This is a genomic window from Methanoculleus sp. 10 (genome assembly GCF_913757945.1).
Taxonomy (GTDB): Archaea; Halobacteriota; Methanomicrobia; order Methanomicrobiales; family Methanoculleaceae; genus Methanoculleus.
In genome coordinates this window covers 111,800-154,971 of the sequence record NZ_CAJYDP010000011.1, presented here as the reverse complement: position 1 = coordinate 154,971, position 43,172 = coordinate 111,800, and the positions used below count along the sequence as shown (strand labels likewise).

43 protein-coding genes (1 of these 43 cut by a window edge) are annotated in these 43,172 nt (G+C 64.6%); 21 read left to right on the top strand and 22 right to left on the bottom strand.

What is annotated here, in order from left to right; all coding sequences use genetic code 11:
• Positions 1–162: 162 nt before the first annotated feature.
• Entirely contained in the window at positions 163–903 is a 741-nt protein-coding gene (locus QZ408_RS13505) for a uracil-DNA glycosylase family protein (RefSeq protein ID WP_292492301.1), read from the top strand.
• A gap of 14 nt (positions 904–917) precedes the next feature.
• On the opposite strand, the gene QZ408_RS13500 is transcribed toward QZ408_RS13505, so the two are convergent.
• The gene (locus tag QZ408_RS13500; protein ID WP_292492299.1) at positions 918–1,616 is read right to left on the bottom strand and encodes an Hsp20 family protein; all 699 of its coding nucleotides are present in this window, start codon (positions 1,614–1,616) and stop codon (positions 918–920) included.
• A gap of 232 nt (positions 1,617–1,848) precedes the next feature.
• Between QZ408_RS13500 and QZ408_RS13495 the strand changes: the two genes are divergently transcribed.
• Both QZ408_RS13495 and QZ408_RS13490 read left to right on the top strand, forming a co-directional pair.
• Complete coding sequence (locus tag QZ408_RS13495; RefSeq protein ID WP_292492297.1) at positions 1,849–5,643, top strand: AAA domain-containing protein; 3,795 nt, start codon at positions 1,849–1,851, stop codon at positions 5,641–5,643.
• A 136-nt stretch (positions 5,644–5,779) separates the two neighbouring features.
• A complete protein-coding gene (locus QZ408_RS13490; RefSeq protein WP_292492295.1) occupies positions 5,780–7,339 on the top strand; it encodes a DEAD/DEAH box helicase in 1,560 nt (519 codons plus the stop codon).
• 643 nt (positions 7,340–7,982) lie between these two features.
• Here QZ408_RS13490 and QZ408_RS13485 read toward each other — a convergent pair.
• The gene (locus tag QZ408_RS13485) at positions 7,983–9,242 is read right to left on the bottom strand and encodes a glycosyltransferase (protein WP_292492293.1); all 1,260 of its coding nucleotides are present in this window, start codon (positions 9,240–9,242) and stop codon (positions 7,983–7,985) included.
• 434 nt (positions 9,243–9,676) lie between these two features.
• Between QZ408_RS13485 and QZ408_RS13480 the strand changes: the two genes are divergently transcribed.
• Positions 9,677–9,997: a hypothetical protein gene (locus QZ408_RS13480; protein ID WP_292492292.1), complete on the top strand. Its 321-nt coding sequence runs from the start codon at positions 9,677–9,679 to the stop codon at positions 9,995–9,997.
• A 34-nt stretch (positions 9,998–10,031) separates the two neighbouring features.
• A complete protein-coding gene (locus tag QZ408_RS13475; protein ID WP_292492290.1) occupies positions 10,032–10,469 on the top strand; it encodes a peptidylprolyl isomerase in 438 nt (145 codons plus the stop codon).
• A 164-nt stretch (positions 10,470–10,633) separates the two neighbouring features.
• Here the strand turns inward: QZ408_RS13475 and polX are convergent, their stop codons facing one another.
• The gene (gene polX / locus QZ408_RS13470; RefSeq protein ID WP_292492289.1) at positions 10,634–12,367 is read right to left on the bottom strand and encodes a DNA polymerase/3'-5' exonuclease PolX; all 1,734 of its coding nucleotides are present in this window, start codon (positions 12,365–12,367) and stop codon (positions 10,634–10,636) included.
• 3 nt (positions 12,368–12,370) lie between these two features.
• Positions 12,371–14,137: an ATP-dependent DNA ligase gene (locus tag QZ408_RS13465; RefSeq protein WP_292492287.1), complete on the bottom strand. Its 1,767-nt coding sequence runs from the start codon at positions 14,135–14,137 to the stop codon at positions 12,371–12,373.
• Between the two features lie 117 nt (positions 14,138–14,254).
• Between QZ408_RS13465 and QZ408_RS13460 the strand changes: the two genes are divergently transcribed.
• A complete protein-coding gene (locus tag QZ408_RS13460; RefSeq protein ID WP_292492285.1) occupies positions 14,255–14,698 on the top strand; it encodes a hypothetical protein in 444 nt (147 codons plus the stop codon).
• Between the two features lie 7 nt (positions 14,699–14,705).
• On the opposite strand, the gene QZ408_RS13455 is transcribed toward QZ408_RS13460, so the two are convergent.
• The gene (locus tag QZ408_RS13455; protein ID WP_292492283.1) at positions 14,706–14,972 is read right to left on the bottom strand and encodes a hypothetical protein; all 267 of its coding nucleotides are present in this window, start codon (positions 14,970–14,972) and stop codon (positions 14,706–14,708) included.
• An 88-nt stretch (positions 14,973–15,060) separates the two neighbouring features.
• Complete coding sequence (locus QZ408_RS13450; RefSeq protein WP_292492282.1) at positions 15,061–15,345, bottom strand: hypothetical protein; 285 nt, start codon at positions 15,343–15,345, stop codon at positions 15,061–15,063.
• 211 nt (positions 15,346–15,556) lie between these two features.
• Between QZ408_RS13450 and QZ408_RS13445 the strand changes: the two genes are divergently transcribed.
• The 5 genes from QZ408_RS13445 to QZ408_RS13425 all read left to right on the top strand — a co-directional run bounded on the left by QZ408_RS13445 (position 15,557) and on the right by QZ408_RS13425 (position 19,961).
• A complete protein-coding gene (locus QZ408_RS13445) occupies positions 15,557–16,354 on the top strand; it encodes an FHA domain-containing protein (protein ID WP_292492280.1) in 798 nt (265 codons plus the stop codon).
• Positions 16,344–17,636 carry a protein kinase gene (locus QZ408_RS13440; RefSeq protein WP_292492279.1) on the top strand — a complete coding sequence of 431 codons (1,293 nt, stop codon included), beginning with the start codon at positions 16,344–16,346 and terminating at the stop codon, positions 17,634–17,636. Before QZ408_RS13445 ends, QZ408_RS13440 begins: the two co-directional genes overlap by 11 nt.
• A gap of 8 nt (positions 17,637–17,644) precedes the next feature.
• Positions 17,645–18,331, top strand: a complete 687-nt coding sequence (locus tag QZ408_RS13435) for a potassium channel family protein (protein ID WP_292492277.1) — start codon at positions 17,645–17,647, stop codon at positions 18,329–18,331.
• 129 nt (positions 18,332–18,460) lie between these two features.
• Positions 18,461–19,198 carry an SIMPL domain-containing protein gene (locus tag QZ408_RS13430; RefSeq protein ID WP_292492275.1) on the top strand — a complete coding sequence of 246 codons (738 nt, stop codon included), beginning with the start codon at positions 18,461–18,463 and terminating at the stop codon, positions 19,196–19,198.
• Positions 19,199–19,298: 100 nt separating this feature from the next.
• Complete coding sequence (locus QZ408_RS13425) at positions 19,299–19,961, top strand: MBL fold metallo-hydrolase (protein ID WP_292492273.1); 663 nt, start codon at positions 19,299–19,301, stop codon at positions 19,959–19,961.
• Positions 19,962–19,969: 8 nt separating this feature from the next.
• Here the strand turns inward: QZ408_RS13425 and QZ408_RS13420 are convergent, their stop codons facing one another.
• Both QZ408_RS13420 and QZ408_RS13415 read right to left on the bottom strand, forming a co-directional pair.
• Positions 19,970–20,842 (bottom strand): mechanosensitive ion channel family protein, encoded by an 873-nt coding sequence (locus QZ408_RS13420; protein WP_292492271.1) that lies wholly within the window; start codon positions 20,840–20,842, stop codon positions 19,970–19,972.
• Positions 20,827–21,531, bottom strand: coding sequence for a DUF432 domain-containing protein (locus QZ408_RS13415; RefSeq protein WP_292492270.1), 705 nt, complete (start codon positions 21,529–21,531; stop codon positions 20,827–20,829). Before QZ408_RS13415 ends, QZ408_RS13420 begins: the two co-directional genes overlap by 16 nt.
• A gap of 464 nt (positions 21,532–21,995) precedes the next feature.
• On the opposite strand from QZ408_RS13415, the gene QZ408_RS13410 reads away from it, so the two are divergent.
• From QZ408_RS13410 to hisE, 3 genes are all read left to right on the top strand, one after another.
• A complete protein-coding gene (locus QZ408_RS13410) occupies positions 21,996–23,474 on the top strand; it encodes an ATP-binding protein (RefSeq protein ID WP_292492268.1) in 1,479 nt (492 codons plus the stop codon).
• 164 nt (positions 23,475–23,638) lie between these two features.
• A complete protein-coding gene (locus tag QZ408_RS13405; protein WP_292492266.1) occupies positions 23,639–24,079 on the top strand; it encodes a NusA-like transcription termination signal-binding factor in 441 nt (146 codons plus the stop codon).
• Positions 24,072–24,365, top strand: a complete 294-nt coding sequence (hisE, locus tag QZ408_RS13400) for a phosphoribosyl-ATP diphosphatase (RefSeq protein WP_292492264.1) — start codon at positions 24,072–24,074, stop codon at positions 24,363–24,365. The genes QZ408_RS13405 and hisE overlap by 8 nt, the downstream gene beginning before the upstream one ends.
• Positions 24,366–24,405: 40 nt before the next feature.
• On the opposite strand, the gene QZ408_RS13395 is transcribed toward hisE, so the two are convergent.
• From QZ408_RS13395 to QZ408_RS13365, 7 genes are all read right to left on the bottom strand, one after another.
• Positions 24,406–24,852: a bifunctional nuclease family protein gene (locus tag QZ408_RS13395; protein ID WP_292492262.1), complete on the bottom strand. Its 447-nt coding sequence runs from the start codon at positions 24,850–24,852 to the stop codon at positions 24,406–24,408.
• 46 nt (positions 24,853–24,898) lie between these two features.
• Entirely contained in the window at positions 24,899–25,939 is a 1,041-nt protein-coding gene (locus QZ408_RS13390) for a flippase-like domain-containing protein (RefSeq protein ID WP_292492260.1), read from the bottom strand.
• Positions 25,940–26,136: 197 nt separating this feature from the next.
• A complete protein-coding gene (locus QZ408_RS13385; protein ID WP_292492259.1) occupies positions 26,137–26,706 on the bottom strand; it encodes a DUF357 domain-containing protein in 570 nt (189 codons plus the stop codon).
• Complete coding sequence (dph5, locus tag QZ408_RS13380) at positions 26,703–27,455, bottom strand: diphthine synthase (RefSeq protein WP_292492257.1); 753 nt, start codon at positions 27,453–27,455, stop codon at positions 26,703–26,705. The genes QZ408_RS13385 and dph5 overlap by 4 nt, the downstream gene beginning before the upstream one ends.
• A 31-nt stretch (positions 27,456–27,486) precedes the next feature.
• Positions 27,487–28,206 (bottom strand): hypothetical protein, encoded by a 720-nt coding sequence (locus QZ408_RS13375; RefSeq protein WP_292492256.1) that lies wholly within the window; start codon positions 28,204–28,206, stop codon positions 27,487–27,489.
• A 13-nt stretch (positions 28,207–28,219) separates the two neighbouring features.
• Complete coding sequence (gene feoB, locus QZ408_RS13370; RefSeq protein ID WP_292492255.1) at positions 28,220–30,070, bottom strand: ferrous iron transport protein B; 1,851 nt, start codon at positions 30,068–30,070, stop codon at positions 28,220–28,222.
• Positions 30,067–30,702: a metal-dependent transcriptional regulator gene (locus tag QZ408_RS13365; protein WP_292492252.1), complete on the bottom strand. Its 636-nt coding sequence runs from the start codon at positions 30,700–30,702 to the stop codon at positions 30,067–30,069. The genes feoB and QZ408_RS13365 overlap by 4 nt, the downstream gene beginning before the upstream one ends.
• Before the next feature lie 103 nt (positions 30,703–30,805).
• Between QZ408_RS13365 and QZ408_RS13360 the strand changes: the two genes are divergently transcribed.
• Both QZ408_RS13360 and QZ408_RS13355 read left to right on the top strand, forming a co-directional pair.
• A complete protein-coding gene (locus tag QZ408_RS13360; RefSeq protein WP_292492250.1) occupies positions 30,806–32,485 on the top strand; it encodes a helix-hairpin-helix domain-containing protein in 1,680 nt (559 codons plus the stop codon).
• Positions 32,482–33,072, top strand: coding sequence for an undecaprenyl diphosphate synthase family protein (locus QZ408_RS13355; RefSeq protein ID WP_292492303.1), 591 nt, complete (start codon positions 32,482–32,484; stop codon positions 33,070–33,072). The genes QZ408_RS13360 and QZ408_RS13355 overlap by 4 nt, the downstream gene beginning before the upstream one ends.
• A gap of 150 nt (positions 33,073–33,222) precedes the next feature.
• On the opposite strand, the gene uppS is transcribed toward QZ408_RS13355, so the two are convergent.
• Entirely contained in the window at positions 33,223–34,002 is a 780-nt protein-coding gene (uppS, locus tag QZ408_RS13350) for a polyprenyl diphosphate synthase (protein WP_292492248.1), read from the bottom strand.
• Positions 33,983–35,011 carry a radical SAM protein gene (locus QZ408_RS13345; protein ID WP_292492246.1) on the bottom strand — a complete coding sequence of 343 codons (1,029 nt, stop codon included), beginning with the start codon at positions 35,009–35,011 and terminating at the stop codon, positions 33,983–33,985. Before QZ408_RS13345 ends, uppS begins: the two co-directional genes overlap by 20 nt.
• A gap of 184 nt (positions 35,012–35,195) precedes the next feature.
• On the opposite strand from QZ408_RS13345, the gene QZ408_RS13340 reads away from it, so the two are divergent.
• From QZ408_RS13340 to QZ408_RS13330, 3 genes are read left to right on the top strand one after another with little or no spacing between them, the layout of a single operon-like run.
• Positions 35,196–36,110, top strand: coding sequence for a hypothetical protein (locus QZ408_RS13340; protein ID WP_292492244.1), 915 nt, complete (start codon positions 35,196–35,198; stop codon positions 36,108–36,110).
• A 5-nt stretch (positions 36,111–36,115) separates the two neighbouring features.
• The gene (locus tag QZ408_RS13335) at positions 36,116–36,949 is read left to right on the top strand and encodes a type IV pilin (protein WP_292492242.1); all 834 of its coding nucleotides are present in this window, start codon (positions 36,116–36,118) and stop codon (positions 36,947–36,949) included.
• Positions 36,950–36,966: 17 nt separating this feature from the next.
• Positions 36,967–37,398: a type IV pilin N-terminal domain-containing protein gene (locus QZ408_RS13330; RefSeq protein ID WP_292492240.1), complete on the top strand. Its 432-nt coding sequence runs from the start codon at positions 36,967–36,969 to the stop codon at positions 37,396–37,398.
• 821 nt (positions 37,399–38,219) lie between these two features.
• On the opposite strand, the gene QZ408_RS13325 is transcribed toward QZ408_RS13330, so the two are convergent.
• From QZ408_RS13325 to QZ408_RS13315, 3 genes are all read right to left on the bottom strand, one after another.
• Positions 38,220–40,223 (bottom strand): ATP-binding protein, encoded by a 2,004-nt coding sequence (locus QZ408_RS13325; RefSeq protein ID WP_292492238.1) that lies wholly within the window; start codon positions 40,221–40,223, stop codon positions 38,220–38,222.
• A 26-nt stretch (positions 40,224–40,249) separates the two neighbouring features.
• A complete protein-coding gene (locus tag QZ408_RS13320; RefSeq protein WP_292492236.1) occupies positions 40,250–40,432 on the bottom strand; it encodes a hypothetical protein in 183 nt (60 codons plus the stop codon).
• Between the two features lie 67 nt (positions 40,433–40,499).
• On the bottom strand, positions 40,500–40,937 hold the full coding sequence (locus QZ408_RS13315) for a hypothetical protein (protein ID WP_292492234.1): 438 nt from the start codon (positions 40,935–40,937) through the stop codon (positions 40,500–40,502).
• A gap of 240 nt (positions 40,938–41,177) precedes the next feature.
• Between QZ408_RS13315 and QZ408_RS13310 the strand changes: the two genes are divergently transcribed.
• A complete protein-coding gene (locus tag QZ408_RS13310) occupies positions 41,178–41,411 on the top strand; it encodes a type II toxin-antitoxin system HicB family antitoxin (RefSeq protein WP_292492232.1) in 234 nt (77 codons plus the stop codon).
• A gap of 37 nt (positions 41,412–41,448) precedes the next feature.
• Positions 41,449–41,610 (top strand): hypothetical protein, encoded by a 162-nt coding sequence (locus QZ408_RS13305; RefSeq protein WP_292492230.1) that lies wholly within the window; start codon positions 41,449–41,451, stop codon positions 41,608–41,610.
• Between the two features lie 85 nt (positions 41,611–41,695).
• Here the strand turns inward: QZ408_RS13305 and QZ408_RS13300 are convergent, their stop codons facing one another.
• Together QZ408_RS13300 and QZ408_RS13295 are read right to left on the bottom strand one after the other, a co-directional pair.
• Positions 41,696–42,874, bottom strand: a complete 1,179-nt coding sequence (locus QZ408_RS13300; protein ID WP_292492228.1) for a radical SAM protein — start codon at positions 42,872–42,874, stop codon at positions 41,696–41,698.
• Between the two features lie 266 nt (positions 42,875–43,140).
• Positions 43,141–43,172, bottom strand: partial view of a Zn-ribbon domain-containing protein gene (locus QZ408_RS13295; protein ID WP_292492226.1) — the 3' end only. 343 nt of this gene lie beyond the right edge of the window; 32 of the gene's 375 nt are visible here — the last part of the coding sequence; the start codon falls outside the window, past its right edge; the stop codon is at positions 43,141–43,143.

Genomic DNA, 43,172 nt, shown 5'->3' with positions numbered 1-43,172 from the left:
AGGGGAGCGCTCCGTGGGGATGGGACGAAGGCCAGATGGTCTGTTAATCTGGAACCGATGCACCAGTAACAGGGGCCCTCCGGGGGGGCGTCCCTTCACACCTATCAAGGTTCAAACCCTTCTTCCGGGAAGAATATCCGGTCGGCGGACAGACATACCGGTATGGATACCCGGTACTCCCCACCCGTGAGCGCTGCAGAGATGCGGGAGATATACCGCCGGTACGCGGCCGGGCGGCCGGATCTCCGCGGCATCCTCCTGCCGGACCTCCTGCCGCACGACGCCTGCGGCGCCCACCAGGTGCCCGGCCGCATACGGGTGCTCTTCATCGCCGAGTCCCCGCCCTGGGCCGCCGGGCGGCGCGAGATCGCCGGCCCTTCCGACTGCTCGAGTGCCGACTACCCCTACTTCTACAACGGCCGCTACGACGCGGGGCGCCGCCGGGCGGGAGCGCCGCTCTCCGGCGGGCTCGCGGAGAACCTCTTTTCGCTGCTCGGGCTCGACGGCGGGACGCGCCGCGAGAACCTGGAACTCTTCACCGGGAAGAACTGCTTCCTGGTCGACACGGTCAGGTGCGTCTTCCGGAAGAACCGGAAGGCGGCCATCCCGGGCGACCTCATCCGGATGAGCGCCCGGGAGATCCTCGCTCCCGAGTTCAAGGATCTCGCCCCGGAGTACGTCGTCGCCCTCGGGAACACGGCGCTCACCGGGCTCCGGGAAATCGAGCCCTACGCGAGCGCTCTTGCGGGCGCCGGAACGATCACCGCGATCAGCGCCGATCGCCGGGACGACCTCTTCCGGGAGCACCGCCTCCTCTGCGTGCCCTACCCGGGCGGGCGGAACCGGCGCTACCTCGACGTGATCGAGTCGGAGTTTGCGGCCGTCAGGGACCTTCTGCCCTGACCGCGGCCCGCCGCCTATTCGGCGAGCTTGCGCTTCCCCTCTTCGTAGAGCTCCTCTTTGCGCTTACGGAGCCGTTCAGCCGTCGCCCGCTCCTCGGGGGTCCCCCGCTCTCCCGGCTCTATCCTCTTTGCTTCTTCTGCGATCTCGCCGGGGCGCAGGTACCCGGACGGTTCTACCTCCTCCCGGGCCTCCCGGTAGAGTTCTTCCTTCCGTTGCCGCTGCTCCTCTGCGGCGGACAGAGCGGCCTTTTGAGCGGCTCCGCCCACCGCGATCTCTCTCCCGCGGGCCCCGGCGGCCTTCTTCAACCGCACCTCGAGGACCCCGTTCCTGAAGGTGGCGTGCGCCTCCTCTCCGGTGACGTCGGCGGGCAGGGAGACCGTCCGGGCGATCGCCCCGACCCTCCGCTCCCGCATGTAGTATCCGGCTTCCTCCTCCTCTCTTGCCTCCTCCCGCCGTGCGGTTATCCGCAGCGTCCTCGGGTCAAGGAGCCGGACCGATATATCCTGCCGCTCGACGCCGGGGAGGTCGGCGACGACCAGAACGTCCGTATCGTCCTCCCGGACGTCGACCACCGTCCGGATACCGCCGGGCAGCGTCATCTGCTGTGCGGCTCCCGACATGCGTTCCATCGTCTCGTCAAACTGCCTCCGCATACTCGCGAGCATCTCATCGAACTCGATCCAGGGCTCCCGGGCCGTTCTCCTCCATGCCATGGGTACTCACTCCTGCCTCTCGGCGCTGCCCGGTTGTGAGCACGTCATATATACGTTCCTGTGCGGGGGTTGCCGCGACCCCCTCCTGCCGCGCACGGCGTCGGAGGCGACCGGGCCTTCCCACACCCCGTCCTCACCGGATCTCAAAAAATAACAACTGTTTTCCCACGACCGCACAAACAATGAGTCACAACCGGGGAAGGCCCCCGGCGCTCCCCGATCGTGATGCCGCATGGTCCGCTTCAACCTCAGCCCGTCGCTCATCGGCCGGTTCTTCTACCACGACTGCGAGCGCTACCTCCGCTACCACGCAACCCCCGAGCAGGAACGCGAGAACGCCGGCATCCCGGCGGTCACGGCGGATCGGAGCCCGACGACCCGGGCGCTCCTGGACGCGGGCATCCGGTGGGAGGAGGAGGTGGTCCGGGCGAGATTCACGGGACGGGTGCGGGTCCCGGACGGGGCGGGCCCCATCACCGGGCGGTCGTTCTCCATCGAGGAGAGTTTCGACCTCATCCCACGGCTCTTGCCCGGCGATGCGATCTACCAGTCGACCATCCCGGTCTCGGTCCACTTCCTGAAGAACTACGGTCTCGACCCGGAGGTGCACCGGTTCTCCCCCTGCCGCCCCGACCTCATCGTGCTCGGCGCGGGGAACGGCAGCGGGCCGCAACTCTCCGTCATCGACATCAAGGCGAGCGAAGACCTCAGCGTCAGCCACCGGATCCAGGCGACGCTGTATGCCCTGATCCTCGACCACGCCCTCGACCTGCTCGGGATCGACGTCCCGGTCGACCTCTCCCGGGCGGGGATCTGGCTCTACGGCGAGGGCGAACCGGAGTCGTTCGACCTGCACTTAAACACCCGGGTGGTTGAAGACTTCTTCCGCCGCCGCCTCCCGGGCATCCTTGCCGGCCCGCCGGGGGACGTGCCCTGGCACATCACGCCGCGGTGCGAATCCTGCGGGTTTTATCCCCACTGTCGCGCCGGGGCGGAGTCCTGCGCCTCGGTCTCGCAGATCCCGGGCCTCTCGCCCGCCGCGCGGCGGTATCTCCGGGAGGCCCCGTGGAGTCCCAAAGACCCCATCGATACCCTCCCCGACCTTGAGAGGTTTCTCGCGACCCCGGCAGGCGACCGGCACCTCGACGACTGCGGGTCGCTTGCAGGCCAGGGCGACCGCCTGCGGGCAACCGTCCGGGCTCTCTCCACGGGGGAGGTCGTCGCGCTCGCCGCGACGTCGCTTGCCCTCCCCGTCTACGAGGATATCGGGATCGTTCTTTCGCTCCAGAAGGACCCCGTCTCCGGCCGGGTCTACGCTCTCGGGTTCCGGCGGTTCAAGGGCGAGGCGGTCTACGGGACGCCCTCGCACGAGGCCGTCTTTGTCGCGGCGGACGAGGGCGACTGCGCCCGGGTGCGGCGGGAGTTCCTCCGGACGCTCGCCGCCGAACTTGCGGCCGTCCACGACTACAACCTGGGCCGGGAGTGGGCGGACCAGAAGTCGGTACAGACCTACGTCTACGACGCCTACGAAGAGGAACTCTTCGCCCGGCTGATCCAGGAGGCGCTTGAAGACCCCGGAGCGGCGGAGGATGCTCTCAGGCTGCGGTTCTACTACCAGGACCCCGGCATCGCCCGGGGGTCCAGCCACCCGGCAACGGCGGTCCCGTTCCCGCTTGTCGTCCTCACACGGGAGATACGGCGGATGCTCGCGCTTCCCGTCCCCTTCGCCCTCCGCCTGCCGGAGGTCCTCGCGGCCATCCCCTCCTCCCGCTTCGCGTATACGCTCAGCCCGAACACCCTCTTCTGGAACGAGCAGAGCAACGCCATGAAGGGCGACGCGGTCATCATGGCGTGGCACGGGAGGCGGCCGGAAGCCGCGGGCTGGATCCCGCAGGAGGTGTCGCGGCGGCTGCTTGCGGCGGGGAGCGTCCTCGACGGGCTCCGCGAGCGGGTGAGGGGCGGTCTCGTGCGGTGGCCGGAGAACTTCCGGTTCCCGCGCCCGTGGGAGGCCGCGACGCCGGAGATATCGCGCCTCCTCTTCGTCGTGGAGCACGAGTCGGCGCTTGCCGCCCGGCGGGTGCAGGAACTGCGCAGCAGGCCGTGGCCCGTGCGGGTCCGGGAGGGGACCAGCATCCCCCTCAAAAAGAGCGAGGGGAACTTCTGGAAGGTGCTACACCTCCTCGACCTTGCGCTCTTCGAGCAGTCGCAGGTCTTTGGCTACCTCCTTGTGCAGGACGGCGATGCGGGGGAGGAGGCCCAGCTCGGGTTTGACGACCTCCGCTACCGGGATAGCCCGAACCCCGGGAAGAGCGGGGTCTGCTTCGCCCGGGTCCACGACAGCATCGTCGACCGGAAGGCCGGACAGGTCCGGGGACTGGTCCTCGCGGTGGCCTGCGGCCGGGAACAGGCGCCTTTTGCTGAGGGCGACCTCGCGGTGCTGCACCCCCGGTTCACCGATTTTACCGCGCCGCGCTACGTCGACCGTCTCCTCGCCCTTGATGGGCAGCCGGAGAACGCATTCGTCCGGCTCCTCCGGGACCCTCGGGGGTTCGCCGCCCCGGTCGCCGAGCCGGAAGCGGTCGTCGCCAACGCGGAGCAACTCGCCCTCGGTGCCGGGTTCACGAAGAGTCAGGCCCGGGCGTTTCACCGGGTGATGACGAACCGGCTCACGCTTGTCTGGGGGCCGCCGGGGACCGGGAAGACGCATTTCCTCGCCACGGCGATCCTCTCTCTCGTCGGGGCCCGGCGGGCGCACGGGGAACGGATCCGGGTGGGGGTTACGGCGTTCACTCACGCCGCCATCGAGAACCTGCTCGTCCGGGTGCAGGACTCGGTCGACGAGTTCGGCCTTGCCATGGGGTTCCCGATCTACAAACTCAAAGGCACCCGGACGAGCAGGGGCGGGCGGAGCCTCGAGGTGCTGCCCCACGACCGGGCCGATACCGTCAGCGGCTACCCCTCCCTCCTCCTCGGGGGGACGGTGCACAGTTTTGAGCGGCTCGAGAAGTCCCTTCCGTCTCTTGACGTCCTCATCGTCGACGAAGCGTCCCAGATGAGACCGGCAGACCTCGCGATGGTCCTCCCCCTGCTTGCCGACGGCGGAAGGCTCGTCCTCGCGGGCGACGACCTGCAGCTCCCCCCGGTCGTCCAGGGGGAGTACCCGGCACCGGAGGACGGGCTCCCGGGGCTTGAGGACTCGATCTTCGCCTACCTCCGGCACCGCGACGGCCCCGGCCGCCCTGTCTACACCTGCCAGCTCCAGGAGAACTGGCGGATGAACCGCACCCTCTCACGGTTCCCGGCGGAGACGCTCTACGGCACCGGCTACGCTCCCGCGACGGACGCGGTCGGGGAGCAGCGGATCGCCCTTGCCCCGGGTTCGCCGGAAGAGGAGTGTATCGAGTGGATCCTTGATTCGGCATACCCGCTCGTGCTCTGCGTCCTCGAGAACGTCCGGACGACAGTCGAGAACCCCGTCGAGGCGGCGCTCGCCGCCCATCTTGCCTGCACGCTCCGGGAGAGGCTGCTTGACCCCGTCTCGGGGAAACCGTATCCGGCGACAGCGGACGGCGACGCCCTCTTCTGGCGGCGCGGGCTCTTCATCGTCAGCCCGCACCATGCCCAGATCGGCGCCATCCAGAACTGCCTCGCCCGGGAGAGGGGCTGGAAGTCCCGCCCGTTTGTGGACACCGTCGATAAGATGCAGGGGCAGGAGGCGGAGGCGGTCATCGTCAGCTACGGCGTAAGCGACGTCGAGACCGCCCTCGCGGAGGCCGGGTTCCTCTACAGCAGAAACCGCCTGAACGTCTCGCTGACCCGGGGCCGGTCGAAGTGCGTGGTCTTCCTGCCCCGGCCGCTGCTCGAGCCGCCGCTCGACCTCGTGCAGGACGGGGGGGCGGCGGCGGGGCTCCGGCACATGCTCGACCTCCAGGAGTTCTGCCGGACCCACGGCGAGGAGAGGATGTTCTCCCTCGACGGGGATGCGAAAGGGGTCCGGCTCACGGTGATGCGGGCGCGCGAGGGATGAAGGGCAGCCGGCTCTGCGCCATCGGGATTGGCCGTGCGGGCGAATGCATGACCCCGGCGAAGGGAGCGTGCACAGGGGGGCTCCCCGCCCCCTGCGCCCCACAGGATAAAGAGGTACCAGCACCAAGAGGTGGTGAATGGAGAATAATATCACGTTTGAGGAGTTCAATATCTCGCAGAAAATGCTCCGGGCGATAGAGGATATGGGTTTTGAGGAGCCCACGCCCATCCAGGTGAGCACGATACCCACGATACTCGAAGGGCGCGACGTGACCGGCCAGGCCCAGACCGGGACCGGAAAGACGGCGGCGTTCGGCATCCCGGCGATCGAGCGGGTCGACCCCGGGAACCGGGAGACCCAGGTCCTCGTCCTCTCCCCCACCCGGGAACTCGCCATCCAGACCGCCGAGGAGTTCGCCCGCCTGGCGAAACACCACAGGGGCATCAACACCCTCCCGATCTACGGCGGCCAGCCGATCGAGCGGCAGTTCAAGGGGCTGCAGCGCGGCGCCCAGATCGTCGTCGGGACCCCCGGGCGAGTGCTCGACCACCTCGACCGCGGTACCCTCTCGTTTGCCGGGGTGCACCTTGTCGTCCTCGACGAGGCGGACCAGATGCTGGATATGGGTTTCCGGGAGGACATCGAGAAGATCCTCGACGAGACGCCGAAAGACCGCCAGACGGTCCTCTTCTCGGCCACCCTCCCAAAACCCATCCTCGAGATCTCAAAGCGGTTCCAGAAAGATCCCGAGTTCATATCGGTCGCCCGCCGCGAGGTGACCGTCCCGCAGATCGAGCAGCTCTACCTTGAGGTGCGCAACCGGGACAAACTCGAGATCCTCTCCCGGCTGCTCGATATGTACGACCCGGACCTGACGCTCGTCTTCGCGAACACCAAGCGCGGCGTCGACGACCTGACCGCCCACCTCCAGGCCCGGGGCTACTTCGCCGAAGGCCTCCACGGGGACATGAAACAGACCCTGCGGGACCGGGTCATGGCAAAGTTCCGCGCCGGGACCATCGACATCCTCGTCGCGACAGACGTCGCCGCCCGGGGTATCGACGTCGAGGACGTCGACCTGGTCATCAACTACGACGTGCCGCAGGACATCGAGTACTACATCCACCGCATCGGCCGGACGGCACGTGCCGGGCGGACCGGGCGGGCCGTCACGTTCGTGGGCCCGAAAGAGTACTTCAAGCTCCGGACGATCCAGGACTATACCCGGATCCGGATCGCCCGGATCCCGCTCCCGACGCAGGGGGACGTCGAGGAGAGCCGGACGCGGAAACTGGTCGACCGGGTGCAGCAGGTCATCGACGAGGGCGGCCTCGACCGCTACGTGAACCTCGTCGAACGGATAACGTCTGAAGACTACACGTCACTTGAGGTCGCCGCCGCCCTCCTGAAACTGGAACTCAGCGGGGGCGGCCAGGGGCCGGCGCAGGAGACCGGGCCGGCGCTCCTCCGGATCCCGCTCGGGAGAGAGCACCAGGTCCGGCCGAAGGATATCGTCGGGGCACTCGCGGGGGAGACCGGGATCCCCGGCGGCGCCATCGGCGCGATCAACATCTACGAGACGTACTCCACCGTCGAAGTGCCCCCCGACGCCGCTGACCAGGTCGTCGAGGGGATGAAAGGAAAGACCATCGCCGGGATCAGGCTGCCCGGCCCGATCGAGATCGCCGGGCGGTAAGGGCGGAGCCGGACCCGGAGATCCGTTTTTTTACGCACCCGCGGGGCATGAACGGCGGCCTCCCGGGCTATAGATGCATACCGTCACAGAGCCGGTGCCGTTTTTCCGAAACCCGGACGAACCCCGGTGCGTGCCGGCGGGAGTATCTCCCGGTAACCGGGGAGCATGGAGGGCACCCCATGTGCACCTGCACCTCCCGCCGCCGGGAGAAACAACTATATACCTGGATGTATATTCTGTCATCATTGGGGGGGTGGTTGCGTCAACCGGTCGGACGTAATCTCTGACATTTCCGGAGTCTCATCGCCATCAAAAGCTTCCATAAAACCTGCCCTGTGACCTGCATGCGCACAACAGTATATTGATACAAAAGGTGTGCCGACCTTCCAGCCCCGCTGCCTGTGTTGAGCCGGCACCCGTGCCGCTCATCCTGCATCCCGGGCGCTCCGGGTTGCCTCGGAGCGCCCTCTTCCGGAGAGGCCGGTCCCGGGGAGACCGGTCCTCCGGACTCACGCACCGGTCTTGCGGGGGGGGGGAGCGGGCCGTGTCGCCCGGTACACGGCGCCGTCCTCCCCGCGGGTGCGCCACAGAGGCCTTTCTCCAGGCCATTCTTCTTTTCCGGTCTCTCTTCCGGGCCCGCCCTTCAGGCGTTCCGGCCCTCGAGCTCGGCGTTGAGCATCTCCAGGTAGTCGGAGAGGAGGCGGGTGATCAGGAAGTGCTGCCGGACGTGCTCTTTCCCGGCCCGGCCGAGCCTCTCACCGAGGTCCGGGTTCTCGAGGACCTGCCGGACCCGCCAGGCGAACCCGTCCGTGTCGGTCGGGTCGAGGAGGAACCCGGTCTCGCCGTCCTCGATCTGGAGCGGTATCCCGCCGACGCGGGAGGCGATGACCGGACGGCCCTTCCAGAGCCCTTCGGTGACGGTCAGGCCAAACCCCTCGCGGAGCGATTTCTGGAGGATGACGGCCGAAGCCCGCTGGAGGGCGTTGACCAGCAGGTGGTCCTCGGCGGTGATCAGGATGACGTCGCCGGCATCGATGAGGGGCCGCGCCGCCTCCTCGACCCGCCGGTAGATCGCCCAGCCTTCGGGGTCGTCGGGGGCCATGCTCCCGCAGAGGACCAGCCTGCAGTCGACGTGCCGCCTGACCTCGCAGAAGACGTCAACGACGCCTTCGGGGTCCTTCCACTTGTCGAACCGCGAGATCTGGGTGACCAGCGGTTTGTCGGTCGGCACGCCGTATTTCGCAAGGAGGCCGGCGATCTCGGCGTCGGAGAGGTCGCGGTTCTTCTCCGAGAGCGGGTCGATCGCCGGCCGGCAGATCCACTGCTCCATCGGCATCCCGCGACGCCGGTACTGCTCGTGCGATATCACCATCCGGTCGTAGTCGAGGACGAAGCCCTTGAGGAACTCCCAGAGGGCGGGGTCCGGGTTCGAGAGGTCGACGTGGCACCGCCAGACCCAGGGCTGGGTCTTAGGGTAGAACCGGATCAGGGGCAGGGGCTGCGGGTCGTGGATGACCACGAGGTCGTGGTCGATCATCATCCTCCCCGCGAAGGCCTCGTTGGTCCGGAGGTAGAGGGCCTTCTCCTCGTCCGAGAACGCGATCCCCTGCCCCTGGAGAGCGTTGTGGAAGTTCTTCGTGATGACGAAGAAGTCGCCTTCGCCGTTTAAGATATTCCACTGCGTCTTGATGCCGACGTCGTTCATGAGCGGGACGAGCGAGAGGATCATCTCCGCTACGCCGCCGCTCTGGTAGGTCGAGTTCACGTGGAGGACCCGTTTCCCCCGGAGGCCCGCCGCTTTTCGGTAGATCCCGGAGATGACGTCGTCGCCGACGATGGGCCGGTGGTCCTCGAGCGTCCGGCCGTTGCCGCAGATACAGGTTATTCCATCCATATAGGCCATCGCAGATCTCCCCTCGAATGATTGTGCTGGGACGTGCTACAGAGATTATCTGTACTTCCAAATTTATAAATTTATTTATATATAATTATTATTTTTAGAGGCCCGATACACCGGTACAGCCCCGCATACGGGACGGAAACGGAGAGGCGCACTGCTGCGGCGACCCGGGCAGGCCGGAAAAGATTAATAAAATGGCAGGATTCAGCCCTCCCCGGGCAGCAGATCGGGGGCGAGGAACCCCCGCGCGGCGGTGCGCCTCCGGGATCCCCGGGAGAAACACCCCTATGTTCCGGGACCCCAACGCCGTCCGGTGCGATGTACCGAATGCACGCCCCCGGGCTGGAACCCCCGTCCCGGGTCACCACCCCCGACGGCGTGACCTTCAGGAGGATGGGGGAGTTCGCCGGGATGATCGGCGGGTGCGACTTCCTGAAGTGCGACTGCGAAGGGCGGAGTGGTCGATCCGGCCAGAAGACCTCGATGGGGTGCGCCGCATCGAGATGGAACTCCACGTGCCCCCGATCGGCGGGCCGGTCAACCGCGCACTCCTCGACTACATCGGGGAGCACTATGACTTCACGATCGACCGGACGCCCGGCTACGACGTGCTGGGCGTCATGGGGGTCCTGCACGCCGTCCAGAAGGGCGGGGACCCCCGAGCCCCCGGCCGCGGTTCAGGTCCCCGGAAAAACCCCGGAATACCGGAAGAATACGCGAACGCCGGTGATCCGGGCCCGGCCGGCATGCATAAATAGGATTCCGGTTTTACCACCCCGGCGGTGAAGCAGCATGGTACAGGCAAAAGAAGGTGACACCGTCAGGGTGCACTACACGGGGAAACTGAAGGACGGTACGGTCTTTGATACATCCGGCGATCGGGCGCCCCTCGAGTTCACCATCGGCGGAGGGCAGGTCATCCCGGGGTTCGAGCAGGCCGTCGTCGGTATGGAGCCGGGCGAGACGAAGACCGCCACGATCCCGCCCGAAGAGGCCTACGGCCCCCACCGCGAGGACATGGTGCTCACGGTCGACCGGGACCTGTTCCCGGAGGAGATCAACCCTGAACCGGGCCAGCACCTTCAGGTCCAGCAGCCGTACGGCAGGGCGGCCATCGTCGTCGTCAGCGAGGTCTCGGAGTCGACCGTGACGCTGGACGCGAACCATCCCCTGGCCGGGCAGCCCCTGACGTTCGATATCCGGCTCGTGGACCTCGTCAGCGCCGGGTGAGAGGGAGGGGCGGGTTACAAAGAAGGCAGGCAGAAGGCCCTCCACCCGGGTGGGGGACGAATGCCGTCTGCCGGCAGTATCGGCGGGTTATTTTCGCCGTATCGTGCATCCTCATCTGCGGGTGTGAAGCGGGAATCACATGGTCTACACGTGCGCCGACCCCGTCACGGCCGCAGGAACCTCCGCAACCCCGCAAGCGGGCGGGTGTTCGCGATATCGTCCGCCGTGAGCCATCCCCGCCGGGCGGTCGCGACGCCGAGCTCCATGTAGCGGAGGTTCTCGCGGCTGTGGGCGTCCGAACCGAGCGAGAACCGGACGCCCGCCTCCCGGGCCGAGCGGGCGTTGACATCGGAGAGGTCCAGCCTGCCGGGGAAGGCGTTGATCTCTAAGAGGACGCCGAGCGCCGCCGCGGCCTCAAAGACCGCGGCGAGATCGATCCGGTAGGGTTCCCGCGCAAGGAGGATCCTTCCCGTCGGGTGGCCGATGATGTCGACGTGGTCGTTGTGCATCGCCGTGACGACACGTTCCGTCATCTCCCGCTCGGGCTGCCTGAACCCCGAGTGAACGCTCGCCACCACCACGTCGAGGTCGGCAAGGACGCTGTCAGGGAGGTCGATCCTGCCGTCCATACCGATGTTGCACTCGGTGCCGGAGAGGACGGTGACGCTGCTGCCGCCTTCGCGGTTGATCCGCTCGATCTCGCGCACCTGGTCGGCCAGGCGCTCCGGGGAGAGGCCGCGGGCGATATGAAGGGTCTCTGCGTGGTCGCAGACGGCGATGTACTCGTAGCCGAGCGCCGCCGCGGCCTCCGCCATCTCGCCGACGGAGTGGGCGCCCTCGCTCCACCGGGTATGGACGTGGAGGTCGCCCCGGATCGAACCGTAGCCGACGAGGTCGGGCAGGGTCCCGGCCCGGGCGGCCTCGATCTCGCCGCGGTCCTCCCTGAGTTCCGGCTCGATCCAGGCAAGGCCGAGCGCCCGGTAGATCCCGGCCTCGTCCTCCCCCGCGACCATGCGGTTGCTCGCAAGATCCACGAGCCCGTACTCGTTGAGCCGCCAGTTCCGCGCAATCGCGAGTCTCCGGAGAGCGATGTTGTGCTCCTTTGACCCCGTGAAGTACTGGAGCGCGGCCCCGAACTGCCCCTCCTCCACCACCCGGAGGTCGACCTGGACCCCGGTCGCGAGCACCACCGAGGTCTTCGTCGTCCCCCGGGCAAGGACCCGCGTGACCCCGGGAAGGGTGGAAAAGACCTCCATCACCTCCTCCGGGTGCGTCGAGGTCGCGAGGATGTCAAGATCCCCGATCGTCTCCTTCATGCGGCGGATCGAGCCCGCGAGGCTCACCTGCCTGACCGAGGCGAGCCCCGCGAGCCGCTCCTCGATCTCCCGGGCGACCGGGAGGATATACCCGAGCAGGTGCCGCTTCTTCGCCGTCCGGCTCATCTCGATACCCGCGAGGATGTTCTGCTCGGTCTTCTCCCCGAACCCGGGAAGGTCGCGGATCCGGCCCGCCTTTGCCGCCGCCTCCAGGTCATCGACGGACCGGATGCCGAGCTCGCGGGAGAGCACGGCCGCTTTCTTCGGCCCGATCCCCTCGATCCGGGTGAGTTCCTGCACGCCCACCGGGAGCTCGCGGCGCAGGGACGCTAAGTAGGCCAGGCTCCCGGTATCGACGATCTCACGGACCTTCCCGGCAATGCCCCTGCCGACCCCGGGGATCTCGTCGAGGCGCTCCTCCCGCGCGACGTCGGCGATATCCTCCGGCAGGGTCTCGATCGCCTGCGCCGCCCGCCGGTAGGCCTGCGGCTTGAACCGGACGCCCTTGATCTCAAGGAGGTCGGCGACCTCGTAGAGGATCGCCGCGACCTCAAGGTTGGTCATCCCGGGGAGCCTCTCCACACCTTACACCCCCCGCCGGCGGCGGAAGATGGCCGCGACCTCGGCGGTCGTCGTCGCCGCTTCAGGACTCCTGTCGTCCCGCCACCGCACGAACCGCGGGAACCGGAGGGCAAGCCCCCGCCGCCGCTCCGGGTCCCAGTTGCAGGTGTGGACCGGGCTCTCAGTGATCTCAAGCCCCAGCACCTCCACTACCTGTGCCGGCGTAAACCAGAAGTCGGGCGCCGCCTGCGGGGTCGCCATCACCCGCGCCGGCTGCCGGTCCACCCGCGCGCCGGCGAACCGCCGGGGAAGGTCGGCGAGATCGGCGTCCGTAAACCCTGTCCCCAGCGCGCAGACCGTCTGGAAGATGTCCTCCTCGTGGTTGTAGGCGGCGCAGAGGACAGACCCGCAGGTCCCGGTCCGCTTCCCCCGCCCAGCGTTGGCGCCGACGACGACGAGGTCGAGCGTATCGGAAAGACCCGGAGCGTAATCGCTCTTCCACTTGATCCACTGCCACTCCCGCGCCCCCGCGCGGTAGAACGAGTCTTCTGCGCACGACTTGCAGACGATCCCTTCAAGCCCCCGCTCGATGCAGGCGAGGTAGAACTCCGTGATCCCGTCGAGATCCTCCGCTACGGTGCGGCCCGCGGGGGAGATCCGCTCGTCCGGGGAGAGGACCGCCTCGAGTGCCGCCCGCCGGTCCGGGTAACTCCGGCGGAGGTATGAGTCGCCGTTCGCGTAGAGGAGGTCAAAGACCCGGTAGGTCGCGGGGATTTCGCCCGCGACCTCCCTGACCCGGTGTTTCCGGCGCCGCCGCATAAGCGTCTGGAAGGGGCGGTAGGTCCCGGTCTCGTGGTCGAACGCGACCGCTTCGCCGTCGAGGATCGCCGTATCGGCCGTGACGCGTCCCCGGACGCTCCGGACGATGTCGGGATACTGGTGGGTGACGTCGGTCAGCCGCCGCGAAAACAGGGTGACGTCGTCGCCGTCCTTGTGTGCCTGGACCCGCTCGCCGTCGTACTTCTCCTCGACGGCGATGACCGGAGAACCGATCCGCTCCGGGATCTCCGATAGCCGGGCGACCCTTTGCGTGAGCATCGGCCTGACGGGGCGGTGCAGGGTGACGGATATCGCCTCCACCGCCGCGGGGCCCCCCTCCTGGAGCGTCCGGGCCACGTAGCCGATGTCGGAGGAGATGTTGTAGGCGTGCTCGAGAAGCGGGCGCTTGCCCCTCGATCCCAGGAACGCCTCCGCAAGCGCATCAAGAAGCGTCATATCCCCGGCGCCGAGCCGCATCTTTCCGGTGGCGAGCCGGGTGAGGTAGCGCCGCTCGGGCGGCGTCGCGGCGGCGAGCATCGCGGCAAGGATCTTCGTCTTCTTCTCGGCCGAACCCGGCCCGGATGCCCGGGCGATCTCCATAAAGCCGCGGTGGACGGCCGCGACCGTGAGCGATCCGGTGGCCGGGAAGAACCCGGCAAGCCCCTCCGCAGGTCTCCCGGTCAGCCGGGCGGCGGCGTCGCCGTAGTCCCCGAGTTCCCGGGCCGCCGCTTCGACGGATGCAGGGTCGGTCCCGGTTGCAAGGGCGATAGCCGCCGCCGCTGTCCGGTCCCCGATGCCGAGGTTCACCCCGCTGTACCCGGGGGCGATTGCACCGAGCGTGAAGTAGCAGACGACATCGATCTCGTCCGGCGCCGCTCGGGCAAGCAGCCGTGCAAGGAGGGCGGTCATCTCGTTTCTGGACGATGTGGCCTCAAGCCTCCCGGAACAGGAGGTGAAGGTTGCGAATTTCACGATTACCGCGTTCCAGGAAGTGATCACGGCCGGGAGATAGATGAACGTTGCGGTACCGGGCCGGACCCCCGACAGCTCCATAAAGGTGGAGCGCCCTTCCTCCCCCGGAGGGATCGTATGGGCGAGCGCAGGAAAGAGTCATTCGCCGGCGTCCTCGTATCGAGGCTCACCGGGATCATCGTATTCCTGATCCTGCTCGGCGTCCTGAACATCATCGCCGGCGCCTACGTCCAGTCCCCGGCCTTTCTTCGCGTGGTTGAGTTTCTCAACGTCAACGTCGGGTTCCTCATCCTGATCGCGGCAATCTTCCTGGTCGGCGACCTCTTCGGCACCCTCGTCTTCCCCCTGAACCTGCCGGGACCCTTCTTTAGCGCCGTCGGCGCCGTCTTCACGGTCGTTTTCATCTTCCGGCTCTTCGCGCTCGTGGGTGAGATGACGGGCATCGGGGTCTTCACCCTCTTTTCAGGGACGCTTGCGCTCCTGATCTACATTCTCGTCTTCGTCGTCGTCCTCATCGGCGGCTACGTCGCGCTCTTTGCGGACCCGCCGGGCGGGGCGTGACCCGGGGCTACTCGAACCCCTCCATCTCCTCGAACGTCTTCACCTCATAGTCCCGCAGCCTGCCGGTGTCCGGGTCCATGTGGACCATCACGAAGAGTTCGTGCTCGCGGTTCTCCCAGAGGGCAAGGGCGGGATTGTCCTCTTTCGCCTGGAACCCGAGTCGCTCGAGACCCGCCCGGATCCCGTCGTAGGCAGGGTTCGTGGTGATGATCTCCCGGACCCGGCCCTTCATCGCCTCCTGCTCCTCCCGGTCGATCGGTACCTGTCTCTGCATGAGAGGGACCATACCGCACACGTCCAGATAAACCTGACCCGCGGGCGGCCGGGATGATGCAGGGATGGATCTCTCCGGAGAGGAGGGTTCACCGGGCGATGTAGCCGGCGAACTCCCCTCCCCGGCCTCCCGGGTCATCGTAGGCGGCGACCTTGTAGCACGCATACCCGCCCCCGAGGTTCATCCGGAGCAGGACGAAGATCTTGAGGTCGGGCTGGACCCAGATCGCGACGTCGGCATTATCCCGTTCCGGTATGAAGTCCAGCGACCGGAGCACCTCCCTGACGTCGCCGTAGTCGGGCATCAACTGGATCATCTCCTCGATCTCCACCATCACCGCCCGCTGCTGCATCGCATCGATAGCTCCAGGCATGCCCCCCCGATCACTCTCCTCTCGTATAAAACATGATCCAGAGCGGGTGAGAAAGAATGACCGGGCATCCGGTCGTGCCGTCCCGGGCAGTGACCGGGACAGGGCCGGCCGGTACGCCGTGCCGGAGCATCCGGCACGACCGGCGGAGTGCATAACCTTCATCAGAGATCTCGTGAAAACCATACAGCAACGGAGCCGGAGAGGAGAGCGTATGGAGAGCGACGACGATTCAAGGACACTTATACTCGATACGGACACCGACGACCTGCAGGAACTCTCCGAATACCTGGACGTGCTGAGCAGCGGCACGCGCCTGAAGATACTCAGGGTCATCGCGCGGAGGCCAAAAGACGTCCGGCAGATAGCATCCGAGATCGAGACGAGCTACGAGAACACGAAGAAACACCTCGACAGGCTCATGAGCATCGGGGTCGTCCGGAAAGAGGCCGGCCTCTCCCGCCCGACCGCCAGGGGGATCCACCCGGTCTGGAAGTACTCGCTCGTGCCCGGGGGCCTCGAGGCGATCACGAGGAGCCTTGGGCTGTTTGCGAACCTGAAACTGACGCTCACCGATGCCGTGCTCGCACAGAAACTCGCCGGCGTTCGGGAGGCGTTCTCGGGTGAGTTCGCCGGGCAGCCCCCGGTCGTCATCCTCCTTGGCGGGGCAGAGGACGGCACGGTCTTCCCGCTCCGGCACGACACCATCGCTGTAGGCCGCTCGGACCCGGGCGCGCGTGAAGGGTCCGGGCAGGAGATCGTCCTTGGCGAAGACTACGCGGCGGTCACCCGCGTCTCAAGACCGCATGCCCGGATCGTCCGGCGGGACGACGCCTGGCTCATCGAGGACCGCGGCAGCACCGGCGGCACCTTCGTGAACGGCGCGCCGCTCGACCGGGGCACGCAGCGGGAACTCCACGACGGGGATCTCGTCGAACTCGGGAAAGGGGCGCAGGGGGCGACCCTCGTCTTCGTCCTCCCCGGGGGGGTGCCGCCGCCGGATGAAGCCTGAACGGGCGGGGCAGAAGGTCGCCATCCTGCTCCTCCTCTCCGCCTTCCTCCTCGTCACCGTCGTCTCGGGAGCAGGGGGGCCCCCGGAGCACGCGAACGCCGACCCCCGGGGTATCGAGGCCGCCGGCAGGGGATCCAACGACGATGTCGTCTCCAATCCCGGGAAAAACGCCGGCCCGAAGAAAGAGCAGGTGACACCGGGAGCGGCGCCCACCGACCAGCCCGAACCCGGAGAGACCCCCACGTCCGCCGCCACCCCCGGGGCCCCGCAGACGGCGGCACCGGACATGGGCGCCGCCGCCGGGAAGAACCCCGACCCGGGCAGGCAGGGCTGGCTCCCCTGGCTCGCCCTCCTCCTGGTCGCCGGCGGCGCGGCGCTCGCCTGGCACCTGAAAAGGCCGCCGGAACCGGACCCGGCCGCGACCGTCCTCCCCGGCGCGTACCGGACTCTCCCCGCCCACCCGGCCGGGTTCCCGCCCGAACTTGCAGGCCGCTACGACCGGGTCGTCTTCGTCGGGAGAGGCGGGCTCGGGCAGGTCTTCTCGGCGGTCAGGCGTGACGACCGTCGGAGCGTAGCGGTGAAGATCCCGATCACCTACGACGAAGCGACCGGAAAGACCTTCATGAAGGAGATGCGGGTCTGGGAAGACCTCGTCCATCCAAACATCGTGGAGGTCTACTCGGTCAACATCCTCCCGGTCCCCTTCGTCGAGATGGAGTACCTGCCCCGGAGCCTCGGGGACCTGGAAAAACCCCTCCCGGGAGAGACCGCGGCCAGGATCGCTGCAGGCATCGCCGCCGGGCTCGCCTATGCCCACGGGCAGGGTGTCATCCACCGGGATATCAAGCCCGGGAACATCCTCCTCACCGACGACCTCGTCCCGAAGATCGCCGACTGGGGCATGAGCACGAGACCGACGGAGACCCGCGAAACCGCGGCCGCCGGGTTCACGCTCGCGTATGCGGCCCCGGAGCAGGTCGCCCCGGGCCGGTTCGGGCGGACCGATGCCCGGACCGATATCTACCAGCTCGGCGCCGTCTTCTACGAGCTGGTGACCGGGAGGATCCCCTATGCCGGCGACGACCTCGCCGGGTTTGCCGGGGCGGTCCTCCACGAGGAGCCGGTCCCCCCGTCGGCGATCAGGGAGGAGGTTGCGTGGCTTGATGGGGTCATCCTCACGTGCCTCGCACGGGATCCCGCCGGCCGCTACCAGTCCGCCCGGGAGGTGCAGGCCGCGATCGAAACCCTGATGAAGGGGGCCGGCCATACAACGCTGACCTGACCCGAAGAGTGAGCCCCCTTGCCCGGTTTCTCGCCCGCGCCAGGGCGATGCAGTTCCATTACCTCCTGGCATCCCTCGTCCTCCTGCTCGTCGTCTACCCCTACGTGGTTGCAGGGCCGACCGGCCCGGTCGCCCTGACGGTGCTCTCGTCCATCATCCTGATCACCGGCATCTACGCGGTGAGCAACCGCCGCCGGCAGATCGTGATCGCCAGCCTCCTCGCGGTCCCCGCCTTCCTCCTCGGGTGGCTCTACCTCGTCACCGGGATCCCTGCCCTTAACAACGCCGGGAGCGCCTTTACAGTCTTCTTCTACGCTTTCACGGCCCTCATCGTCCTCTCCCGGGTGCTCACGACGCGCCGGATCACCACCGACACCGTCTACGGCGCAGTCTCCGTCTACCTCCTCATGGGCCTGACCTGGGCGACCGCCTACAGTCTCGTCGAGAGCCTCCATCCCGGGTCGTTCACGGCCGAGTCCGTGTACAGCCCGGACGGCGCCTTCACGTTCCCCGAGTTCATTTACTTCAGTTTCGTCACCCTTGCGACGCTCGGCTACGGCGACATCACCCCCATCACCAACCAGGCCCGGTCGCTTGCCCTGCTTGAGACGGTGAGCGGGACCATCTATATCGCGGTCCTGATCGCCCGCCTGGTGGCGGCGCTCGGGTGGTCGCCGGAGACGGACGAGGAGTGAGGAGTGTCCGGCGGGAACGGGGGATCGGCACAGAAAACGGATATTTTTGAAATCAGCACGGTTAACACTACGAAAATTCCCGTAGTTAAAGCAAGATATTTATTTTCACCAAATCAAGAGATAGTTACCATGCGAGGAAAGACAGCACTTCTGGGGATCGCCCTGATGGTCCTCTGCGCTGCGGTGATCGGGAACGTCACCGCAGAGCAGTCTGAGGAGTCCAGGGACAAACTGATCCATGTCTCCGGCACCGGCAAGGTGACGACCACGCCCGACCAGGCCGTCATCGTCTTCGCGGTCGAGACCGAGAACGCCGATGCGAAAGTCGCACAGCAGCAGAACGCCCAGAGAATGGATGCCGTGATCAACGCCCTCAAGAACGCCGGCATCCCGGCGAAGGACATCCGGACCGCCGGTTACAACATCATCCCGGTGACCGAGAGCGACAACCGGGGCCTGACAACGTCGAAGGTCAAGTACTACCGGGTCATCAACAGCCTCGAGGTCACGTTAAACGACGTGAACCGCGCCGGTGAGATCGTCGACCTTGCTATCGCGAACGGCGCGAACCGGGTCGACCGGTTTGCGTTCACCTTAAGCGACGCCAGGCAGCAGGAGTTCCGCTCGCAGGCCCTGAACGCCGCGGTTGCGCAGGCGCGGGGCGACGCGAACGTGGTCGCCGCGGCCCTCGGCAAGACGATCGTCGACGTCAAGGACGTCAGCGTCGGGAACAACTACGTGCCCATGGCCTACGATAGCCGCTACATGAACATGGAGAAGGCGGCGGGCGGCGCCGTCCCGACCCCGCTCGAAGTCGGCGAGATCGACGTGACCGCGAGCGTCTCCATCTCCTACGTCATCGCGTAGTCCTCCCGCGAACTCTCTTTTTTCATCTGCGGGCCCGGCCTGCCCCATCGGGAAGCATAATCGCTCCGGAGGAAAGACCCGGTAGGTGGAGTCTCTTCCGATGCCCACCATCATCGAGGTCTACAACAACATCCCCTGCCGGAGGGGTCTCACCGCGGACTGGGGATTCTCCTGCCTGGTAGAGGAGGCAGGGCTGCTCTTCGATACCGGGGAGCGCGGCGATGTCCTTCTCGCGAACATGCAGGCGCTCGGCATCGATCCCGCGTCCATAAGGAAACTCGTCGTCTCCCACGACGACCACGACCATATCGGCGGCATCGCGACGATTCTCGCGGCAAATCCATCGATTGAGGTCTACGTCCACGACACCTTCTCGGAAAAGACGCTCTCGCTGATCCGGGAGTACACCGAGCCCCGGATCGTCAGAGAGTGGACGGAGATCGCCGACGGTATCGCCCTCACCGGCCCGCTCGGGACCGATACCCGGGAACAGTCGCTCGCGATCCGTGTGCCGGGCGGTTACCTGGTCGTCACGGGGTGCGCACACCCCCACATCAGCCGGATCATCGAGAGGATTGCGCGGGTTGGGCCGGTGTGGGGCGTCATCGGCGGGCTGCACACCGTCAGCGATGAAGACATCGAGGCCCTCGCCGGGGTGGCGTACCTCTCGGCGTCCCACTGCACCGACAAAATCGCGGAACTCGCAGAGCGGTACCCGGCCTCCTTCCGGCCGGGCGGGGCGGGGAAGGTGCACCGGGTCTAAAAAAGAGGTTACTCCTCCTTCCCGTTCTTTTCGCCCGCCCGGCTCCTCACCTCGAGCCCGTCCGCAAACCAGACGGTCCGCTGCGGGTAGGGCATCTCGATGCCGTTCTCCTCGAGTTTCTGCTTGATCTGCCAGAGGAGGCTTGTCCTGACATCCCACCAGTTCCGGGCCGGCGCCCAGATGTAGGCCGTCAGGTTGACGCCGTCGTCACCGAAATTGTCGACGAAGACCGACGGGGACGGGCTTTTGAGCGCAAACGGGTGGGTCCAGATGACCTCTTTGATGATCCGTATCGCCTCGTCTGCATCGTCCTCGTAGCGGATGCTGATCTGGTACTCGAACCTGCGGGCGGCGTTATGGACGTAGTTCGTGATATTTGAGGTGAAGACCTTCTCGTTCGGGATCCGGGTGAAGACCCCGTCATGCGTCTTGACGATCGTCGAGAGGATCCGGATATCCTCGACGCTGCCGCTGACGCCCGCGACGTTGATGCCGTCGCCGATCTTGATGGGGTGCTCGAACATGAGAAAGAGGCCCGAGACCAGGTTTGAGACGACGCTCTGGCTCGCAAACCCGATGACGAGACCGACGATGCCCCCGGCCACCAGGAGGCCGGAGAGGTCGAACTGGAGTTGCGGGAGAGCGATGACGAGCGCCCCGAGGACGATGACATAGTAGACCAGCTTCACAAGCAACTCGCGCTCGCTCTTCGGGAGCCGCTCCATGAGGGCTCTCCGGACGTTTGTTGAGACCGTCTTCGCGGCGGCGAACCCGACTATGAGGATGACGGTAAAGTAAAGGAGGTTCTCGACGGTGATCGACCCGACGCCGATGGGGATCTCGAAGACCTCGGTCACGTTGAACGTCACGACAACCCCCACTCCATGAGATACCCCCGGTTGATCACCGGGATCTTTCGTGCCGTGTACAGCTCGATGGACCGCGTCATACCGGGCAGGAGCGGGGCGTCGATGAAATCCGTCTCCGCCATATTCGTGGTGATGATCTTCATCGTGGCCGTGGTCGCCACGAGATCGTTATAGTAGATCTTCATATCGACACTGTCAAAGACGGCGCACGAGACCTCGGCCCACTCGTGGGAGGCGTTCTGGATGGAGAGTTCCATCACCCCCTCGCGGAGAGGCTCGACCGGGGGGATCTCCGGGTAGACCGCGCTCCGATACCAGCGGGCGATGGCGCCGCTGGTCGGCGGGCCGTAGAGCGTATACTTCTGGGTGCCGAGGCCGAAGACGTCGAGCACCTCAATATCTTTTGCCGCCTCCAGGAAGACGCCGACCTCGACGGGAAACTTCAGGTAGATCGTCCGGGCGACACCGGGCTCGATCAGCATCGGGGAGAACTCGATCATCAGGAGGTCCGTGATATCCCTGGGAAGGTTGACCGGTTCGACCGGGTTGATGACGGTCTCGCCCGTCTCCGAGACCAGGATCCGCTCGAACGTCCGCCCTTCGCAGTTCCGCCGGTAGGTCAAAAGACCGCCGCTCCGTTCGGTCTCCACCAGAATGTCGCCGTCCTCGTGGCGAAAAGTGTCAATGTAGCGCCCGAACATCACTCTATGATCTGCAAATAATCAAATATTAAAGTACGCGACTGGCACAGCCCGCCGGCTTTCGCGACCCTGCACCCAATCCGGGATGACGGATTATACCTGTTTTTTGACCGTATTAAGTATTTAAAACACCTTATTGTAACAAACCCGACTGTTCTGCCCCGGGGTGATCTGGCAAGATATAAATAGCAAATCTTCCGGGAAGTATATTACCACAGGTATGATTAGACACTCTTTTAAGTGACCATCCCAGACATTTTTTAAGCGCGTTGGTCCCGGCCCCCGGGCAGCGCCCCTGCCCTTCGCCACCGTCCGGGGCAGTTGCACGAGGAGCGCGGGGGTAGCGCCGGGGACCCGGAGCACTGATATATGAGGGGCGCCGTACCTGCCGCCGCGAAGAACCCTCCCCGGAGGGGGGGTTCCCGCGGTCTTGCGGGGACGGGAGCAGCCCCCGGGTGATGCACGTGAAGTTAAACCAGAAAAAAGCCAGGGAGCCCGTGAATCGCAGCCGGATACCCGTGAGCATCTTCGACCACCTCCGGCAACCGGCACTGGTCCTCGACTGTGAAGGAAGGGTGGTCGTCTGGAACGACAGCATGGAACGGTATACGGGGATCCGGGCCGAAGATATCGTCGGAAAAGGAGGATACGCGCACGGAGAAGCGTTGTTCGGCGAGAGGCTCCCTACACTTGCGGACCGCATCCTATCCCACAGCGACGCCGGAGACGACCCGCGCTACCGCCTCCCGGCCCGCGAAGGGGGAGAGGTGATCGCCGGAACGCGCCCGAGCCCTGTATCCGGCAGGGAGGTAGCCAGTATGGCCGCCCCCCTCTATGACACCGGCGGCGGCCTGGTCGGCGCGGTGGAGACGATCCAGGACACGCCGGACGCTCGACCGCTCCGGGATTTCCCCGGGGTGCCGGAGGAGCAGGCGCAGGTCCTCGCGGACGCCCTCTCCTGCACGATCTTCACGCTCAACCGGGACGGCGCCTACTCCCGGTTCTTCATGGCCGGCGCCCGGGAGCCGGGAGCGGTCCCGGAGGATCTCGTCGGCAGGACCCCCCACGCCCTCTTCCCGGCGGCGGAGGCAGACTTCCTGGTCGAGGCCGCGCACCGGGTCATTGAGGCGGGAGAGGTCGTGGCAGAGACACGGTCGTTTGTGTGGCACGGCGAGCAGCGGTCGTTTGAGGTCACCATGCACCCCCTGCACGACCCAAAAGGAAGGATCGTGGCGGCCGCCGGGGTCAGCCGCGAGATCACCCGGGACCTTCTCCGCGAGCGGGCCCTCCAGGAGGCCAACCAGGCCTCTATCCTCTACCTCGACCTGCTCGGCACCGACATCTACAACACCAGCATGGTTGCGGCAACGGTCATCGAGATGCTCCGGGAACGGCTCTCCGGCGAAGAGGGGGAGCTCGCCCAGAGGGCCAAGAACACGGTCGAACAGGGGATCAACGTCATCAAGAACGTCGAGCTCTTGAACACGCTCAACAAGCACCGCATCCGCCTCGAGCCGGTCGATCTCGACGCGATCATCCGCGGCCAGATACGGCGCTACGCCGGCATCGACATCAGGTACGAGGGAGGGAGCTGTATGGTCTGGGCAAACCCCCTCCTTGAGCATATCGTCTCCAACCTTATCAGCAACAGCATCAAGTTCGGCGGCATGAAGGTGCGGATCGAGATATCCGTCATGGAGACCGCAGAGGTGGTGACGCTCTCCATCGCCGATACGGGGATCGGCATACCGGACCACCTAAAGCCCAACATCTTCGACCGGTTCAGCCGTGAGAGCAGAACCGTATCCGGGGGCAGGGGTCTAGGGCTTCACATCGTCAAGACCCTCACGAACCAGTACGGCGGGCGCGTCTGGGCGGCGGACCGGGTGCCCGGCAAACCCGAGGCGGGAGCGGCCATCAAGGTGATCCTGCAGAAGTGTTAGTGCTTCAGACCGCCTGGGTTCTACAACTCCCGGGCCGCTTCTTCGCGGGCCTCGCAGCGGCCCGAGCGGTTCCCGGCGGTTTGCCGCTGGTGATCCCGGTACTCAGATATATATCCTCCCGGCGACTATGTTATACCGCATCATTCCCATCGGGGACTCCTCCAATGATACGTACCATATGTTTTAAAGAACGACGATATATCGAAGAGCTGCGAATTCTTACCCGGGCGACCGCGCTGGACTGCATCATCGACGAGCGCTTCGACCGCATAGTGTACCTCATAAAAGAAGGAGATATGGGCCTTGCTATCGGCCGGAAGGGAAGCAACATCCGGAAGATGCAGCGGGTCCTCGGGAAACGCATCGAGATGGTCGAATACTCCCCCGAGATAGAATCGTTCACGAGAAACGTGTTTAAGCCGGCGGAGGTTGCCGGTGTGAAGAAGGAAGACGACGGGAGGCTCACCGTGTACATCAACAAGGGCGATCTCGGCATCGCCATAGGGAAAGGCGGGTGCACCATCGAGAAAGCGCGCCTCCTCCTCTCCCGGTACTTCGATACCGAACTCGGTGAGGTGCTGGCGCGGGAGGATGTCCATGCGTGACTGGAGCATCCTCGACGAGGTCTGGCAGGTCATCCAGGACCGCGCTGAGCACCCGTCGGCCGACAGTTACGTCAGCTCCGTCCTGACCCACCGGAAAGGGATCGACAAATCCCTTGAGAAGGTCGGCGAAGAGGCGGTCGAGTTCATCCTCGCCGCAAAGAACCAGGTCCCGGAGAGGACGGTCTCTGAGGCGGCCGACCTCCTCTTCCATCTTCTCGTGGCGCTCCAGGCGTCAGGCACCGACGTGGCGGACGTGCTCGACGAGCTCGCCGCACGCCGGAAGTAACAGCAATCTTCTCCGGGGCGACTTCGCCCCGGGCGGCCGTTCAGAGGTACTCCTTCAGGTCCACCATCCTCGGGAGATCGTCCTTCTTCACCGCCGCGGACTCTACGACCGTATCCTCGATCATGATCGGTGCCCGGTAACGCAGAGCGATGGCTATCCCGTCGCTCGGCCGGCAGTCCATGACTTCGGTGCGCGAGCCCTGCCGGAGGAGCAGCTTGGCGTAAAAGACCCCCTCCTCCAGAGAATCGATGTGCAGGGCATCGAGCACTATCTCAAAGTTCCGGAAGAGTTCGACGATCAGGTCGTGGGTGATGGGCCGGGGGAGCATCTCGCTGTTGAGCGCGTTGCTGATCGAGATCGCCTCCCAGAGCCCGACGTATATGGGTATTGTGCTGTCACCCCCGGCATCCAGGACGACAGTCGGCGCTGCCCCCATCTCGCTCACCGACATGAACACGCCCTGCACCCTGCAACTTTGAGCAGCCATGTGATCATCTGACATGCGCCTTATGATGTTTAAATCTTGGGGTCAATCACCGCTGCTTCTCGGCGCGGGCGAGGTACTCTCGCCGTACGATGACGAGGCTCGAGAGGAGGCCGAGGAGGATGTTGAGGTAGTAGAGGATCAGCCGCCAGAGGAGGACGAAGACGCCCACGATCGATGACGGGACAAAGAGGCTGTAGAGCGACGTGGCGCCGAGCTCCGCAACGCCTGAGCCCCCGGGCGTGAGCGGGATCATCATGAGGATGGCGATGACGAGCTGGACGACGAACGACTCGATGAAGTACGGCGGTTGCCCGAGCCCCACGAGGAGGAGAGAGGCGATGACGAACTCCGAGAACCAGAAGAGCGTCGTGAAGATCAACCCCCATACGAGGCCGCTCTTCCCGTGGTTCACGAACTTGACGAGCCCCTGGTTGAAGTTGTCCACTTCCCGGTCAATCGTGCCCAGGAGGTGCTCGAGCCGCCGTAAGTGCCAGCGCCGGTCGATCCAGCACGACATCCACCTGAGAACCCGTTTGAGGTAGTCCGGGTTCTTCACCGAGTAGACGAAGATCAGGACGAAGAGGGTGACGGATACCCAGGCGGCGTACATGACGAAACTTATGCCGCTGAACCCCGAGGCGAGGCTGCTCCAGTACCTGCCGAGGAAGAGCATGGCGAAGGCCCCGAACGCCCCGAGGACGATCCCGTCAAGGATCCGCTCCATAACGACGACGGCAGTGGCGTCCCCGACCGGGACGTCCGCCCGGTAGAGCTCGTGGATCCGGACCGGCTCGCCGCCCGCCTGTGACGGGGTGACCGCCGCAACGAGCATGTTCGCGAGCACCAGGTTCAGGCAGTGCCTGAAGTTCACCCGATATCCGAGCGACGCCGACATCGTCTGGATCCGGAGCGCCCAGAACCCGAGCGAGGCGATGTGGAGGAGAGCGGCAAGGAGCAGGTAGAACGGGTTGACACGGCTGATATAATCGATCGTCGTCTCGTCGACGGTGAAGTAGAGGACGCCCGCGAGGACGAGGGTGCTGAAGCTGATCGAGACAAGCAGCCACTTCCACTGAGACTTCTTCATGCTCTGCGCTCCCGGGTATGGGACGGACGCCGCAGATCGGTACCCGATCGACACCCGCAGTTCTTTGAGGATTCCGGGCAGTTTCAGGAGAAAATTACCCGAAATCGGACTAATAAGGTATCGTGTGGCTACTATTTAACGATGATTTTTAGTCGCAATCCGATGAGACCCCCGGCTCGCGACGGGATGCAGTTCCCTCAGACCGTAAAGAGGCCCCGCTCTCCGGTTATCCGGAAGAGGCCCGCACGGATGCCGGCGTCAAGCCAGGCATACCCGTAGCTGAACCGGGCGAGGGCGCCGGCAAGGTCGCCCGCATCAAGGCGCCCTCGTCCGTCCGTATACCAGGAGCGCGCCGTCGAACGGAGTTCCTCCGCGCCACGAGAGAGCGGGCTCGCCTCGTCCGGCCCCGTCTCAACCGCTGAGAGGGCGATCTCGAGCATCCTCTGGTAGCGGTGGGTCTTCTCGTCCAGGCGGGCGGCAAGCGCGGCGGGGATGCACGCACCCGCCGCGCCCGGCGGGTGGGCGATAGAAGGCTCAAGCAGCCCGAGCCGCGAGCCTGCGTCCAGCCAGCCGAGCCCGTATGCAAACCCGGCGAGCGCGTTGACGAGATCGCCCGCACGGAGAAACGTCATACCGTCGCTGTGGTACGCGGCAGCCATCTCGAGCACCTCCCCCGCCGCCCGGTAAAGGAGCGTCCCCTCCGGGACGGCGACCCGGGTCCGGCGGAGAGCCTCGAGAAAGAGGACCCCCTGCTCTTCAAGGGTCATAGTCCGGCAAAGATCTCCAGGTACTCCCGCTCCACGGGGTGGAGGTCTCCCGGCACGACGAGAACGTGGAGCGGGGGCCCGAAATCCGTCTCTTTGAGGGCCGCGCCGGTCCCCGCCGCGACCACCGGACATTCCGACCCCGCCCGGGCGATGCCCACGTAGAGCGCGGGCGGTTCGATGCCGCGCTTCTCCGCCATCTCCTCGATGAGGGCGATCGCCTCCGGAATGCGCATGTAGCGGTCCTTCTGGATATCGAGGTAGACGAGCGTGTGCAGGTTGCAGGCGAGGTTTGCCGCGATCGTCTCGACGGGCGCCGTCGGGAACCACCCCTTCGCGGGGAACGGCACCGAGCAGGACTTCCCGAACCGGTAGTTCTGGAGCCCCGAGAGGCCGCAGACGGCGCTCGATATCGACGAGGCGTGGATGATCGAGGTCGCAACGCCGGCGGCGGCCGCCCGCATCCGGAGGTCGGCGTGCGTCGTCGAGACCATGGGGTCCCCCCCAGTCAGGAACGCCACCCGCCCTTCGAGGGCGCGCTCGATGATATCGCGGGGGTCCTGTTCGACGTCCTCGCGCGCGAGCACCCGGATCTCCTTGCCGAAGAACGCTTCCATCTCAGCAACGTCCGTCCCCATCAGCCGCGACGTGTAGGACTCCAGGTAGACGGTGTCGGCGTTCCTGACGCACTCGAGCCCTTTGACCGATATATCTCCGAGATCATAGAGACCGAGGCCCACAAACGTCAGCATGGCAGGATCGCTCCGGGACAGGGCATCATCGTCATTCCTCAACCGTCAGCGTTCCATCGTCGTAGAAGTAACGGATCCAGGGGGTCGTCCTGCCGCGGATGCCGATGACCCGGAAGTCCCGCTCCACCGACTGCCGCCCGTCGTCCGTCCTCACCTCGACGACCATGTTCATCAGCTGCTTGATCGTGGCTACCGTCCTCTCGTCGAACGACTCGCTGTTGAGGACATAGATGCCGATCCCCTCAAGCTTCTTCATCCGGTTCGTGATGACGTGGAGGAACTTGAAGGTCACCTCCAGCCGCGCGTACATGAGAAGGGTCGAGACCGAGTTGACGCAGAGCCGGATCGGCGGGGGCATCGGCCCCGGGGGATCGGCCGTCACCCCCTCCTTCCACATATCCTCGACCATCCGGGAGAGTTTGATCCCCATGCTGGTCAGGTCGAGAGGACTCGTGACAAACTTCGCCTTCGCCGTATCACGCAGGGTCGGCACCGAACTCTTCGTGACCGCATCGATGATCCCGATCTGGCTCCTTTTTGCGCCCTGCTTCCGGAACGCGCCCATGACGTCGGCTGCACGCTCGTCCGTCGATATGGCGACCGTCCATTCCCCCGCCCGGGGGCAGGCCATCCGGTAGGCGAGGTGCTCCGCGTAGGTCAGGGGCGGCGCCAGGATAAGGACGTTCGAGGCGGCCCGCAGGCCCCCGAACTCCCTGTCGATCACCGGGATGCCGGTTTCATAGCGATACATATCAGCAGAGTACCTATGCCAGGATACGGTACATAAGGCCTCCGATGAGGAGGCCGAGGGCGACGGTGTAGAGTGTGACCGCGAGCGTGATCCGGGAGCCGACTTCCCGCAGGAGGACCGTGATGGTCGCAAGGCAGGGGACGAAGAGGACGGTCACGACCGCAAAGATGTAGAGCTGGAGCGACGAAAGCACCGCCCCGAGATCGGCGGTCCCCGCAAGGATGGCAAGGGTCTCAAACGCCATCTCTTTCCTGAGGATCCCAAAGACAAGCGCCGTCGCCGAGTAGCCGGGGAGGCCGAGGAGGGCCATGGTGTAGGGCTCCACGAGCTGCTCAAAGATTGCCATGATCCCGAAGAACTCAAGCAGCCCGAGGACGACGCTCCCCGCGAGGAGGAGGGGCATCGCGATGAAGAGGAACTCCGAGAGGCGTGACCAGGCTTTCTTCATCACCAGCCGCGCGTCCGGCCGGCGGAGCGGCACCATCTCCATGATCATCCCGAACTGCTCGCCCGGGGTGACGCGGGAGAGGACGAGCCCCGTGACGAGGATCAGGGCAAAGACGATGGCGTAGACGCTGAACGCCGCCCCGATGCCGACGAATCCCGCCACGATCCCGGCGATGATGACGGTCCGGGCCGAGCAGGGGACCATCGTGACCAGGAACGAGGCGATGATGCGTTCGCGGCGGGAGTGCAGGAGCCGCACGCTCATGATCGCCGGCACGTTGCACCCGAACGCCAGGGTGAGGGGGATGACCGCCCCGCCGTGCATCCCGACCCGGTGCATGGCGTTGTCGGCGAGGAATGCCGCGCGGGTCATGTACCCGGAGTCCTCGAGGACGGATATGATGACGTAGAAGAGGAAGACATACGGGAACGCTATGCCAAGACCCGCCTGGAGGGCGAGGAGGACGGACGTCCCGAGCGCTTCCGCGAGCGGCGGCAGCCCGAGCGCGAGGAAAGGCTGGATGGCGAATACGTTGAAGAGGCCCACGATCACCTCCTCAAGGAACGATCCCACGATGAAGACCACAAGGAGCATCCCCACAAGGATCCCAAGGAGGATCGGGATGCCCGGGATGATCCGCGTCAGGATGCTGTCGGGGTCGGTTTCGTGGTGCAACGCCTTCTCCCTGACGGTGAGGCCGGCGATCTGGTGGGCGAAGTTGTGCCGGTTGGCCGCGATGATCTGGGTGACGGTCATCCGGTGCCGGGACTCGATCTCGTCGGCGATCGTCCGCGCCGCCTCAAGGAGGTCCGGGTTGTCGCCGAACCCCTGGAGCGCCCGGATGCTCTCCTTCCGGTCGGCCGAAGAGATCTTCCCGAGGCTCCGGACGGCGGCCTCGATATGGTGGTCGTAAGGGACCTCCACCTTCGACGGCCGGGTGGCGGCAAGGGCCGCCGGGATGATCCGGTCGATGTTCTTCCCCTGCGACGCGGCCGTCAGGATCACCTCGACGCCGAGGAGGTCGCGGATCGGGCCGGGATCGATCTCGATCCCCTGTTTTGCGGCTTCGTCGGCCATGTTCAGCACGACGACCATCGGGAGGCCGTACTCCGCGACCTGCAGGAGGAGGTAGAGGTTGCGCTCGAGGCGCGTGACGTTCACGACCGCGATGACCGCATCGGTGTCCTGCTGCTCCAGGAACCGGCGGACCAGGACCTCTTCGTCAGACTCCCCGTCGAGCGAGTAGACCCCGGGCAGGTCCACGAGCTCGATCATCTCGCGCTGGAAACAGGTGTTGCCCCGCTGCAGTTCGACGGTGGTCCCGGGGTAGTTGCTCACCTCCACCCCGAGGCCGGTGAGCTGGTTGAAGATCAGGGATTTGCCCACGCTGGGGTTGCCGACCAGCGCAAACCTCATGGACATGACTCCACGACGATGGACGTGGCTATCTCGGGGCTGATGGCGATGTCGCAGCCTTTCACCCTGACGACGACCGACTGGTTCGGGAGTTTTCGCCGGATCTGCACGACCTCACCGGGGAAGACGCCGAGGTCAAGCAGTCTCCGGTTCCGCCGGGGCCCCCGGATCATCGCCACCCGGACGGTATCCCCTTCCTTGCAGTCAAGGAGCGTGCAGGCCTCCCGCCCCCGGCAGCGTCCGGCACGCCCGGGCGGGGGCTGGGCGCCGCCGTCCATGTAGGAGGAGAGCCGTTCGATCGTCTCGTCGGAGATGCCGTGCTCGAGCGTGCAGGCCTCTTTGCTTGCCGCATCCGCATCGACGCCGAGCATCTCGGTCAGGAAACACTGGAGGACGCGGTGTTTCCGCGCCACCCGTGAAGCAACCTCGAGCCCCTTTCCGGTCAGCCTGACGGTCTCGTCCGCCATCCGCTCCAGGTATCCTTCCTCGACCAGGGAGGCGATGGTCGCCCGGGCGGCCGTCTCTCCGGTGCCGATCGCGGCCGCTATCTCCTGCGGCCCCGCCGGTCGCCCCCCGTCTCCCGTGACCGTGAGGATTGCTTCGAGGTAATCCTCAAGTGTGGAAGGAAGCATGCTACAATCTCTTTTACTTCTGCCAGTTTATGGGTTTGGATGGTGCCACCGGTATCCGGGCGGGTGTCAACGCCTATATGGTACTGCGGACGATCCAGTGATCATGAGGACCCCGGCAGGGCCGGTCACGAACGGGGATGTTGCCGAACGGCTCCTGTTCATGAGCCGCCTGCTTGAGATTGCGGGAGAGGACCACTACCGAAGCGAGGCCTACGAGCGGGCGGCACGGCAGGTCGACCGGCTCTCCTTCCCGGTCGCCGGACTCGAGGTGGAGGCGCTTGTCCGCATCCCGGGGATAGGCGCCCGGATAGCCGGGCAGATCCGGGAGATGGTGGAGACCGGGTCGTTTCGCGAACTCGACGACCTGCGGGCCGCCGTCCCCGGGTCGGTCGTCGAACTGCTCGGTGTCCCCGGCCTCGGGCCGCGGACGCTGCACACCCTCTGGAAGCGGTTCGGCATCCTGACCGTGGACGACCTGGAGCGGGCGGTGAAGGGGCGCCGGCTCCGGGCGCTCAAGGGGTTCGGCCCGAAGAAGGAAGCGGCGATCGAACGCGGCATCAGGCAGTTCCGCCGGAGATCGGATGGGATGACCCGGCCGCAGGCCGACGCCGTGCTCGCGGGCGTGGCGGCGCTCTTTGCCGACGGGCAGTATGCGGTCGCGGGGAGTTACCGCCGGGGGGCGAGCACCGTCGACGGGCTTGCTATCGTCACCGCCGGGGACCGGGCCGCCCTCGTGCGCCGTCTTTTTGCCGTCGCCGACGTCGACGAGACCGCGGAGGAGGTCTCGCTCTTTGCCGGCGGCGCCCGGCTGAACGTCCGGTTCACCGATCCGGGCCGGTGCGGCACGGCGCTCCTCTGGGCGACCGGCTCGGCCGGGTTCCTGGAGCGGATGGGGGAGGCGGCGCTCGCCCGGGGGTACCGGCTCGCTCCCGGCGGCCTCGTGGACTGTTCGGACGGCCGCCTGCAGACGTTCGGGAGCGAGGAGGAGGTCTTTGCGTTCCTCGGGATGGCGGTCGTCCCCCCGGAACTGCGCGAGGACCGGGGCGAGGTCGACCTCGCCCTCCGCCACGCGCTCCCCGACCTTGTCGACCTTGCCGATATCCGGGGGGACCTGCACGTCCACACCGCCGCAAGCGACGGCCGCCAGTCGCTTGAGGACGTGGCGGAGGCGGGGGACGCCCGGGGCTACGAGTACATCGTGGTCACTGACCACTCTTCGAGGGTGAGCCCGGAGGCCCTCGCGCGGCAGCAGGCCGACATCGAGCAGGTCAACCGGCGGCACCCCTGCCAGCTCCTTGCCGGGAGCGAGGTGGACATCAGGAGCGACGGCACGCTCGGTTACCCGAACAGAGTCCTTGTCGACCTCGATATCGTGATCGCCTCGGTCCATTCGGGGTTCGACCAGGGAGAAGACGTCCTGACCCGGCGCGTCCTCACCGCGATGGAGAACGAGCACGTCGATGTCATCGGCCACCCTACCGGGCGCCTCCTCGGGCGGCGGCCGCCCTACGCGATCGACCTGGCCCGGGTGACGGAGCACGCGGCGGTGACGGGGACTGCGCTCGAGATCAACGCGTCGCCCCTCCGGCTCGATCTTGAGGATATTTATATCTGGCACGCCAAGAAAAGAGGAGTGAAACTGGCTGCAGGGACCGATGCACACAGGGTTAGCGAGTTTTCAAACATGCGCTACGGCGTTTTGCTGGCGCGCCGGGGCTGGTGCACCCCGGGCGATATCGTGAACACCCTCTCCCTGTCGGAGTTGATGGAGTGGAGGTCGTGATCTACCGGCTCTACGAGAGGTTCCTCCTTCGCGACCTCCGTACGCTCCCGGCACAGATCTGCTTCATGATCACCGAGCAGGATATGCTCGACGCACCGGGCAACCTCTGTCTTGCCGCCCAATGGTGCCGCGATCTCGGGATCGGGAGCGTCATGTTCCACATCAGCACGGCCGACCCGGCCCGGCTGGACCGGTGCCTCCCGCTGATCCGCGCGGTCTCTTCGATCGGGCGCCTGACCCTGCACTACCGGGACGTGAAAGAGGTCAGCGGGGAAGGCATGGGCGTGACGGTGGCGATCGGGAAGAGCGGGCGGGAGGAGATCGCCGGTTGCGTGAGGAGGATGGCCGAGGACGGCGTCGACCCGGAGTCGGTCGACGAAGACCTGCTGGAGTCGTACCTCACCTTCAACTATGAGCCCGACCTCGTCATCAAGACGGGCGGGGACCACCTGACCGATTTCCTCATCTGGCAGTCGGTCTACTCCGAGCTCTTCTTCCTCGACGTGAACTGGGCGCTCCTGCGGAAAGTGGATTTTCTCCGGGCGCTCCGGGATTTCCAGTCCCGCGCACGCCGGTTCGGGCGGTGACCGGCTCCAGGCGCCGCCCTCCATACACGGCGTACTCGCGGGAAGAACGGTGGGCGGGCGTTGCTTCGCGCTCTTTGCGAGAGGCCACGCCAGCGTGGTGGTAACAGTGACCCGTGCTATTGCGTCCGCCGCAGGTGCCGCGCGGCCGCGTCAGTCCCGCCGGGCCGCGCGATCTTTCAAGCGCATGCGCTGGTCGTAGACGCGCATCGCCCGCAGGAGGTCGATCTTCCGGAACGCCGGCCAGTAGGGGGCGCAGAAGTAGACGGCGGACTCGTGGCCGTTTGCGAGCCAGGGGAGGAAGTTCGAGGTCCGGCAGTCGTTGCCGGTACGGATGATCAGGTCGACGGGGGGGATGGGGGCTCCCCGGTGGAGATGGGCCTCGACGGTCGTGGTGCTGATGGTCGCGGGATCGATTGCGCCCCGCCGGACGTCGTCGAGGATCGACCGGGCGGCGTGCACGATCTCGTTCCGGCCCCCGTAGGCGAGGGCGATGTTGATGTAGTAGTCGGCGTAGTGCAGCGTCGCCTTCTCGGCGGCGTCGATGGTCTGGAGGAGGTCGTCGGGGAGGAGGGAGCGGTCCCCGATCATCTGCACCCGGATATGGTTCCGGTGCACCCGCTCGTCGGTCAGGATGGCGGTAAACTTCTCCTGAAAGAGGGTGAAGAGGGATGCCAGTTCGTCCTTATCCCGCCGGAAGTTCTCGGTAGAGAAGGTGTAGAGCGTGATGTGCCGGACACCGAGGTCGCACGCCCAGTCGAGGACCTGCTCCGTGGTGTCCGCCCCGAGCCGGTGCCCGACCGCCGTGTCAAGCCCCTGGTCCCGGGCAAACCGGCGGTTTCCGTCCTGGATCACCGCGACATGAAGGGGGACGTGCTTCACCTGCCACCGCAGGTAGCGTTCGTAGAGAGGCTCAATCCTGGATCGCAGCATCGAGCGGGGTCACCTCCACGACCATGCCGCCGTTTGGGTAGCGCTCGACGACGTACTTTTTTCCCGGCAGCCCGGCCCCGTGGTCGACAAGCACCCACCACGCCATCTCGATCCTTCCTTCGCAGACTGCATAGTCATCCTCATCGAGGCTCTCCAGGAACCCATCAAGGGCGCCTGCCGGTTCGAGCACCCCGTAGACGATCGTCCCGTCGTCGGTCACCTCTTCAAACGGACGCGCAGTATTGGCAGCGATCCGTTTTAACCGTTCCCGTAACTGGACGGAGTCCTTGAAGACCGACGAGCAGAAGTGGACTTTTTGGTCGGCGGGGAGTTCCTCAGCCCACCGGCGTGCGCCGAGAACGGCGTTGTGCAGCCCGTCCTCGGGTTCGAGCCCGCGCTCGCGCATGGCGGCGGCGCAGGTCTCGCCCCACTCCAGTTCGTTGATGTTTAAGAAGTCAAGGAGCGGCAGGGCGGGGGCGAGGTCCCCGATCCCGGGGAGCGCCGGGACCTCGATGCCGATCGCAAAGCCCATCCGCCGGGCGAGGACGGCTGATCTGGCGTAGTCCGTCTCGAGGATCTGCGGCCAGCACTCGTGCGGCGGGTGGAGCCGGATCTCGTCGACCAGCCCCCGCAGGCATTCCAGGACGGGTTCGTCCGGCGCAAGGCCGGTGTAGAGGTGGATGTGGTGGTCCGGGCCGAAGTGTTCCTTGAGGAGGGTGCAGAGTTCGACCACCCGGTCGAGGACGAGCAGCGGTTCGCCGCCGGTGACGCCGGTGCCGAGGGCGCTCATGCTCTCGGCCTCCTCGATGACGTCTGAGGGCGAGGTGACCCTCCGGTCGTTCGCAAACTCGACGTCCCGGCCCTTCCTCTCGCGCGAGAGCGGGCAGTACCAGCAGGCCCGGTGACACCTTCCGGTCACGAAGAGGACCATCTTTGCTCCCTCATGGCAGAGGACGCAACCCCGGGAGAGGGTTTTTTCGCCCGGGGCTGCTCCTGACGTCTGCGGCATACTCTGCTCTACCTATGGGAGGCGGGAGATGAAAAGGTTTGATGGTGTTGGGGAGGGGGCCGGAGGTGCCCGGCGGGGGCAAGAAATCTCCTGGCGATCACCGGTTTTGGGTTTACCCAACAGGGCGCGGATGATGGAGAGCAACAGGTAAATATAGACCCCGCACAGAGAATTACCCTTGAGTATGCCTCCCCGCCCGCGTGATGACGGCCTTTCGGAGGTCGTCGGTTTTGTCCTGCTTCTCGGCGTGATCGTCGTTGCCCTGTCGCTGTACCAGGTGTACGGGGTCCCGGCGGCGGGAAGGGAGAACGAGATCGCGCACATGAACCAGGTGAAGGACCGGTTCGTGGATTATAAGATTGCTCTGGATTCGTTGTGGGTGAACAACATGGATTACAACCGGACCGGGGTGCTCCTCTCGACGGCCTTCGACCTCGGGACGGGGGCGCCGGCGACCGGGGGCACGGCTTTTGCGTTTCCCATCCTCACCCCAGCGGGATCGGGAGGGACAGTCTCGGTGAATAGTAGCGGGGGGGCGAGCCTGACGATTGATACCGGGAGTACGAACGTGACCATCCCCCTCGGCAACCTCACCTACCGGTCCTCGAACCGCTACTGGGTGGACCAGACCTGGACCTACCAGATGGGCGCGGTCTTCCTCTCCCAGGAGGGGGGGACGACGGTGCGGGTCGGGCCGTCGATCGCGATAGCGAAGACGAAGGACGACAATATCACCCTCACCGTAGCCCCGATCAGCCTCGAGGGCTCAGGTACGATCGCGGGGTCGGGGCCGGTGCGGGTCGAGACCCGGATGCGCAGGAGCGATCAGCCCACCCTTGACGTTGCCTGTGACCAGGTGAACCTGACCGTCACCGGCGATACGGCGACGGTCAGGGCCTGGGAGAGAGCCTTTGGCGAGGTCCGGCAGAGGGCGAAGGATGAGAACGTCATCTGGCTGCTCAAGCCCGAGGTGTCCCCCGGGAACAAGAAGGTCACGCTCACCGTCAAGCCGGGAGAAGGCGGCAAGGTGGTGTTCCTCAGCATGTATCCGGCGAACTACACGGTGACGATCCACAACGCGGCGTCCCTGGTGGAGTGAAAGGTATGAGACAGCATCGCGGTGAAGAAGGAGTCTCCGAGGTGATCGGGGTCATGCTCCTGGTCGGCGTGACCGTCCTTGCTGTGGCGATCGTGGCTGTAGTCCTCCTCTCCGGCCCCCAGCCGGACGAGATCCCCCGCGCAACTATCATCGCAGGGAATAAGAGTGGCAGCCTCGTCCTCGCCCATGAGGGGGGCGACCCCCTGAGGGAGGGGGAGTACCGGATCTACGTCGATACCGGGAGTGGGCTTATGGATGGGACCCGTAACTTTACCGAACCTGAAGGCGGCGTCTGGTCGATCGGGGGAAACATCACCTACAAAAACAAGGAGACGCTGAAGAGGGTGGTCGTGACCACGGTATCGGGAGGCAGCGAGACGATCCTTGCAGAGCCGGGGTTCGCGGGAGGGGGAGAGGAGACTAGGTTCTCCCCGGACCCGGTGGAACCGGGGGTGACAACGGTGGGCCCCGAGACGCCTGGGTCGGGAAGTGATGGAGACGCTTCCCCCATTCAGATCGTTTCTCCCGATGAGGGGCAGAATCTGATTTTTTTTAGCAATTCTACGACAACAATGAAGGCCGACGTCACATCGCTGGATGTAGACCGGGTTGATTTTATTCTCTATCCGTTCGATCGATCTCGTACCAATCATAAAGAGGTGCTAATGCGGGCTGTCCCTGGAGAATCTGGGAGTTACGTCTGGAGCGGCATCTCGACAAGCGGCGATAGCGGGCTTGCAAAGCTTCAAAACGGGGATAAGGTCGTGATGATCGCCGTTGCATACAAAGGAGAACAGGTGATCGGGGTTGTGGCACGTGTCGCAACCGTAAGTAAGTAGGCTATAGGGTTGATAGCATGCCCAACGACACCGCCGTCTCCGACCTCATCGCCGTGATGGCCCTCATCGCCGTCTTCGTGACAGCGACGGCGATCGCCGGGGTGGCGCTCCTCTCCTACCCGCCCGGCGACGCGGCGCCCGCGATGATCGCCCATATCGAGACTGAGGGGGAAACCATCTACATCTACCACGACGGCGGCGACCCTCTCGAACGGGGGCGCTTCGCGATCCTCGTCGACGGCGAGCCGAAGGATTTCATCCTCATCGACGGCGCAGGGCACGAGTGCGAAGCCTGGACGTCATGGAAGGCCGGGGAGGCACTTGTCAATATGACTCTGGTTGGAACGGAGAACCCCCGCATCCAGATCGTCGCTGAGGGCATCGGCCGCACCGGAAGCGCCTGGCTCCTCCACGACATCGGGAGCGACACGGCGGCCGGGCACCCGTGAGCGGGAGGGGCAGGGCGAAGCAGAGGAGAGAGATAACTCTGGAACACCCACTTTTGTTCCTCCGGAGGAGCACCGCGAGTTCATCGGCCGTATACGCCCGGATGCTGCAGCGTTCGGTGACGACCTGCTGCACCTGCCCCGGCGGACTTCTCTGCCCGAGGTCTCGGATAGCCTCCGCAAGCCTGGCAGGTAAGCCGTCAGGCACAGGGTGGTCACCTCCCTCCTGGACCTCGGCCCCGGCCGGATCGAGCCGGGTAATCAACCAGCATCCAGACATAGCAGGTGTGGCTACTACAGATACAGTAGCCGATCCTATCGGGAACGCAGGGATCCGTCGTCCTCGTCCGGGATGACGATCGCGGCTCCCTCCCGAACCAGAGTTATCGTCCTGTATGCCATAGATGACCATGGCGCTGACGGCAAACTCCAGCTCCGGCAGCCCGGCCTCAGTGAAGTACCGGATTCTTCACAGGTCGGCACATCCGATCAACACCTGCGCTGACTTCGCGAACTCTCGCGCTCAACACAAGAGATGACAGGTTCTCCCGGGAACCGCCCTGCACACTCCCCGGACAGCACCCCGCTGGCGAGGGATAGGGGATATGGCCCCGGCGCCCGAACCCCCATTCACCCCAGGCGCGCATCCCGCATCAGGCGACGCCGACAGATCCGGGGCGCGCACCGGCCCCTCCCCCTATCCACCAGAGGCGCTCGCACCGTGGTATGGGTGACTTCGTCCTGATAACTCAGGGTCTCCTACGCGTTCGCGCACCCGGCAAGGCTTCGCAATGCAGCCAGCGGCTTCCCGCGTACAGCCCATCTCACTTCTTCGTCCGGTACGCCTGCGTCGGGTGCCGGGGATTCTCGGGGATCGTGTACTCAAGAATTCCAGCGCGAAGCAGAGGAGAGAGATAACTCCGGAACACCCACTTTTTGTTTCTCCGGAGGAGCACCGCGAGTTCATCGGCCGTATACGCCCGGATGCTGCAGAGTTCGATGACGACCTGCTGCACCTGCCCCGGCGGACTTCTCTGCCCGAGATTTCGGATAGCCCCCGCAAGCTTGGTAGGTAGGTAAGCAGGTAAGCCGTCAGGCATGGTAGGTAAGCCGTCAGGCATGGTAGGTAAGCCGTCAGGCATGGTAGGTAAGCCGTCAGGCATGGTAGGTAAGCCATCAGGCATGGTAGGTAAGCCATCAGGCATGGTAGGTAAGCCATCAGGCATGGTAGGTAAGCCATCAGGCATGGTAGGTAAGCCATCAGGCATGGTAGGTAAGCCATCAGGCATGGTAGGTAAGCCATCAGGCACAGGGTGACCTCTTCCAATGGTTCCCCCTCCTTCAACCATCTTCTCCTCTTCCCCCGGATGGAGCAGACGCCGGGTAGGAGTATAATACGTCGCCGATGCGTGGGGGTGCTGCACGAGCAGCCCCAGATCTCGGAGCCGTCGTAGCATTCCACTTGCCGCCAACGTGTCGAGACCCGTATAATCCCGGCAGATGGCATTATTGACGGAACCGATCTCCCGAGCATGAATCAGTATCCGCGCCTCATCAGCGCTGAGGTTTGCATCTTTGAAATGCTCAAGCCACTGGAGATCCTGCTGGTCGAGGAAATGATGCATGAGGAAGGTTGCCGTAAAGAGATCCTGCTCGCGCTCAGATTCAAAGGTCGGTGGCGAGAGGCGTGCACTCCTCATAAGCTGACGCATGACCCGGATTCCACTCCCCTTGCTCTCCGCAAACTTCATTTCGTGCAGGACACCGGCGATCGTCGGGTTGCGCGGTTTTGAACCGGGCTCACCGAGCGACTCAACCGGCTTGAGAGAGTGCCCGGGATTTCGTATCTCAAGCCGGTTTGCATATCGGATAACCTGCACCGGACTATGGATGAGGTAACTTCTGTGCATCAGGGCATTGACCAGCGCCTCGCGGATGACTCGTGGTGGGATGCGAGGCTCCTCCTGCCGCATGAGACCATCATCGGATGTAAAAGCGAACGCACGGGGGATATCATCCATGATTGCCGCCAGTCCTCGCGACAGAAGGTGAAAAAGCGGCTCACGCATCTCAATTGCTTCAAAGGGATGATCTGGGTCTTCAACCCAGTTGCGCCCGGGAACACGGAGGTAATCCAGACGCATCATCGGGAAAAACTTACGGAGCGCTTTTTTCGATCCGAACAGAATGAGGCCGGCAATAGTCGGCCGGAGCGTGTTTTCACGCATCTTGACGCAGTGGAGCGACTCAAGAAGCTCGGCGTCGCTCCAGCGGAGTTCCTCCGCGTCGGGGTCAACACCGATGCGGACACGACGGTACTCAGCAATGGCGTCGCCGTCCAGGTCATCAAGCGTCGCATCGGCAACGATGGTTTCATCATACGGGCGTATCCTCCCCTCCTGATACATCTCCTGAAGGTCGTCGTCGGTACACTGCTGATTCGTTGAACCGATCCGACGGAAAGCACCTTTTGGCAACCCTACTTTCTTGAAGAAAATTGGCTTATCTCCAGCTTGTGCCTCAGGAACAAAAATGCCGACAACTGCTTTACCTTCAACGGTTTCAACGAAACACTCCGGGCGGATCACTCGGTTAAAACGGGAAGCACATTGTTCGGCAACATCACGCTGAATCTTATCGGGATTGTCGATACCTACGATGCAGTACTTCCGATCCCGGGGCTCCTCACATTCGTGGATGCCCAGCAGGAGGAAGCCTCCGGAAAGCCCCGGCTCGTTGGCATAAGCGCATATCGTCTCCATGAGCGATGCGCTGACTTCGCGTGCAGTTTTTGCTTCAATGCGGGGGTGTTCATCAAGCTCATTCAACTGGTCGAAGAGTTCGGAACACCTCATCAAATTACCCCCTCAAGCAGCACTGCAATTTCCAGTTTGGCTTCGTCGGATTCCGTCTCAATCCCCTCAAATGCCAGAGGCAGGACACGGATGAAGTGGTTAAATTTAATCTCACAACCGGCCCTCGTAGAAGGAACACTTTTCCGCTCTCTAATAGAGGTAGCGCGATCAAGGAGCTCCATCGACCAGCTTAGCGTGCAATATTATCCCGTCCTCATCAGAGTTCTGGTTTTCTCCTCTAAAAGATAACTATTTTTTAACTATTGCATATCTTTTTGGGTCCATGAGATTGACTCGATCTCTACGCCGTGAAATATCCATACGCAAGTGCTGAAAATGATTTGTATCCGTATTTCCAACAAGAACAATAATAATATCCGAGTACTCTCTTTCGTAGTTATTGATTTGGCCGGTTAGCCTGTCAACCATCTCTTTTGACTTAAGGTTTCTTTTAAGCTCAATGCCAATTCTGCGATTAACCTCCAGATCACAAAGTCCCCTCCCGGCCTCCTTCCTAACAATCACAGATTGCTTGATGAAATTCATCGGATCTGGTCGATTTAATACTTTAAGGAGATACCCTTGTAAATCGTCCCGATACTTCGGTTCACTGGTGTACTCTGCTGAAGGACTCCACCTATTTATTGCTTCAACAACAGTATCAAAGAGCGGATCGATGCCTAACATAATAAACGATTAGACATTCCATAAATAAGCCTTCCTAAATTCTATCGCGTATATCCCAAGTCAATTACTGAGGTCGCCTTGAAGTTAAGTAGTGCTATAGGAAGTTACTGATATCACTTTCACAGGTTCCGATACCGCCGCACATGGCGAGTCCGCCTCATCAACGGGTCGGCGGTTACCCTCGACCGGCACAACCCCTATGTAGTGCCGTGGACAACTCTCCGCTGCTGGAGGGATCGCTTGTCAGACACTCGTCTCCGCTATACGGTTCTTATGGAACAGAATGAGGACAGAGGGTATACCGTAACGGTGCCATCCCTTCCGGGATGCGTCAGCGAGGGGTCAACCTGGGAAGAGGCGCTGGCGCATATCGAGGAGGCGACCGCGGGCTATATCGAGATCGCAAGGAAGCTCGGCAAACCAATCCCGGTTAAGGTCTCCGTACCCGTGAATGCAGGCAATGCGGGGATATAAACCCCTGCAGATGGAACCAACCCTGTTGGTGCATAGCATGATCCTTGAATACATCGCCGCGGCGCTCGAACACGCCCGCTACAAGCTCCTCGACGACGCCGAATACGGGAAAGTCCCGGAACTCCCCGGAGTCCCCCCAACCGGCAGGACACTCGATGAATGCAGGAGAAACCTGCCGGCGCCATCGATGAACGCCTGATCAGCGGCTCCGGCGCGGGCTCACGATACCCCCGGTCGCCGGCCGCACCGTGGGAGAGGTCGCCGGAGCCCCGGTTAAACCCGCCCTACAAAACCCCCGGGCTCTCGTCGGTCTCCCCAAGGGTCCCTGCGATGCCGGCATCCGCGGCGTCGAGCAGGTCGCTCTCCCCGAGCCTCCCCTCATCCACGAGCTCCGTGTAGTCGTCAAACCAGTAGGCCTGCGGGTTGCTCTTATAGACCATAAACCGCCCGATATCCTCCGGGTCTGCCGCCTGGTTGTACTTGAAGTACGTGAACCCCCCGGTCTTCCCCACCACCTCGATCTTCCCGGTGGCATGGGACATAACAAACCTCGCCTGCTTCGAGAGCCCCGAACAGGTCGCCCGCGCCTGCTCGAATATCCGGTAGGACTCCTCCACCGGCACCGCAAACGCCCGGTTCCCCGTCGTCGGCCGGCACTGGAAGACGTAGTAGGGGTTGACCCCGATGAACGAGAGCCGCCCGAGAAGCCTCGACAGCACCGCCGGATCATCGTTGATCCCGCGGATCAGGGGCGTCTGGTTCATGACGACCGCTCCCGCGTCCTGCAGGAGCGCTATCGCCCGGCACGCCGCATCCGTCAGCTCGCGCGGATGGTTGAACTGGGCCATGATGTAGACCAGGTTCTCCCCGTCGTGACACTCCCGGATCGCATCCACGAGGGCCGGATCGTTGATGATCCGGTACGGATCATACGCCGGCATCTTCGTCCCGATCCGGATGATCCGGACGTGCCTGATCTCCCGGAGCCGGTTGAGAATATCCCGCAGCCGGCCGGTATCAAGAACCAGGGGGTCGCCCCCCGTCAAGAGGACGTTCGTGATCTCCGGGTGATCCCGGATGTAGGCAAGCCCCCCCGAGACGTCACGGTTCACCTCGCGCGCATCCCCGATGAAGAGGCGCTTGCGGAAACAGTAGCGGCAGAACCCGCCGCAGAGGTCGCTCACGAGCATAAGAGCGGTTTCACGGTATTTATGCTGCAGCCCCGGCGCCCGGGTGTACCGGTGCTCCGACGACGGGTCGAGGCGGCCCCAGGGCTCAAGCTCGTCTAAGGAGGGTATGATCAGCCGCCGGATGGGGTCCTTCGTATCCTCCCAGTCGATCAGCGAGAGGTAGTAGTCATTCGAGCGGAACGCAAAAAGGTCCAGCACCGGCGCGAGACGGGCGCGCTCCTGTGCGCCGATACCGGCGACCTTATCCAGTGATGTGATATACGTCGGGTTCATAATCTTCCTTCACATCGACATCCCTTGCTGCGCGGCGCAACCGGGGACAGACCTCATGAGAGCGTGAAGGACGGCGATCGGGTATGATAAAGGGCTCATGAGAGTGCCGTGCTCCCATGCAGGAAACCATCGCCCGGATATGCACCGCAGGGTGCCGGGTTATATCAGGTATCAAAAAAGGGCCTGAAAATATATAATATTTTTGGGAAGAGCGGCGAGATCGCACGAAAATAGGCCAGTTTCCGCAGGAGGGCTGTAAATGCCGCTTACTTCCTCTTTTTGGCCATGGAGAGGATAT

Bases quoted from the DNA above. Each gene is read 5' to 3' on its own strand.
- QZ408_RS13505 (WP_292492301.1), top strand. From the start codon at position 163: ATGGATACCCGGTACTCCCCACCCGTGAGCGCTGCAGAGATGCGGGAG.
- QZ408_RS13500 (WP_292492299.1), bottom strand. From the start codon at position 1,616: ATGGCATGGAGGAGAACGGCCCGGGAGCCCTGGATCGAGTTCGATGAG.
- QZ408_RS13495 (WP_292492297.1), top strand. From the start codon at position 1,849: ATGGTCCGCTTCAACCTCAGCCCGTCGCTCATCGGCCGGTTCTTCTAC.
- QZ408_RS13490 (WP_292492295.1), top strand. From the start codon at position 5,780: ATGGAGAATAATATCACGTTTGAGGAGTTCAATATCTCGCAGAAAATG.
- QZ408_RS13485 (WP_292492293.1), bottom strand. From the start codon at position 9,242: ATGGCCTATATGGATGGAATAACCTGTATCTGCGGCAACGGCCGGACG.
- QZ408_RS13475 (WP_292492290.1), top strand. From the start codon at position 10,032: ATGGTACAGGCAAAAGAAGGTGACACCGTCAGGGTGCACTACACGGGG.
- QZ408_RS13460 (WP_292492285.1), top strand. From the start codon at position 14,255: ATGGGCGAGCGCAGGAAAGAGTCATTCGCCGGCGTCCTCGTATCGAGG.
- QZ408_RS13455 (WP_292492283.1), bottom strand. From the start codon at position 14,972: ATGCAGAGACAGGTACCGATCGACCGGGAGGAGCAGGAGGCGATGAAG.
- QZ408_RS13450 (WP_292492282.1), bottom strand. From the start codon at position 15,345: ATGCCTGGAGCTATCGATGCGATGCAGCAGCGGGCGGTGATGGTGGAG.
- QZ408_RS13445 (WP_292492280.1), top strand. From the start codon at position 15,557: ATGGAGAGCGACGACGATTCAAGGACACTTATACTCGATACGGACACC.
- QZ408_RS13440 (WP_292492279.1), top strand. From the start codon at position 16,344: ATGAAGCCTGAACGGGCGGGGCAGAAGGTCGCCATCCTGCTCCTCCTC.
- QZ408_RS13430 (WP_292492275.1), top strand. From the start codon at position 18,461: ATGCGAGGAAAGACAGCACTTCTGGGGATCGCCCTGATGGTCCTCTGC.
- QZ408_RS13425 (WP_292492273.1), top strand. From the start codon at position 19,299: ATGCCCACCATCATCGAGGTCTACAACAACATCCCCTGCCGGAGGGGT.
- QZ408_RS13415 (WP_292492270.1), bottom strand. From the start codon at position 21,531: ATGTTCGGGCGCTACATTGACACTTTTCGCCACGAGGACGGCGACATT.
- QZ408_RS13405 (WP_292492266.1), top strand. From the start codon at position 23,639: ATGATACGTACCATATGTTTTAAAGAACGACGATATATCGAAGAGCTG.
- hisE (WP_292492264.1), top strand. From the start codon at position 24,072: ATGCGTGACTGGAGCATCCTCGACGAGGTCTGGCAGGTCATCCAGGAC.
- QZ408_RS13395 (WP_292492262.1), bottom strand. From the start codon at position 24,852: ATGGCTGCTCAAAGTTGCAGGGTGCAGGGCGTGTTCATGTCGGTGAGC.
- QZ408_RS13390 (WP_292492260.1), bottom strand. From the start codon at position 25,939: ATGAAGAAGTCTCAGTGGAAGTGGCTGCTTGTCTCGATCAGCTTCAGC.
- QZ408_RS13385 (WP_292492259.1), bottom strand. From the start codon at position 26,706: ATGACCCTTGAAGAGCAGGGGGTCCTCTTTCTCGAGGCTCTCCGCCGG.
- dph5 (WP_292492257.1), bottom strand. From the start codon at position 27,455: ATGCTGACGTTTGTGGGCCTCGGTCTCTATGATCTCGGAGATATATCG.
- QZ408_RS13375 (WP_292492256.1), bottom strand. From the start codon at position 28,206: ATGTATCGCTATGAAACCGGCATCCCGGTGATCGACAGGGAGTTCGGG.
- feoB (WP_292492255.1), bottom strand. From the start codon at position 30,070: ATGAGGTTTGCGCTGGTCGGCAACCCCAGCGTGGGCAAATCCCTGATC.
- QZ408_RS13365 (WP_292492252.1), bottom strand. From the start codon at position 30,702: ATGCTTCCTTCCACACTTGAGGATTACCTCGAAGCAATCCTCACGGTC.
- QZ408_RS13360 (WP_292492250.1), top strand. From the start codon at position 30,806: ATGAGGACCCCGGCAGGGCCGGTCACGAACGGGGATGTTGCCGAACGG.
- uppS (WP_292492248.1), bottom strand. From the start codon at position 34,002: ATGCTGCGATCCAGGATTGAGCCTCTCTACGAACGCTACCTGCGGTGG.
- QZ408_RS13345 (WP_292492246.1), bottom strand. From the start codon at position 35,011: ATGCCGCAGACGTCAGGAGCAGCCCCGGGCGAAAAAACCCTCTCCCGG.
- QZ408_RS13340 (WP_292492244.1), top strand. From the start codon at position 35,196: ATGCCTCCCCGCCCGCGTGATGACGGCCTTTCGGAGGTCGTCGGTTTT.
- QZ408_RS13335 (WP_292492242.1), top strand. From the start codon at position 36,116: ATGAGACAGCATCGCGGTGAAGAAGGAGTCTCCGAGGTGATCGGGGTC.
- QZ408_RS13330 (WP_292492240.1), top strand. From the start codon at position 36,967: ATGCCCAACGACACCGCCGTCTCCGACCTCATCGCCGTGATGGCCCTC.
- QZ408_RS13320 (WP_292492236.1), bottom strand. From the start codon at position 40,432: ATGGAGCTCCTTGATCGCGCTACCTCTATTAGAGAGCGGAAAAGTGTT.
- QZ408_RS13315 (WP_292492234.1), bottom strand. From the start codon at position 40,937: ATGTTAGGCATCGATCCGCTCTTTGATACTGTTGTTGAAGCAATAAAT.
- QZ408_RS13305 (WP_292492230.1), top strand. From the start codon at position 41,449: ATGATCCTTGAATACATCGCCGCGGCGCTCGAACACGCCCGCTACAAG.
- QZ408_RS13300 (WP_292492228.1), bottom strand. From the start codon at position 42,874: ATGAACCCGACGTATATCACATCACTGGATAAGGTCGCCGGTATCGGC.